We start from the raw sequence: 57671 nt of genomic DNA on the forward strand, positions 1-57671 counted from the left end.
GCATCCGCGCAGTCATCGGAAAAGGCGGAATGGGAGCGAAGACGCTCGCTGCTTTGAAAGAACATGGCGGTGTTTACCTGAACGCAATTGGCGGCGCAGCTCAGTACTATGCTGACTGCATCAAATCCGTAGAGGGCGTTGATCTTATGAATTTCGGTATCCCTGAAGCCATGTGGCACTTGAATGTAGAAGGCTTTACAGCCGTTGTCACGATGGACTCGCATGGAAACAGCCTGCACGAGGATGTTGAAAAATCATCCCTGGAAAAATTGGCTCAATTCGCTGATCGAGTATATAAGTAAATATAAACGAAAGGAGACTCGCTGTTAGGGCGGTCTCCTTTTGCTATTTATAAGAATTTTTTTCACCTGCTGACAAACAATAAGGAAAAATATCAATGGAGGAACATCATGAAGACGATTGTTAAAGTATTGCTTACGTCGGCGCTGCTGCTCTTGATTACTTTGCCAGCGACAACTGGTGCGGAGGAAAACTCCAACTCACCATTGCATTGGGGCTTCAAGAAAGGCCGCAACGGAAGGCAGGCAGATGCGGGCAGGATGTTTGAGGTCATCCTCGAGGACCATGGGGCAGTTTATAAAGGTGACAAGAATTCGAAGGATATTTATTTAACGTTCGATAATGGTTACGAAAATGGTTATACCGAGAAAATCCTCGATATTTTAAAAGAAGAAAAAGTTCCCGCGGCTTTTTTTGTGACAGGACATTATCTCGAAAGCGCTCCGGAGCTTGTCTCGCGGATGGCAAATGAAGGCCATATCATCGGCAATCATTCCTGGCACCACCCTGACATGACGAAAATTAGTGATGAGAAAATCAAAAAGGAACTGGAAATGGTCAGAGCTGAAACAGAAAGAATCACTGGTAAAAAGCACATGACGTATTTGCGGCCGCCGCGCGGGATTTTCAGCGAAAAAACGATGGCAGTGGCGAAGGAAGCCGGATACACGCATGTATTCTGGTCACTCGCGTTTGTTGACTGGAATACGGACCAGCAAAAAGGTGCGCAGTATTCATATGATAAAATCATGACGCAAATCCATCCGGGCGCAGTCCTGTTGCTGCACACCGTATCAAAGGACAACGCAGACGCGCTGGGAAAAGTAATCAGGGATTTGAAAGAACAAGGCTACAAATTTAAAAGCCTTGATGATTTGATGCTAAGCAAGAGTGGAATGAAGGATCCGATGTTGTATTGATGGAGTGTCCCGGTATTCATATTGTGCCGGGACTATTAAAATTGGTAAAAAAGCTTGTTTTTTTCCAAGTCGCCAATAAAATAGGATTTTCGCCAATAAAGTTGTGAACTTCGCCAATAAAGTGAAATTATCGCCAATAAAATTACAAAATCGCCAATAAATTTAAAACCTCCGAAAAAGGTTTGATTTTTCGTCTAAATATATGGCCTATTTTATAAAACCACGACCAAACCTTCACTATTTTCGAAAAAAACCAGCGAAAGTGCTATAATACGGGGAAAATACTTAAGGGCGGTTTGTGTATGTGGGAAGAAAAGGTGGCTTTTTCGGGGCCCTATGATTTTGATCTTGCTTTAAGCAGGCTTGCACTCGATCCATTGCATTCAGTTGACATCGAAAAGCGACTTGTTAAGGTTCCGCTTTCTTTTAATAATGAAAAAATCGTCGCAGAGGTCATCGGAACAGGTTCTCTGGAAAATCCTGAATTCCTTATCCGTGCTGATCACGATAAAGAAATGACGTTACAGCGTTTAACTGAAATTTTTCAATGGAATGTGGAATTGATCCATATTCATGAGCATTTCCAAACGACGGAGTTAAAGAACTTGTTCAATGAACATTATGGCACTCCGCTTGTCCTGGAATTTGATCCCTTTTCTAGTTTAATCAAGAGTATCATCCATCAGCAACTGAATTTGAAATTTGCATTTACACTGACAGAGCGATTTGTAAAAACATACGGTGAAGAGCTTGACGGAGTCTGGTTTTATCCGTCGCCTGAAAAAGTGGCGCAGCTTACGGTTGAGGAGCTGCGTGAATTGCAATTCAGCGGACGGAAGGCAGAGTATGTGATTGGAATCGCCGAACTGGCAGCGTCCGGACAGCTTGATTTTGAAAAATTGAAATCGAAACCTGATGCAGAAGTGGCCCAGGACCTGATCAAGATTCGCGGAGTTGGTCCATGGACGGTTGAAAATTTTCTGATGTTTGCACTTGGAAGGCCGAATCTGTTCCCAATGGGGGATATTGGCATCCAAAATGCGCTGAAGAAATACTTTAACCAGGAGGAAAAGCCGACTCCAGCGCAGATGGAAAAATATAAAGAACCATGGAATCCTTATTTAAGCTATGCTTCGCTCTATTTATGGAGAAGCATTGAATAATTGGAGTGAAGTTTTATGAAAAAAGAGCAGCCAATAAATGTAGAAAAGCAAAACAAAGCCGATTTGAAGACGAAAAAGGCACCACAAAACAAGGGCCAGCAGAAAAAAGGTCCTCATAGCAAAGATGAGTACAAAAAAGGTTCTCATAGCAATGATGAGTACAAAAAAGGTCCTCAAAGCAAAGCCACGTATAAGAAAAAAGGGCAGCAATCGCAAAAAGACCAGCAAACCGCAAAGCTGGAGCTGAAGCAGACCTTCCCGCTGACAATCAAGCGGCTTGGCATCAATGGTGAGGGTGTCGGTTATTTTAAGCGCCAGGTGGTGTTCGTGCCTGGCGCGCTGCCTGGTGAGGAAATAGTCGCGGAGGCAACAAAGGTCCACCCTAAGTTTGCTGAAGCGAAAATCAAGAAAATCCGTAAACAATCAGAGCATCGAATCAAGCCATTGTGTCCGGTATACGACCAGTGCGGTGGCTGCCAGCTCCAGCATTTGCGTTACGACCAGCAGCTCAATGAAAAGCGTGACATTGTCATTCAGGCTTTGGAACGCCATACAAAGCTCAAAATCGACGAGTTGGAAATCAGGCCGACGATTGGAATGGAGAATCCATGGGGCTACCGGAATAAGAGCCAATTTCAGGTTGGCGAGAAGGATGGAAAGGTGCTTGCGGGCCTTTATGGCTTGAATTCACACAACTTGATCAATATCGAGCAGTGCGCGGTCCAGCATCCGGCAACTACGAAAGCTACCGAAGTGGTAAAAGGCATTCTTCAGGATTTGAAGATTCCGATTTACAATGAGAAAAAGCATAAAGGGCTCGTTCGGACAATCGTGGCGAGGACTGGGGTCCAGACTGGCGAGCTGCAAATAGTCCTTATTACGACCAAGAAAGAGCTGCCGAAAAAGGATATCATCATTCAGGAAATCAAAAAACGGCTTCCTGAGGTCAACTCAATTGTGCAAAATATTAACGGGGAAAAGACATCCGTCATCTTCGGAAATGATACAGCGACTCTTGAAGGCAGCGATTTTATCCAAGAAACACTTGGCGATCTGCAATTCGAATTATCGGCGCGGACGTTCTTCCAGCTGAATCCTGAACAGACTGTAAAACTCTACAATGAAGCGAAATCAGCCGCCATGCTGACAGGAAAGGAAAAGCTTGTTGATGCGTATTGCGGTGTTGGGACAATCGGATTGTGGATGGCCGACAAGGCTGGCGAGGTCCGAGGAATGGATGTCATTCCGGAATCGATCGAGGATGCAAAGAAAAATGCCTTAAAACACGAAGTCAATCATGCCAGGTTCTATATGGGCAAAGCAGAGGAACTGCTTCCGAAATGGCTGAAGGATGGCTGGCGTCCAGATGTGATCGTCGTCGATCCGCCACGAACAGGCTGCGATGACGCATTCCTGCAGACCGTTCTGAAAATCAAGCCGAAAACTTTTGTGTATGTTTCCTGCAACCCGTCAACGCTCGCAAAGGATATCATGACACTGGGCTCCCAATATAAAGTTGAATATATCCAGCCAGTGGACATGTTCCCGCACACTTCACAGATTGAGAGTGTCACGAGACTGGTACTTAAATGATAAAAGCGCCGGCCCGGAATTTAAGGCTGGCGCTTTATCGTATATTTGATAGACCTTTATTTATGAAGTTGTTAATAATTTCGGCCATTTCCTTTGGTGTTTTATCCATCCCGTTTTCTACCCAATTTTTAATGACATAAATACTACCACTGACAACAAAGATATTTATATATTCAAATGTTTCAGTGTCAAACTGGCTGTCAGAAAGCCAGTTTTTGAAAATATACTCCTGGGTGATCATCATCCCTTTTTTCTGAAAGTGGACATCACTATTTTCGCTTAGAAGCATTTGGCATACGTCGGGTTTTTTTGCAATATACTCAAGGATCTTCTCTGTCATCATTAAAGCTTCTTCTTCTTTGGAAAAATTGTAATGGTTAAGTGTCAAAACCATGTCTTCAATGAATTCTTCCTCAATTGCATTCAACAGGTCAAATTGACTGGAATAATGAGAATAAAAAGTGGAACGATTAATGTCTGCCAACTCACAAATTTCTTTGATCGTGATGTTTGAAATGGGCTTATTCTTCAATAACTCCATCAGACTTTCCTTTAAAACCATCCTTGTATACTTTTTTCGTCTGTCCATTTACTAGCACACTTCCTTTATCTGTAAAAAAGCGAGTTAACCAACAGAAAGTAGTTTTCTGTTGTGAATCAAACGTTATGTTCACAACTGTTTGTTGAATAGACAACACCGTGTTTATATAATGATAAAGTGTAATGGCAAAAGACTCAAGTGAGGTTAAAGAATGATAAGCATTGCAGAAAAAATCATAAAACATAAGAAAGCTGTTGTGATAGCGTTTGTTATATTTGCGTTAGTATCGACGATGGCGCAATTTTTTGTGTCGGTCAATTATAATATGGTGGATTATCTGCCAGAGGATGCCCAGTCCACAAGGGCTATGGAAATCATGGAGAAGGAATTTACTGCTGAGGTACCGGATACGAGGGTCATGGTAAGGGATGTATCCTTGCAGGAAGCACTCAGCTTAAAAGAGAAATTGTCAGCCATTGATGGTGTAGGAGAGGTCATTTGGCTGGATGATGTGGCGGATTTGAAAACTCCCCTCGAAATGGCAGATGCGGAGACAGTAGAAAACTATTACAAGGATGGGAACGCATTGTTCTCGATCAGTGTCCGCTCAGGTGATGAGGTTGCGATTACCGATGCTATTTACGAATTGATTGGCGATGAAGGAGCGATCGCAGGCGAAGCGATCAATACCGCATCTTCGCAAAAAATGGCTGGAACTGAATCCATGTTTGCGGCCATATTGCTCGTTCCAATCATTATTTTCATTCTGGTCGTCTCAACTACATCATGGGTGGAACCGTTATTTTTCCTGACGGCAATTGGCGTTTCGGTCCTGATCAACCTTGGAACGAATATTTTTATCGGCGAAGTTTCCTTCGTCACCCAGTCAGTAGCCCCGATTCTGCAGCTGGCGGTTTCGCTCGATTATGCCGTATTTCTGCTTCACAGTTTCTCTGATTATCGAAAGAAAACGAATAATCCAGAAGAAGCGATGCAGCTAGCAATGAAAAAGTCATTCCCGGCGATCACCGCCAGTGCGGCAACAACCTTTTTCGGATTCATCGCATTAACATTCATGAAATTCGAAATCGGCTCAGACCTTGGAATCAACCTGGTAAAAGGAATCGTCTTGAGCTTCATCAGTGTCATGGTGTTTTTACCGGCGCTTACTTTACTATTCTACAAATGGATGGACAAAACACAGCACAGAAGCTTTATTCCGAGCTTCACCGGGATTGGTGACTTTGTCGTAAAACTTAAAATCCCAAGCCTGCTGCTCGTTTTTGCTATCCTTGTTCCAAGCTTTTTGGCACAAAGCAATACGGCATTTACGTATGGGCTTGGCGAACAACCGGAAACGACACGTGCCGGCAGTGATTTTACAGAGATTAAGGAAGCTTTTGGAGAAACGACTCCAATTGTCCTTTTGGTTCCAACAGGAGATCGGGCGAAAGAAGCGGAGCTTGTCCAGGAGCTTGAGAACCTGGATTACGTCACAAGTGTGATTGCCTATGTGAATATGGTAGGCTCGGTCATCCCGCCTGAGTACCTGGATGAATCAATTACGAGCGAGTTTTATTCAGAAAATTACAGCCGTATTATCATCAATACCAACCAGGGAACAGAAGGGGATCTTCCTTTTTCGATTGTTCAAAAGGTAGAAGAGGAAGCTGCGAAATATTATGGAGACCAGGCGCTTAGTTTAGGAGAAAGCGTAACATTGTATGATATCAAGAATGTCGTGAATAAGGATAATATCGTAGTGAATGTGTTGACAGTCGTGACGATTGCGGTTGTCCTGCTGGCAACCTTTAAATCGATTTCAATTCCGCTGGTACTGCTGATCACGATTCAATCAGCAGTCTGGATCAATCTTTCGATTCCTTATTTTACAAGTTCATCACTTGTGTTTGTCGGATACTTAATCATCAGTACGGTACAGCTGGCGGCAACAGTGGACTATGCCATCTTGCTGACGGAAGCTTATCAGCATAACCGCAGGGAAATGTCCGCTAAAAAAGCAATCGTGAAAACATTGGATGAAAAAACGTTCTCCATCTCAATATCTGCAGCGATCTTATCGAGTGTTGGGTTTATTTTATGGATGACGTCTTCCAACCCGATAGTTGGATCCATCGGCTTATTATTAGGCAGGGGTGCATTGCTTGCCTTTGTGATGGTCGTGTTCTTATTACCGGCTATGCTGCTCGTATTCGATAAATTCATAAAAAAGACGACCTATAAAGCAAATTTTCACGAGGAGAAATGATGATGAGAACAAAACAAATACTATTTGCTGCGCTCGGATTGATGATCTTCTTGCCTTCATTTCTTAGTTATGGAGCTGCGGCAGAAGCTGAAGGGAAAATCAATTCTAAGGATGAAGTCGTATACGCTACATTAAAATCCAATGGAGAACTCGATGACATTTACGTCGTCAATACTTTGGAGGTAGCGAAGGCAGGAGAAATTCTTGATTATGGGAAGTACAGAAGCGTCAAGAACCTGACTGATCTGTCCGAACTTGATCAGAACGGGCAGACTGTTCAAGTACATGCCCCAGAAGGAAAGTTTTATTATCAGGGAAACATGGAAGACAATACGGAATTGCCATGGGATATAGGGATTTCCTATCTACTTGATGGACGTGAGGTTGAAGCGTCTGAGCTTGCGGGAAAAGAAGGGCATCTAGAAATCAAAATTAATACTGCTGCCAATGAAAAGGCAGATGCTGTTTATTTTGAAAATTACTTATTGCAAATTTCATTTATGCTCTCTAATAGCTATCAAAATATAGAAGCAACTGGCGGCATGGTTGCGAACGCAGGAAAGAACAAGCAAATTACTTTCACTGTCATGCCTGGGCAAGAGGAAAGCCTTAGTGCGGAAGCGGAAGTTAAGGACTTTGAATTCAGCGGCATCGACATTGCAGCGGTTCCTTCCACTCTTCCGATCGATACTTCAGAAATGGAGAACATGACGGATGACATGTCGGCATTGTCTGATGCAATCAGTGAATTGAATAATGGTGTGGCTGACTTGAAAAAAGGTGTGTCCCAATTGAACAATGGTGCAGTAAGCCTTCGTGATGGTTCCGGACAATATAAAAACGGAATTAGCCAGTTGGACGGCTCTTCATCTGAAATAGTAGGGGCATCCAGCTCCATTGGCGATGCATTGAAAAAAATCAATTCATCCCTATCTGAGGGATCTGCTGAGATGGATCTGTCGAGCCTTAGTGAATTGCCTGGAGGACTCACACAATTAGCGAATGGACTGAATCAAGCGGCAGCTGGACTGTCTGAGTTACGTGAAAATTACTTAATGGCATATAGTGCATTAGATGGCGCGATTAAAGGAATCCCTGCGCATCAGCTTTCAGAGGAAGAGATATCTGGATTACTTAGCAGCGGTGCTGACGTAAATGTTGTCAATAAACTGGTTGAGACCTATAAGGCTGCTCAAAAAGTGAAAGGGACATATGCCAATGTACAGGAAGCTTTTGCGGCAGTGAACCCTACTTTGAACCAGGTCAGTGGATCTGTAAAAGTAATGAGTGGGAACCTTACAACAATCGCTAACGAACTGTCCGCTTCCCTCGAGGAAATGGATATGGGTGCACTTGGCGAACTGCAGAAAGGTCTCTCGACATTGTCCTCAAATTACGGACAGTTCCATTCCGGATTGGTAAGCTATACAAAAGGAGTAAGTGAGTTATCTTCTTCATATTCGCAGCTGCATTCAGGAATTTACGGATTGACAGGCGGAACGAGCGACTTAAATAAAGGAGTCGGCGAACTCCACAGCGGAACAAGTGAATTGCATCAGGAAACGAAAGATCTGCCTGAGCAAATGCAGCAGGAAATCAATGAGATGATCAAGGAATATGATAAATCAGACTTTGAACCAGTATCCTTTGTTTCCGCAAAAAATGAGAAGGTGACTTCCGTACAGTTCGTGATCAAAACAGAAGCCATTGAAAAAGAAGAGCAAGAGACAAAGAAAGCAAAGCCTGAGAAAAAGAAAGGCTTTTGGGATCTTTTATTAGAGTTATTTTAATGAGTTAGGGACAGTTCAGGAGGCCTAATGATGGGCTTCAGGACTGTCTCTTTTGTTTTTTTAAGGCTCTTTTCTCAAACTTTGTGCTATTGACTTCAAAATAGGATTGAATGACCTATGTTTCTTCACAAAATTAAAGCTTATTAGGAGAAAAGAGCTTGCAAACTTAATACAGACATACAAAATGGCTTTTTATCACGTTAAAATCGGATTTAGGATTTTATCAACAATCTTTACAAAAACAGCCTTTTTAAGAAGGATTAGTGTGAAACAATGGTTTTAAGGAGTGTAAAAGGGTAAAATTCGATAAGGAAGGCAAAATAAATATGTTAGCGTAAAAAGACAAAAGCTGCATGGATTGAGGAGGAATACAATGATCAGCGATAAGTTGGTAAATGGTTTGGTCGAACAAATGAATTATGAGTTTTATTCTGCGCACGCGTACATGGCAATGGCTGCGTATTGCTCAGCGGAGAATTTGGATGGTTTTGCAAACTTCTTTTTGGTACAAGCTGAAGAAGAACGATTCCATGCGATGAAATTTTACAATTTCATTAATGATATGGGTGAGCGCGTGACATTCGATGGATTCCACGCTCCATCAAACGATTTCGAGTCTGTTCTTGATGTTTTTGAAAAAGGACTTGGCCACGAGAAGGAAGTAACTCGCCGCATCTATAATCTTGCGGATATCGCACTTGATGAGCGCGAACACGCAACAATGACATTCTTAAAATGGTTCATTGAAGAGCAGGTTGAAGAAGAAGCACTATTTGACAGCCTGATTCAAAAGCTGCGCCGCATTGACAAGGACAGCAACGCATTCTTCATGCTCGAAAACGAACTCGCACAGCGCTCTTTCACAGCACCAGTGTGAACATAAACAGGTACAGCAGGATTCCCAATTTGGAATCCTGTTTTTTATTTATCGAATAACAGGTTTTTTACAAGAAAATAACAATTTATGGACGGAATGTGGGATTATCATCTTTTATAGGATATATTACTGTCGCCAGAGAGTGTATTCCTGGCTGAGGGGGTTATAATTCCGGTTGGAAGAGATTTAATACCAGTTGAAGGAGTTTTAATACCAGTTAGAGGTGACAACTGCAAGTCTGCCAATTCCATCCAAATCCCTTGAAAAACTTTTTCCGCTAGCTTAATGGGGTATGAGTATTGTAAGAGAATCTTAAGACAAGGAGGATCTTATGAAGAAACTACTTATATCTTTAGCGGCGGCTGGAATTCTTGCTGGATGCAGCGCTGATGACAGTGAAGTCGGCCAGGAAGGTCCGCCAGAAACGGAAGTGAAGACTGAGGAGGATCCGGTTACTACGGATTACCTGCAAGAAAGGTTCGATGAAGGAATGGATTATGATGCTTACGCGGTTGAAATCCAAACATGGGTAGATAAGGGTCAGGCAACGATTGCCGACACTGTTAAGATTGAAGGACAAGAGAATGTATCTGCGGATATTATCCAGGTTGCAGATGGGTTCCTCGCGGTCGCGAATGACAGCAAGCAGATTACTCTGGTGAAGCCATTCGCCTCTCCTGAGGATGCGAAGGAATACTTGAATGAAAACTTATAAAAAGAAAGCCCGCTAACTAATCGTTTAGCGGGCTTTCGCTTGTGGTATACGTCCATATAGGAGCATGGCCAATCATGGTGAATAAAAAACAACTTAAGAGCGATTACATATCAGTTCACATGCTCCTACATCAAGATTGGGAGGAATGAATCAGTGAAGAAGGATGAGAACAATCAATCTGTGAACGAGAATTCAAAGGATCAGCAGCTTGAGCAATTCAGGTCTGGACATAATGGTGAAGCAATGACGACTAACCAGGGGCTGCGTGTTTCTGAAGATGAACATTCCTTGAAAGCGGGAACCCGCGGTCCGACATTGATGGAGGATTTCCATTTTCGTGAAAAGATGACTCATTTCGATCATGAGCGCATTCCGGAGCGTGTAGTCCATGCGAGGGGATTTGCGGCCCATGGTTATTTCCAGGTGTACGAGCCAATGGCTGAATATACGAAAGCAGGATTCCTTCAGGATCCGGCCAAAAAGACTCCAGTGTTTGTGCGCTTTTCAACGGTAGCCGGTTCTCGGGGGTCAGGTGATACCGTTCGCGATGTACGTGGTTTTTCAACTAAATTTTATACAGAAGAAGGCAATTACGACCTTGTTGGTAACAATATCCCTGTTTTCTTCATCCAGGATGCAATCAAGTTCCCTGATTTGATTCATGCGGTCAAACCGGAGCCGCATAATGAAATACCACAGGCTCAGTCGGCCCATGATACATTCTGGGATTTTATTGCGAATAATACGGAGTCAGCCCATATGATCATGTGGCATATTTCAGATCGTGCAATCCCGCGCAGCTTCAGGATGATGGAAGGCTTTGGCGTGCATACCTTCAGGTTCGTGAATGAACAGGGCAAATCACGTTTTATAAAATTCCACTGGAAACCGGTACTGGGGGTTCATTCATTAGTCTGGGACGAAGCCCAGAAACTTGCCGGGAAGGATCCGGATTTCCACCGCCGCGATCTATTCGACGCGATCGAGATGGGGAATTATCCAGAGTATGAGCTGGGCGTCCAGATGATTGACGAGGAAGATGAGTTTAAGTTCGATTTCGATGTATTGGACCCTACCAAGATCTGGCCGGAGGAATTGGTACCAGTCAAGATTATCGGAAAAATGACGCTCAACCAAAATGTGACCAATTATTTTGCGGAAACAGAGCAAGTGGCATTTCATCCGGGGCATGTCGTTCCGGGAATTGATTTTTCAAACGACCCGCTCCTTCAAGGGCGTTTGTTCTCTTATACTGACACGCAGCTATCCCGTCTCGGCGGCCCGAACTTCCACGAGATCCCAATCAACAGGCCGGTTTGCCCGTTCCATAACAATCAGCGTGATGGCATGCACCGGATGACAGTTGACCGCGGGCAGGTCGCTTATCACAAAAATTCACTGCAAAGCAATGATCCTAAGCCTTCCCCTGTGAGCGAAGGAGGATATGAACATCACCAGGAAAAAGTCGAGGGAAGAAAAGTCCAGGCACGCAGTGACAGCTTCAAGGACCACTATTCCCAGGCGACTCTCTTCTGGAACAGTATGTCTGACGTGGAAAAGCAGCATATGATTGAGGCCTTCAGTTTTGAGCTTGGTAAAGTGAAGAGCAAGGATGTGCAGCAGCAGGTTGTTGAGATGCTTGGCAATATTGATACTTTCCTTGCTGAGCAAGTAGCCGAAAGCTTAGGCGCTAAAAAGCCGACAAGCAAACCAGCAGAAGTGACGATGACTTCGCCGGCATTGAGCCAGATGAATACAACGAAGCTGCCAAATACAAGGAAGGTTGCAATCCTTGCTGATCATGGTTTTAACGGAGCTGAAGTTTCCGGATTGATGGAAATGCTGAAAAAAGGCGGCATCACGGCAGAAATCGTCAGCAAGCAGCTCGGGATAATCAAGGGTGATGATGACACGGAGCTTGAAGTGCAGCATACGCTGCTGACTGGCAGCTCTGTCTTGTTTGACGCATTATATATTGCCGGCGGACAGCAAAGCGTGGACAGCTTGAAGCAGAAAAAGGAAGCAGTCTACTTTGTCGATGAGGCTTTCAGTCATCTGAAAGCAGTTGGTGCTGGAAAAGAAGCAACAGATCTCTTGGCTGCTGCAGGAATTGGCCATGAAAACGCATCAGGTGTCGTCGTCTTTGCGAACAACAAAGAAGTGACAGCCGACAGCCAGAAGTTCATTGATGCAATCGCCGAACACCGCCACTGGAATCGAATGGTTTAATCATAGAATGATTGAAAAAGAGAAACGGAGTCCATCTGTTTCTCTTTTTTACAAAGGAGGGAACCGAAATGAAAGTAATCGTGGTTGGTGCACATAGCAGCGTCGGGGAGTTTGTTGTCAGCAAGTTGATGGAAAACGGGTATACATCCTGCGCAGTCGTCAGCGATGAGAATCAAATCGACATGCTGAAAAAGAGAGGAGCTACCGAAGTAGTTCTATATGAAGAAAGCATCCTGCCGACTTTATTCCATGGGTATGATGCTGCCATTTATCTAACTGGCATCAATCCAAAGGCCAAAACAGGCAGAACTGTAATGGTTGACCATGAATCGGTCATCGAGACAGTGAAGGAAGCAGAGAAGCAGGGTGTCAAGCGTTTTGTGATGATGAGCGCCATCATGGCTAATGAAGCGGCAGGAGATGACAGCCGGGAAATTGGCGCGAAAGAGATGCCTGATGAGTTGCTGCGGCAATCAAATTTAACATATACCATCGTGCAGCCGGGAGCATTTACAGACAAACCTGGTAATGGAAAAATATTTGCAGGTGAAACATTGGATTCGAATGAGCTTGAAATTTCACACGAGGACATTGCGGAGGTACTGGTCATGTCGCTCGAAAACGAGGCAACTTTTAACAAGACTTTCGAAGTGGCAGAAGGAGATACAGTCATAACAAAAGCATTGTCTTCATTATAGGAAAGGAGGATTTTAATGGGATTGACGGATTATCTAGTGGTCGGCCTGTTTATCTTCATAGCCTTGATTATCCTGGTGCCGGTCCTGCTATTTATCTATTTATATATGAAAGACGACAAGCAGAAGCAGCATTCAATTTTAAGGAATTTCCCTGTAGTCGGGAAGGTTCGGTATTTCACCGAGCATATTGGTCCGGAGCTAAGGCAGTATTTATTCAATGCCGACAATGAGGGAAGGCCTTTTTCGCGCAAGGAATTTCAGGATGTCGTCAAGGCTGGAAAGTATAAGGAAAGATTAATTGGTTTTGGGTCGCTTAAGGACTTTGAGGCAGAAGGATTTTACATCAGAAATACGCTGTTTCCGAGGTTGACTGATGAGATGAAAGTCGATAATGCCGATAAAATTAAAACAAGAGTTTACAAGATTGATGGTGAGAGCCTTTTTACAAGAAAGGAACATAGTGAGGAGAAATTGGCCGATCCGTATTATTTGAAGGATGATGATGCGGTGGTGCTAGGTGAGAGTACCTGCCGATTCCCATTCCGTGTGAAGGGTCAGGTCGGGCAGTCGGCAATGAGCTATGGGGCACTTGGGGAAAAAGCAATCCAGGCGATGTCCAAAGGCCTGGGGCTTGCAGGCGGAACGTGGATGAATTCAGGTGAAGGTGGTCTATCAGATCACCACCTTGCAGGAAATCCGGATATCATGATGCAAATCGGACCGGACTTGTTTGGTGTGCGTAAGCCAAACGGTGAATTCTCATGGGAAGAATTCAAGAAGAAAAGTGGAATGCCCCAGGTGAAAGCTTTTGAAATCAAGCTTGCCCAGGGAGCGAAGACACGTGGCGGCCATGTTGAAGGGGAGAAGGTCACTGAGGAAATCGCCAAAATCAGGCTGGTAGAAGTCGGGAAGACAATCAACAGTCCGAACCGATTTTATGAATTCAGCGATGTCCCTTCGATGTTTGACTGGATTGAGGAATTACGATCGGTTGGCGGCAAGCCAGTAGGCATCAAAATTGTTGTCGGTGATATGGACGCGCTTGAAAATATGATTTCTTACATGAAGGAAAGCGGGAAAGGGCCTGATTTCATTACGGTAGACGGCGGGGAAGGAGGCACTGGAGCAACCTATCAGGAGCTGGCTGACTCAGTTGGACTTCCCATCAACTCAGCGCTTCCGGTAGTGGATGAAATGCTCCGCCAGTACGGAATCAGAGACAGAGTGAAGCTGATTGCCTCTGGAAAATTGATCACTCCTGATAAAATCGCGATCGCCCTGGCAATGGGAGCGGACCTAGTGAATATCGCCCGCGGGATGATGATCAGCGTCGGATGCATCATGGCCCAGGTATGCCACACGAATACATGCCCGGCAGGTGTAGCGACCACTGATAAGAAGCTTCAGGATGGCCTGGTTGTAGACGAAAAAATGTATCGGGTCGCCAACTATATTATTTCCCTGCGTGAAGGTCTGTATAATCTGGCAGCCGCAGCCGGTATCGACAGCCCCACGCAATTTGAACGGAAACACATTGTCCATAAAGACGAACTCGGACGTGTGTCTCCGGTAGAAGATTTGATCATTGCTGCAAGACGGGCTCAATTACAGAAGGAAAGTTAGATTGACTTGAGTCACGACGGCCAGTCCAATTGCGGGCTGGCTGTTTTGCATTGAGAATTCTCTAATCGGCCAAATTATGAAATAATAAAGTATCACGCAATAAATTAGGGGGTTACATGCTTGGCGGGTAAAACAGCTTTGATTGCCGGTGCGACCGGTTTGATTGGGAAAGAGTTATTACAGTTTCTATTAAATGCGAGTGAATATGAAAAAGTCGTAGCGATTGTGAGAAGGCCGGTTGAGATTGATCATCCGAAGCTCGATGAAAGAATTGTGGATTTCGGTCACCTGGACCAATACAGCGAGATTTTTGCAGTAGACGATGTATTTTGCTGCCTTGGAACAACAATCAAGAAAGCAAAGACTAAGGAAGCAATGTGGAAGATAGATGTAGACTACCCTGTGGCAATTGCCAAATTGGCAAGTTCCAAAGGAGCCAGGAAGTTTTTGCTTGTTAGCTCGATGAATGCGAATGCTGACTCCCCAATCTTTTATTCGAAAATGAAAGGGAAGCTTGAGGAAGAAATCAAGCGGATTCCATATGAAACAACAGCCATCTTTCGGCCATCATTGTTATTGGGGGAGCGAGATGAATTTAGGCTTGGCGAAAGGGCAGCTGCAGCAATTTTCACTAAAATGCCTTTTCTCTTTGGAGGGCCATTCAAGAAATACAAAGCAATTGAAGGCAGGACAGTGGCCTCGGCCATGTATCAAGTTGCCCAGAAGGATACAGCGGGTATGACCATATATCCTTCTGAAAAAATCCAAGAAATTGGTGGATGATCGAGCAACGCGAGAGAGGTAATGATGATGTTCAATCTATTGATAATATTAGCTGGGATTGTCTTTGCAGGGTATGCAATCCTGAATTACTATCCGGCTTTTGGCGGTAAGCATTCCGAAAAAAGAAGATCCTTATACGCGAAGTCTCCGCAATATCGAAACGGTAAGTTTGTTAATCAGGTACATACTTCATGGGATACTAGCCTTAGCTCGATGGTTTCCATGATGAAGGACTTTTTAAAAGGCAATTCAGAGAGAAGGCCGGAAGCTCCACTTCCGATGGCAACTTTCACACAGCCATTACAAAAAGGTTCGGCGACGAAGGTAACCTGGTTTGGACACTCAGCCTTCCTGCTGGAGATAGAGGGCAAAACTATTCTATTCGATCCGATGTTCGGGAAAGCGCCCACCCCTTTCCCGGTAAGAAATCAGCGGTATAGCAGGGAGCTGCCTTTTAAGATAGAAGAACTCGCGGTTGTAGATGCGGTCGTGCTTTCCCACGACCATTATGATCATCTGGATTATGTCTCAATAATGAAGCTCAAGGGCAAGGTGAAGAACTATATTGTTCCACTGGGAGTTGGGGCACATCTGGAGCGATGGGGAATTTCCCCTGAAATGATCCAGGAGCATGACTGGTGGGATGAATTCTCATTCGAAGGACTCCAACTCGCATGTACCCCGGCCCGCCATTTTTCTGGCCGAGGTCTCACCGACAGGAATGCCACTCTTTGGTGCTCCTGGGTGATCATTGGTCAGGAGACAAAAGTTTTTTTCAGTGGCGATGGCGGATATGGGCTGCACTTTAAAGAAATCGGCGAAAAATATGGCCCGTTCGATTTAACCCTGATGGAATGCGGCCAGTATGATGCTCGCTGGGCTGCGATCCACATGCTGCCTGAAGAAACAGTTCAGGCACATCAAGATGTAAAGGGGAATCTGCTTATTCCTGTGCATTGGGGAGCGTTCACTCTGTCGCTTCATGCCTGGCACGATCCGGTCGAGCGTGCAGTCCGGGCAGCGGAAGAGTCTGGAGTCGATATTGCCACACCGAGAATTGGTGAGACTTTCACGGTTAGTCTTGATGGTTACCCAAAATCCGTCTGGTGGCGGATGGACAAAGCTTGAAAATTATAAGTGCCAGTCAGGTGTCTTCGCATCCCTGACGGCATTTTTTTTATAATTAGAAGAAATTCAATATTGAGTGTAATCTTTTTAAAATAGAAGGGGTTGGAAACTGACTGGCAGGTTGCTAGGTCATTAGTTTCCTTTGTGATTTATCCCACAAATTTAAACTCCTCATATAGAATCATTTTTCGCAAAATTTACAAATTCATCATATTTCGACAACTTTTTTACATTATGATTATCTTGGATTTATTTTTGAGGAGGTAGTCAAAGTTGAAGAAAATGATTTCTGTTTTACCAGCAATTATCTTATTGTTTTCTACTCTTTACCCATCATTCATGACCAGTGCACCAACAGTGAATGCTGCTGAGACATCTAATGTAGTCATCAGTGAAATTGCCTGGATGGGCACGAACAACAGCTACAGCGATGAATGGATTGAGCTTTATAACAATTCGGCTTCTGATGTAGTGTTGGACGGCTGGCAGCTGAACGCTGCTGACGGTGCCCCGGCTATTGCGCTAAGCGGCACTCTTCCCGCCAATAGTTATTTTTTACTCGAAAAAACAGATGAGCAATCCGTTACAGAAATTCAAGCTGACCTTATTTACAGCGGCTCGCTGGGAAATACTGCTGAACACCTTCAATTAATTGATGCTACTGGCGCTATCATCGACGAAGTCGACTCTTGGTATGCAGGTGATAATACGGCAAAAGCGACAATGGAACGAATCGACCCAGGTGTTTCTGGCCTGGATTCTACGAACTGGGCAACTGCTAACAAAAGCTATGCTGATGGACTTGGAACACCAAAGGTCTTCAATTCAACAGGTGCAGATGGCAGCGGTTCTGGTGGCGATGCAGGCGATGGTTCGACTCCTCCTGAGGCACCAAGCGTTTGTGATGACAGGATGCCACGCCTGAATAATGTTTCCGAAGCTGAAGGTGCTATGAATGTCTATTTTAATAAATGTGCATTTCCACAGTATGCTTCAGCAGGGAACGAAGCGAACTATAATGTGAACTTTGAAGATATTTTAATCAAGCGGCTCAACTCAGCAACAAAAAGCATCGATTTTGCTACATATGAAATTAACCTTCCGCGGGTAGTTGATACTTTGATTGCGAAAGCAGCACAGGGTGTCGATGTGCGTGTGATTGCAGACTCCAAGGACGCAGCAGATCCTCACTATGCAGAACGCTTTGAAACGATGCGACTTTACTTGGAAAAAATGGTGCGCGGCCAGGATGCGAAGTTCGGCACGGCTGATGATATCGTGGTTTTCTCAGACTCGCCGATGTTTGCAGTGGAAGACGGTGCGAAAAGAACGGCTAAAGGATTGCCGGCTAGTGTTAGTGATATAGCTTCAGTAACCGTCACTGTTGGGAATAGTGAGACGACTGGCCGCCTGTTTGTTGATGCCGAGTCGAAAGCAGCAGAAAGCTACTATGGACCTGGAAACCAGATGCACAATAAATTCGCGATAGTGGATGACCGCTGGGTATTCACAGGAACATGGAATTTTACCGTCACTGGCCTTTATGGTTCAGATGAAAACATGCAGCAGGGAATCCTTGACGGCAATCAAAATCAAATTGTTGAAATCAACTGGCCGCAATTAGCCGGTATCTATGAAACAGAATTCAATGAGATGTGGGGCAGCAACACATTGAATCCAGATCCTGTCGCCTCGAACTTCAGCACGCGCAAAACGGACAATACAACACATGTTATCGATATCAATGGAAAAAAGGTCGAGATTTATTTTTCGGCGGGGGATAATGCAGTTGGGAAAATGGTTGATTTGATTCGCAATGAAGCCCATTTCAATACATACTTCTCAATCTTTGCCTGGAGCGACCAGGCACTCACTGATGAATTGAAGAATAAGTGGGAGGGGTCCTATAATGACATGCAGGGAACCCTGACCGGATTTGATGTAAAAGGATTGTTCGACTCGAGTTTCTGGAACCAGTGGTGGTCTGCAAGTGTCGATATGACAGGCCGCACTGCTTCCCAGACAAGCGTCAATAACCCTAACACAAGATGGAACAATCCGGCACCTGTCTTTGCTGACGCCGAGACTCGCAAGCTCCACAGCAAGACAATGCTCATAGACGCCGACACAGACAGTGATCCAACTGTCATCATCGGATCAACAAACTGGAGCAATAACGGGAACAATGTAAATGACGAAAACATGCTCATCATCCATGACTCAGCCATCACCAACCAGTTCGTGCAGGAATTCAATGCCCGCTACGTCCAGGCTGGAGGAATATTGCAGTAACATCAATAGTCAGGTTAGGCACTGTTGTTTTTATATTGAAAGTAAGGCAATAAAGGCGCATTTAAATGGCCGAATGAAAGCACGAGCACGAAAAGAATCATTAAGAAAATATTTAAATGATTTCCTTAAAAAAAATGAGGCAAAACGATATAATAGTCGTTTTGCCTCGTTTATGTTTAGCTCAATATCTCTGGAACAGGTGTGGTGGAATCCTTGCTTTTCTTTCCTTTCCTGCTGAACCAACTCCGCTTTACAGCGCTTTTGGTGAAGATGCGGTATACAGCCGGAATCAGCAGCAAAGTGATCAGTGTTGCAAAGCTCAAGCCGGCAATAATGGCAGTAGCCATCGGCGCCTGGTAGTTTCCTGACCCTCCGGTAGCCAGTGCTAATGGAAGCATGCCGCCAACAGTAGTCAGTGTTGTCATCAGAATTGGGCGGATGCGGTTTTTGCCTGCTTCAACAAGTGCTTCCTGAACAGTGTAGCCTTCGTTGCGCAGCTGGTTCGTGCGGTCGATCAGTAAAATTGCGTTATTCAAAACAATCCCGATCAGCATAATGATGCCCATTCCGGACATGATGCTTAATTCCTGCTGTGTCAGGAATAATCCAAGAATGACGCCAACGATGGTCATCGGAATGACCGACATGACGATCAGCGGGTGGCCCAGGTGGTTGAACTGGACGGCCATGACCAGGTAGACAAGGAAGATTGAAATCGCCAGGATTAGAACCATATCCTGTACCATTTCCTGCTGCTGCTCGAGGTCTCCAGCAGGTGCAATGCTGTAGCCTTCTGGTACATCATATTTGTCCATTAACTTTTGGACTTCACGGTTGATGGTGCCGAGGTCTTTACCTTCAATATCTGCCGAAATCGAGATATATCGTTCCCCATCCTTGTGCGAGATTTCGTTTGGATTTTCGACACTCTTCAATGAGATGAACTCAGATAGTCTTTTCTCACCTGAAGGGGTTGGGACTTTCAGGTCAAGCAAAGCGGATTTAGTCGTCATCTCTTCATCCCACTTCACATTTAACGGAACGTTTTCCTCATTGATTTTCAGGTCACCCACAGGCATCTGTAAAAAGGCCTGCTCAATGAATTGCTTAATCTGTGGCTGAGACAATCCTGCTTTTTCAATTTCAGACTCATTCAGTTGGACGATTTGTTCAACAGATGTCCTTTCAATGGAGTTTTCGACCGCAACAATTCCTTCGATAGATTTAAGCTCTTCTATAAACCCATCAGCAATTGTTTGGAGTTCATCAAAGCTTTCGCCAGAGATATTGATTTGAACAGGGGAACCACCGCCACCAGACATGGCTGCTGCTGCGCTCTTCAAAGGAACCTTCTCTTCAAGGGCTCTTAAAGCCTTAAGTATTTCTTCATTTACCTCTTTTTGCTCTCTAGTGATTTCATCGCCTTTCGTCATGTTGATGATGGTGTACATCATATTGCCATTATCCATTACATAGTTTGATTCAACATCTTTAATTCCGTCTAATGCTTTGTTCATTTCGTTTACGATTTCCTGTTTTTCTTCCAGGCTTAGTCCTGGTTCAACTGTCACCATGAGCTCTGCATAACGGTTCATCATGTCTGGCATGATGGTCATTGGGATTTTTGTCACCAGCATCAGGGATCCGGCGAGCATTAGGAAGAACAGACCGATGACAGCAAAGCTGTGCCGCTTTTTCTTGATGGTCCAGGAAATCATTTTGCTGTATCCGCGTACAAGCCGGCCTTCCTTATTGGTCTTTTCTTTCTTTTTCAGCTTCAGGAACTTCTCGGATAGAGAAGGAATCAGAGTGAAAGAAACTATCACAGAGCTAATGAGAGTAATGGCGACGACAACGGATAGGATGATCATGAAGGAGCCCATTTCACCGCCAAGCAGGCCGATTGGTACAAAAACGACAATCGTCGTCAGCATCGAAGCCAGTACGGCTGTAGCTACCTCCTTCGTTCCCTGTATTACTGCCTCCATATTCTTGATGCCAAGCTCTTTCTTACGGTAAATGGATTCAAGGATCACGATGGATGAATCGACCATCATCCCGATTCCAAGTCCAAGACCAATCAGTGTCAGCATATTGAAGCTGTAACCCAAAACCCACATTGAAGCGAAAGTGAGCAGCACGGATGTTGGAATCGAAAGTCCGACAATCATTGTAGCGCGGATATTTCTCAAGAACAGCATCAGGATTGCAACGGCAATAGCAGCTCCAATCAGGATATTGCTCGTCACTCCATCAATTGAGTCCTTGACATAGTCCGCCTGGGCGACCATTTCATTCAATTCTACGCCGCTGACCAATCCTTCTTCGCGGATTTGTTTGATTTCCTCACGTACCGCTTCTGCCATCTCGATTTGAGTGGCATCGGCTACTCTGCCTACCTGGACAAAAATGAAATCCTTCGATCCATTTTTCCAGACGAATGAGGAACTTTCCAGTGGCTGTAATTTTACGTCCGCAATCTGTGATAATTTAATAAAACCGTTCGCTGCCGGGACCTGCAGGTTTTTAACATTCTCAACAGATTCCAGCTGTGTATTCCATCTAAGGGAAGGAGAGTTTGTTTCGTTGTTGAGCTGGCCCAGGGTTGCTTCATTGTTTGCCTGCTGGATTGCACCAATCACCTGTGCTGCATCCAGTCCATTTTTCAAAAGTTCGTCACGCTTCAGTTCCACCGTCACTTCTTTTTCCAGGCTGCCTGACAGTGAGACATCATGTACTTCAGGAAGAGCTTCCAGCCTCGGTTCCAGGATATTCTTAGCGAAGGCTGTCATCTTTTCCATATCAGAGCCAGAAACATCCATGAAAAAGTCATATGCCTGGCTAGTGCCAAATTGTCCGGTCATCACGTCTTTGACACCGCTTATATCGGAGGTCGTGGAATTCACCACTGACTCGACTTCCTTGAATACTTCCTCACCAAGGCCGCGTTCAATCGTGAGCTGCATGGAGCTTTTCCCGATGTTGCTGCTCGAAAGGATTTCCTCTACGCCTTCAATGCCAAGAATCTTCTTTTCAAGCGGGGTTGTGATGGTTCTTTCGACTTCAATCGCCGGCATCTCCCCAGCATAGATTTCAACATAAGCGCCATCCATCTTGATTGATGGAAAGAGCTCTTTATCCAGCTTTAAAACTGAAAAGCTGCCAATCAATAAAACTAATACAACCATTAAACTGACTAAGATTTTTTTCTGAACAATAAATTTCAACAAATTCATAAAGTCCTCCCCAATATTATCGCAAAATAGGAATGTAAAAAATTTCTATTTTATGTACCCAAAGACAGATTATACACACTTTTATAGGAAAAAATAACTATAATTTTGTAAAAATATAATTATTTCTACATAAAAATACCTATATTGGTAATGTGTAGTTGGGCTTAAAGATAAGAATCTTCTAATTTCCGTTAATATATTTCCATTTTATCCCTTGATATAGAAATCCATAATGAGCCTGAGACAGATTTTTACATAGGGCTGAAGACTGAGAAGGAATAGGCAGCAAAAAGGAAGTGCCTGGCATAAGCCAAGCACTTCCATAGTTAAGAGCAATCCATATTCGTTTTGAAGGTGAGAGATGACTAGGAGCCATTTTCTTTAAGCTTCAGGGTAAGAAAGCACTGAAGGATGAGGATGTTCCGGTCTTACGTCAGCTTTTTAATATTAAAGTTATCGTCCAGCAGGGCCCAGTTTTGCGGGAACGGGTAGCCAAGCACCCAGTAGCTGACTCCAAGCAGATTATATTGTTTGATCAGGTCAAACTTTGCCTGGGCACTGCGGGCGTCTTCGAACCATACTTCGTGTTCACGGCCCTGTTCATCGGTGTAGCGAAAGTATGGCGATGCGGCTACAGTATCATATTGAATCGCAGCGCCATATCTGATGGCGCGATTAACTGCTTCCTGCGGGCTGTATGTTTCTGCTTCCTGCCCCTGGACATGGGGGATGATCCAGTCTCTTGCATATAGTTGGAATCCCATCAGGATTTTATTCCTTGGGATAGCGGTAATGGCGTAATCAAGCACTCTGCGGATTTCGTTCAATGGTGAAACAGCCTGAGGCGTTCCGAAACGGTAGCCCCATTCGTACGTCATCAAAACAACAAAATCTGCTATCCTGCCGTGTGCAGGATAATCATGCGCTTCATATAATAATCCTTTTTGATCGGCCCTTACTTTTGGCGCAAGAGAGGTTGAAACAAAATAGCCTTCTTTATGAAGGGCATCAACAGCTTCCTGCAGAAATGTATTATAAAGCTCACGGTCAGCAGGCAGGACATTTTCGAAATCAATGTTCAAGCCACGGTACCCTTTTTCACGCATGACAGAAAGGATATTATTGAGCAGTGTGTTGCGATTTGCTTCACTAGCAAGAACTTCGTGGGCGATATTCTCCCCAGCCTCAGTCGCTGTAAAGTTGGTGATTGACATCATTGGCAGTGCGCCTTTTGCCAGTCCAGTCTGGATGGCTTCGGTATCATCCTTCATGTAAAGAACAAGCGAACCGTCAGGCTGGATGACATATGCGAACGGAGCAATATAGGTCATCAGATCGGCTACTTCGCCAACCAGCTCAACTGCCTTTTCGTCAGAATGATAGGTGAATGCATTTGATTCAATCGTTGGTTTCCGTTTTGGAATGATTAGAATAGTACCTGGATAAAGCAGATTCGGATTTTGGATTTGATTAGCCTTGATGATCGCCTGTATGGTTACCCCATAACGCTGGGATATGTGCCATAAGGTTTCACCGCGCTGGATCGTGTGGCGGGTAGCTGGTATGCGGAGTACGGTCCCAGGGTAGATTAGGGCAGGGTTGGTTATAGCATTAGCCCGGATGATGGCATCTACGGTCGTCCCGTAACGCTGGGCAATTGACCATAATGCTTCCCCGGATCGAACTGAATGGAAAGTATCATGAGATGGAATAAGCAAGGCCAGGCCAACGACCAGCTGGTTTGGGTTTTCAAGACCGTTAATATCAGTAATCTGTGGAATTGTCACTTGATATCTGTTTGCGATTTGCCACAGTGATTCACCTCTTTGGACAACATGAATGATCATTATGAACCTCCCTCAGGAAAAAGTCCTACAATATGCTATGAGAAAAAAAGGAATTATATGTTGAGGGAAGAAGTTTTATTCTCCGATAATGGCTAAAAGCGAGCGTTGCTGAGGAGGGAACAATGTTTATTTGTCGCATAACTTAAAAATTTTTACTTTGGAAAGTAGGAGAAGCAGGTATGGAATTATGGGAAGGGTCAGCTGGTGTATGCATAAACGAACACGGGAAAATTCTGATGGTCCTGCAGGGGAAAGAGGATGAAGAAAAACTATGGGCAGTACCAGCAGGCGGTAAGGAAAACGGAGAGACTTTCGAGCAGTGCTGCATCAGGGAGGTGCTGGAGGAGACCGGATATGAAGCGGAAATCGTCCGTCAGCTTTTTGTGAAAACTGGCGTCATTTCCGGAGTGAAAGTCAAGGTCCAGTACTTCGAGATAAAAATAAAAGGAGGAGAAATCCGGATTCAGGACCCTGATGGACTGATCCATAAAATTGCCTGGAAAAAGGTAAGTGAGATGAGTAAATCAGATTTTGGCTTCAAAGAAGATAGGGAGTTTCTGTTGAAGTTTATAGGCAGCCTTCAGGTTTAATGCATAAAAAAACGCATGGATTACTCTCCATGCGTTTTCATCAATCTAAACCAATTTCTCAAGATTTACACGCTTGTGAATCGCAAGCATAACAGGGATACCTACAGCCATTACCGTAAATTCACCTGCAGCCGTTGTCAGCCATGTGAACCAGAATGGCAATTGGAATGCAAGGTTCAGTTCAATTGCAATCAAGAACATCGTGAAGGTGAAGACCAATGTATTCACGATCATGCGGCCGATGATCCTTTTAATATATTTTGCAGTGAAAATAGTAATCAGCAAAGATATCACAGACTGGCCGACTCCAAAGACCAGGTCGTATGCGACCATTGGCGAAAAGAGCAGATTTGTTAAAAATACACCCAATACGATTCCATAAAACTGGCTTTTAAATAACGTGGTTCGTAACCATCCCACGTAAAAAAACTAGGAGAGATGAAAAATGAATACGAGAATGATTGTCCGGAACGGGATTCTGGCTGCTTTATATATTGCCGTTTCTGCCGTCATCCAGCCATTTGGCTTCACAAATGTGCAATTCCGCGTATTATATAGGATAAAAGGCCTTCTCACAATATACTTTTTTAGAATAATAGTTGGAGGACCGCTATAAATTTCGGGTCGCTAGAAAACTTAAGAAACAAAACACGCCCAAACAGATTCATCTGGGCGTCATTTCAGTTCTTATTCACTTGGTACTGTCGCTTCTTTGTCGCTGACCACCATCCAGGATAGGATGGTTGTGCTATCACGTACATTGTGATCTTGAATTCTTTTAAGCAGTTTTCTTACTCCATCTTGGTTGGACGAAAGAGAGAACTCATTAAAAATAGCTTTTGGGTCTATGTATGGCTCCCCTGGGCACTCAACCAGGCCATCCGTTGTCATGACGAGATGATTGACGCCTTTTCGTAATTCCTTTGTTCCGCTGCTGAAGCAAGGGACGGCTTGACTAAATGTATTTACCTGACCAATCCATTCATAAAAATGGCGCTGGTTCACTTGATATTGTCCAAGCGAGGCAAGTTCGGGATGGTGCAAGTAGAACAGGCAGTCGCCGACAGAAAACCACCAGCAGTACTTGCTTTTCCTGGCGACGATCAAGCAGGCAGTTTCTCCTTTAACTCTCTGGCAATCCTCTAAAAACTCCTTACCTTGAAAAAGGTTAAGGATAAAACGTTCCAAACTTCGAAAAGCTTCATTTATAGATAGGGAGAGGAAATCTCGTATTTTACTCTTTTGTTGCCTGAAGGCTTCAACAATCAGTTCAGCACTTTCGGCACTAGTGTGGGCATCTAAAAGAATCACAAACTCCCAATCCTGTTCAGAATCTGACATGACGAGGCAGCCATCCTCATTTTTGTATTGGCCTGCACTTGAATTCCCTCCGTACCGGCCAATGACAATACTACCGAGTTGAACTATACTTGGCTGGTCCACAAAACTTTCCTCGTTTCCTACCCAATTGAAATCTTGATTTATGTTCATATAATTTCGCCTGCCCCCTGGGATATCGGTCATTCTGCTGGATTGGAATTGAAGTAAATCAGTCATGCACATCTATATCTCTCAGTTTAAAGTATCTTTATTTTAAAATATATCATAGGATTGTTATAATTTGGTGATAAGAACTTAGGCTACTTTAGATAAAGGGGTTATGCAAATGTTTAATAGAGAGATCAAGAACCATTGGACCGTTCAATATGAAGAGAGAGGGATGCCGCACGTCCAGGCAGGACTTGTACTTAATCCGCAAAACTGGAGGGAGTTGGATCCTTTCATTTTAATGGCGGAGGACTGGTTTAAGCGCGGGACGTTTTCCGATCACCCGCATCGCGGTTTCCAGACAATCACATATATCATTGACGGAAGGCTTGAGCACATTGACAACCATGGTGGTCACAGTATCCTTGAATCTGGTGATATCCAGTACATGAACGCCGGTAGCGGTGCGCGGCATGCTGAAGAGGCAGTGGACAATGATATAGCACATACACTGCAGCTCTGGCTGAACCTGCCTAAGCAGTTGAAAGGCACAACCACTTCTTATCAAAACGTATATTCCGAAAATGCACCTGTTGTCCAGTTTGAAGGCGGAACTTTAAAGGTGTATTCAGGAGAAACTGCTGGAGTGAAAGGGCCTCTCGAGCCATTAGTGCCTTTTACCTTATCAGAAATTCAGCTGGCTGAGGGAGCTAACTTCACATATGAATTGCCGGAATCACATAACGCTTTCTTATATATTCTATCTGGTGAAATCGATGCCGGCTCAAGCCAGACAAACCTCAAAAAATCTTCCGCAGCGACTTTGACTTTTAATGACGGAGGCGAAGGAGCAAGCGGACTAATGCTGAAAGCGAACAAGCGATCAAGAGTATTGGTATATTCCGGGAAGCCAATCAACGAGGAAGTGGTGGCCTACGGACCGTTTGTGATGAATTCGATGGAGGAGATTCGCCAGGCTTACCGTGATTATCAGGAAGGGAAGTTCGGCGAGGAAGCCAAGTAGATAGGTATAATTACCTAAATACTTTGAATTATAGTCTTTTCTTAACATTTCTATTTATTTTTGTCTGTCGAAAAAGTAAGATTAAAGTAGAATTAAAATCCGATAATGGCAAACCCAGGGAAATCTGGGGGCGCAAAGCTACAGGGGCTAAAGTCATGAACTATGCCAGCCAGTTGCCGAAGATTCACATAGCTAATGTATGTGCTGCTCTTCGGACAGCACTTTTTTTGTCGATTTTAATTCCAATATAGTAATAAGCGGAGGTATTGGAATGAAGAAGCTTTTAGCATCAACAATTTTGTCCGGAGTGTTAGCTTTTGGTACGGGAGTCTCTGCAGATGAGATAATTGAAACGGTAGATCCGGGAACGACTCCTGACGAATTTTTATTTACGTTTGATCAATTATTTGAGGAATTGAAGCTACTAGTAACCTTCGATGATGAAAAAGAAGCCCAGCTTCTCCTGGAATTCGCGAACGAGAGATTGGCTGAAGCGACAGCGATGTCAGAAGAGGAAAAAACAGAATTCGTACAACAAGCTTTTGAAGAATATTTAGAGGCTCTTGAGGCAGCAGAAGAGAAGGTTACTGAAGTAATTGTTGAAGATGTCACTGATTCTGAAGGTGAAGATGAACTGACGGAAGAGCTGGAAAACGTTTCTGAAGTTGAAGATGAGTTGACCGAAGACCTGGAAGATGAGCTGATGGAAGAGGTTGAGGAAGCAACAGAACAAGCGAAGATCGTTGCTAACGTAGTAAAGGATTTGGACCAGGAACTGGTTTCCCAGCTGCGTGAACAGGAGTTGGGATATGGCCAAATCGCTCAAATCTTCTGGCTGGCAGAAGCGGCTGGCAAAACAGTAGAAGAAATCACTGCTTTATATACAGAAGAAAAGATTGGATTCGGACAGGCGGCAAAGCAGCTTGGTGTTCATCCATCGCAAATGAAAGGCCTCGCATCAGGCAAAAAACAGGCTTCTGAAACAGAATCGGAAACTGATGAAAACATCGAGGAATCAGAAGAAGAGAGCAGCACAGAAGAAGCCGAACAGCAAGTCGATGAAACTGAAGCTATCGATGTAGCTGAAAGTGAAGAGACAGCCTCTGAACAATCCACCGTCCAGCAGGCAAGTGCTGCTTCAGCACAAAGTGTGACGAAGGGTGAAGAGCAAAAGTCAAAAGCTGCGAAAAAAGCAGAAGAACAACAACGTTTAGCCGCGGAAAAATCAGAACAACAACGACTTGAGGCTGCAAAAAAAGCTGAAGAAAAACAAAAAGAAGCAGCTAAAAAAGCTGAAGAGCAACAAAAGGAAACATCCAGAAAAGCTGAAGAAAAAAAGCGTGAAGAATCCAAAAAAGAAGAAGAAGGAAAACAGGTAGAAGGCAAGAAAAATAAAGAAAAACAACAAGACGAAGGCAATGAAGAGCAAGAAGATGACAGTGATGAGAATTCTAACAAGGGTAATGGAAAAAACAACGGTAAGTAAAACTAATCTATGTTAAATTAGAGAATTCACCTGCCAGTTCAATTTCCAATGAATTGACGGAATGCACACTGTCATGTATCATAATCGTATACATTTGAATAGTTTCTCCTAAAGGGGAGTAGCTTTCACAACAGAGTCGTCATTACGGAGATCACTCCCGGCTTTGTTGGCAACGATCGTTGTTAGCAAGACCTTTGCCATATTTGGTGAAGGTCTTTATTTGTTTTTAAGACCTTCACCTGAGCGGGTGGAGGTCTTTTTTGGATAAACTGAAGAAGAATGTACACAGGAAGATGGGGTATGTCCCCGTACAAGAGCAAAATGAGCTTACGACCAAAATCTCACAGAATCACATTCCCGAAGAAGCAGGCGGATTTATATGGAACAAATAAATGCTGGCTAAAAATACTTTTCCAGAGACATTTTCTTACCTAGAAACATAAATTTAAATATTGGAGTGTGGATGTTGTGAAGAAATTACAGCTTAGTTTTGATGAACTTGTAAAAAAGAACAAAGAAGAATTATTAGCAGACCAAAAGCGGATCGAGATCATCGAGAAGCGGCTTGATGACAAATACACCAATCCAAAATAGTTAATAGACGGAGGAACACGATGTTATTACGGAAGTATATGTCTTTGCTGGGAGTAGGGTCCGCCCAGATTGACCTGATTCTGGAAAAGGATGTTTTAAAGCCTGGGGATTCGGTGAATGGAAAGTTTATGATCAAGGGTGGTACGGTTGATCAGGACCTGCAGCTCATTGAGTGTGCCCTTGTCATGGTAAATTTGAAGACTGAAGCAGAAAACGTACTGGATACTGTATCAATCGATGTAAAGTTGAGGATTCAGCCAGATGGAGATGATATGGTGCCGTTCAGTTTCCTGCTGCCAGCGGATGTACCTCCTTCAAGCAAGGATATCTCTTATCATTTTAAAACAAAGCTGGTCTTCAAACAGGGAGTTGAAAGCTGGGACGAAGACATGATCAAGGTGGTGAAGGGCTGAACTGTGGAATCTGTGCGTATGGAAAAACCAGACCCCGCCTTTCGGGACCACGGTGAGAGGAGCGGAAGAATGAATCAATATAAACATCTGGCAGATAGTGTAGTTTATTCAACTCGAGGATTAAAAGCAGCTTTGATTCATAAAGATCCATCACTAAAGCTGGTTGGAGAGGGAAGAAGTGCTTTCGCGTTCCGAATTGACGGTACAAATCTTGTTTTAAAGGTTTTCTTTCCGCAATTTGAAAAGGTGGCAGCAGAAGAGGCGGGGATTTATAAGGAGCTTGCTGGAAATCCATTCTTCCCTTCTCTTCATGAGTCGGGAAGCAATTATCTGGTCATGGATTATGTTCGGGGCATGACGCTTTATCAATGTTTGGTAAATGGCATGCCGATTGCCGCTGGCCATATTGAGGATGTCGATGAAGCCCTTAAGCTTGCAAGAGAAAAAGGCTTGAACCCGTCTGATATACATCTGCGGAATATCATCATCACTCCTAATGATGAAGTCAAGCTTATAGATGTAGCTCGATTCCGGCAGACGAAAACATGTTCTCAGTGGGAGGACCTAAAAAGCGCTTTTTATAAATATTACAGGCATGAACGCTTCCCGAAAAAAATGCCAGAACCTGCGATGAATGTAATTGCATACTTTTATAAAAGAGGACTGCTGCCATCAATCAACTAAACCTGAATGGCTGCAGTCCTTGTTTGTACATAATATTACAATTGAAAGCTAGATGAGGCGAAAAGAAACTGATTTACTCGTCTCGGAAATCAGATTCGGTGAACGTCCATAAGTGCAAAAACTTGTCCTGCATTCTGAATCTGCGTTATGATGGTTTATAAGAATGTATTTTGGAATATAATCCGTAGAAATATATATAAAATTGTCATTGAACACATGGAGGAATCTACATGACCACAGAACTGCAAGCTTTAGGAGAAGCAATTGTCAGCAGGAAGCACGAAATCGCCAAAGCTGTCCACGAAGACAGGTATGCTGATTCCGTTTTAACAGAAGCCCAGAAGTATGACCTTGGTAAAATTGAACAGCAAATCCTCGAGATCCGGGCGGACTTCATTGAATTATTCGGTCAAGCATTGATTGAGAATGAAGATCAAGAAAAGGTATTTGCTAAAATAACAAACTGGGGTAAAGAAACTGGTGAGTATATCTATAAGCTGGGCGCATCTCTTGATGAAGCACTTAAAGATACAAGCTATTACCGTGAGCATATTTGGAAGGCAATCAAAGAAGAAGCAAAGGATATGCCTGCTTCTGCCATCTTTGGTGTTTTGGATATCATAGATCCATTGATGGACCATGCTATCTACAGCTTCAGCCTTACGTTTGTCGACGCGCACCAAAAGAGCCTTGAAAACGCAAAAACTGCATTGCTGGAACTGTCAGTACCAGTCGTTCCGTTAATGCCTGGAGTCGGAGTATTGCCTCTTGTTGGGAACGTCGATACTGAAAGGGCTCAGCTGTTGATGGAAGAAACACTGGACCAGGCTGTAAAACTCAAGCTTACTCACCTTATCTTTGATGTGTCCGGAGTCATGATCGTAGATACAATGGTTGCGGACCAGCTGTTCAAGGTAATCAGCGCCCTATCACTAGTTGGCGTAAAGACCATCATGACCGGCATCCGTCCAGAGGTTGCCCATACAATGGTGACCCTTGGACTCAACCTCGAAGGTATAATGGTAAAATCAAATCTTCATCAGGCATTCAAAGAGATCCAGACTCTGCAAAATGCATAAATTCGAAAAGCTGCCCAGGCAGCTTTTTTATTTTGCGAAAAAAAGAGGAAATACCAAAAAGGAAGAGAATTTGAAGTTTAAATATAGAAAAAGTGATGATGTTTTATGACAAAAATTAAACCTAACAAAATCCATATCATTGGTTCTGTCGGAAGCGGGAAGACGACCCTGGCCAGAAGTCTGTCAGCCAGACTCAACTTGCCGCACCATGAACTTGACAATGTTGTCTGGAAAAGAACCGATACGGGGGATATTAGGCGGAGTGAAGAGGAACGAGATGAATATTTGAAGTCAATCGTTAATACTGATTCGTGGATAATCGAAGGTGTCCATTACGAGTGGGTTGCGGAGAGCTTTGAAGAGGCAGATATGATCATTTTCTTGGACCTTTCCTATCGAAAAAGAAAATACAGGATCGTCAGAAGATTCATCATGCAAAAGCTCGGATTAGAAAAGGCTAATTACGCTCCGACTTTAAAAATATTCCGGAAGATGTTTGTTTGGAACAGGTATTTTGAGGTGAAGAGCAGACAGGAAATCCTGACTATTCTTGGCGCCCATCAGAATAAACTGTGCATTGTAAAAGAGGCTGTAGAGCTTGAGAAGAATATATTTCCGGAGGCGAGGGCATGAAAGAGCTGACTATACGACCTGCAGAGGAACGAGACATTCCAAAGTTATACGAATTAATGACCCAATACATTGTTGATTTTTACAAGAAGCCAGAACCAAATGAAGCAGAATTGAAAAATTTGATTCTACACTTGCAGGACCATCCTGACTCGGGTTTGCAGTTCGTGGCTGAAAACCAAGGAGAAATTGTGGGATTTGCAACCCTGTATTATACTTTCAGCACTCTCCAGGTAAAACGGGCGGCTATTTTGAATGACTTATTCGTTTCAGCCGATGCAAGAGGCCAAAAGGCAGGCGAGCAGCTTTTTGCAAAATGCCTCGCACATATCAGGGAAAATAATTTCGCTTATATGACATGGGAAACGGCCAAGGATAACTTTGTTGCTCAAGGTCTTTACAGTAAAATGGGGGGAAGGCAGTCAGACTGGCTGGTTTATGAAATTGAATAGTTAGGCACTATCTGCATCAGTGAGCCTGCACTCCCCGAGTCGAATCTCGTGTATTTTACCAGGTTAACACCTATACTATAGTGTGAAATAACCAACTGGAGGGATCCATAATGCAGATTGAAATGTGGACTGACTTTGCTTGACCGTTCTGCTATATTGGCAAAAGGCGTCTGGATGACGCTATTAAACAGATTGATCACCCAATTGAAGTGACTTATCGTTGCTTCGAACTTGATCCAAATATGGAACGGGATATCGAGTATAATATATATGAAGGTTTAGCAAAGAAATATGGAATGAGTGTAGCCCAGGCGAAAGCGAGCACGGCTAATATGGTGCAAATGGCCAGGGAAGCCGGCCTGGAATATAATATGGACACACTTATTTTAACCAATACATTTGATGCTCACCGTTTGACGATGTTTGCGAAAAGGCATGGATTGATGGCAGAGATGACCGAAAGAATTTTACGTGCCTATTTTACCGAATCGAAACATATTGGGGACCATGAAACATTGACGGATTTGGCCGTAGAAGTCGGACTGAATCGTGGAGCAGTAGAGGAAATGCTTGCCAGCGATGATATGTCCGATGAAGTCCGTGCTGATGAAAGCACTGGCCAGCAGTATGGCATCACAGGTGTGCCATTCTTCCTGATCAATAAGAAGTATGCCATTTCAGGCGCACAGCCGACTGATGTCATTGTCCAGTCGCTGAAAAAAGTCATTGCCGAAAATCAAATCACCATTTTGAACAATGATGACAGCATGATTTGTGATGATGATGGCTGTGAAATTCCTAATCAAAAGAACTAGTCCTTGGACTAGTTCTTTTCTATGTTCTTATATAAATTCCACAATTTCCTCGACCGGAATACGAGTCGTGGGATGTCCTGGCTGAGCAGCTTTTCCAAGAGCCAGCAGCAGGACTGGCATGTAGCGGTCATCAAGGTTGAATTTCTCGATGAATTGCTGTTTGTTGAATCCGCCCATTGGCACAGTATCATAACCTCGTGCTCTGGCAATCAGCATAAGCTGCATCGAAATCAGTCCGGCATCGAAAGACGCGATGTTTTCCCTGATAGCAACCGGTGCAGAAGGGTATAATTTATTGGTGTTTTCAATCATTCTGCTCATAGTTGTTTCGTCCATATACCCAGCTTCATATGAACTGCGGTATACTTTTTCGCCATTTCGGTACATTTCCCGATCGCCTAGAACCGCAATAACGGCTGAAGAAGTTTCCACTTGCTCTTGATTATTGGCGATCATTCTTAGTTCTTTTTTTGTTTCCTCATCCTGGATGACGAGGAACTTCCATGGCTGGAGATTGCTAGAAGAAGGTGCCAGGGCAGCTTCTTTTAAAATATCTAAAATCTCTTCTTGTGAGATCTTGACGGTAGGGTCGTATTTTCTGACAGAACGCCGTTCACGGATGACCGTGGTCAGGCTTAGCTCAGATGTGTTCATATCTATTCCTCCAAAGTTGTAGTTACTTTTAGTAAGCGATATTCAGGTTACTATTAGTAAGTATTTAAGTCAAACAAGTCAACTTGAATTCATCATTCCAATAACTGGAACTCCTAATCGCAGGTGGAGTTTCCCATCGGAAGGATGTATGGTAGTTGCTGGGGAATCACGCGAGACTCATCAAATAGATTAGATATAAAAAAAGGGTGCCCGTTTTTTGACAAACGGGTCTTGTTTTTGAGTACAAAAACATAATTCGCACACAAATCAGCAGTCCAATTCGCACCTGAGTTGGACTGCATCTTTTTGTTTATAATTCAAGGTCTTATATTCCTTTAAAGGTGTTTAAGCACCCGAGTTCACACCCCTTTTAGCAAGGTGAAATAAGTTATTGTCATAGTGCTAATTCGTACGCTAATTGCTTTCCAAATTAGTGTGTTAAAAATGGGAACCAGGTTTTTGGATATTAATGTTAAAATTAAAGAAGGGCTTATTCAACATAAGGGGCAGTAATGTTGAAGAACTATTTTGGTAGTTTTAGAGGGGGGACAAGATGAACCAAGTATTAGAGAAAATAATTTATTTTGGTTTCACAATTTTTATTTTTATCGTTTTATGGAAAGTTACAGGTGAATTATGGGAAGCCTTTGTTCCGTGGAATTACAAAACTGACCTCTTAGGAATTTTTGTAGTAGCACCAATTTTAATAGTATCTTCATTTATTTTATCCAGCTATTCTTTTAAAGTCATAAGGGGTTCTAAATAGTATAGCCTTTTGTTGTGTTACGGGAGTGATTGCTGGATACGCAACCGCCCTTGTTCAAGTAAAGGGGCAGAAGAGTTGAAGAAGACACAATTTTCTAAAAGGGGGGGCTTGATATGAAAAAGAATACTATTGTGGCTAACAGTTTAATCATTATTATTCTTCTAGTAGGTTACTTTTTATATGAACAATCGAAGAAAACAACATATGAAGAAGTTATAGCAAATTTAATTAATGAAAATGAAAAGGTAGAACAGATAACAATTTATAGTCAAATACCACTTGTGACAAAAACTGCTTCAACTACAATAAACGATCGGAAATTGACTAACAATATTTTAAATCAACAAATAAAATTGAAAGAGATTAACACACGGAAATTGCCTCCAATTCTAACCACTTTAGTAATAAAAACCGATAAAGATTCATATGAAGTAGGTTTTGGTCCAAATAGCATAATGATTGGTTCTGTACGATATTTGACTACTAATCCGCAGGTCAATCCGATTAATATGCTGTTAGTGGAAGAAGAATTAAAATGGGAAATTATTGAATACACACCTTTTATATGGAGATAGAGTAGACAAGGCTTTTCAACTAAAGGGTGCTAATCTTCAACAAAGTGCTACTATAAAGTAGGCTCGGAGCTTAATTGCTCCGAGCTTTTTTGTGTTCTGTTTTACTGCTAAAGTGTCGGCTAATTCAACTGCAATTTACCGTGCAAAAAGCTCAGTTAATTCAAGTTTTGTACTTCAAAACCAAACCCGTTAGTTTTCGACGGGACACCCTTACTTGGTTCTTTTAGAAAGAATATCATACCATTCCTCGGTTTCATCTCGATTCTTACTATTGATGAAAATCTTGTCATTGTCCGTTTCGATATATAAATATGGTTGAGAGTCTTTATGGATGAAAAGCAGGCTGCTTCCGTAATCCGTTACTTTGAAATGACCCTTAGCCAACGTGGCAAGACCGAATCCATTTTGTTTCCATGTCACTTCTGGCATCTCATCTAAAAGTTCAACACGACGAATTTCTGTATAGTCCCATTCTCCCCCATACATACCCGTGATTTCAAAAGAATCCTCATAGTCCTTCAATTCAAAGTCCTGGTACCCTACAAAGAAAAGGGCCACTATAAACCCAATAGTTCCAATGGCGAGGAGCGTACTAAAGATATAACTCCGCCTTCGCTTCTCTTTAATTTCATATTTGGAAAGATAAATGAGACCGCCGAGAAGGAATATCATCATGAAACCGAACTGGACCTCGATGGAGTATTGGAAAGATGTGAAACTTAAAGGCAGAAGAATGATCATTCCTGCTGCAGTGGCACTCATCAGCTTTCCGACTCGTTGTGGATAACCATTATTGATTAATTTCTGCTGCTCATCCTTCGGTTTACCATTGAAATTAGAAATTAGCCAGTACCATTCCTTTTTCACAATCGCCCATCCGAAGAACAGGAACAAAGCGATCATAAAAAGCTGGATTCCGATAAAAAACGTCATTTGTGTCACCCCTAGAACATTTTCTTATTAAATAATACGGATTGCTTGGAACACAAGTTTCACTGACGGACAAAAACAAGGGAATTTAGCAGGAGAGTGTCCGTCATACCCCTGATGACGGACAGAAATTCGATATTTGAGGAGAAAAGTGTCCGTCATACCCCTGATGACGGACAAAAATTCGATATTTGAGGAGAAAAGTGTCCGTCATACCCCCGATGACGGACAAAAATTCGTTGATTTGAGGAGAAAAGTGTCCGTCATACCCCTGATGACGGACAGAAATTCGATATTTGAGGAGAAAAGTGTCCGTCATACCCCTGATGACGGACAGAAATTAGTGATTTAAGGAGAAAAGCGTCCGTCATACCCCTGATGATGGACAGGAATCGTTATTTGAGGAGAAAAGTGTCCGTCATAAAAGTAATAGGCTGCATTTCCTGCCTTACTAACTCTTTTTATGCTGTAAATAAAAGCTGCCAGTTTCAAGTGGCAGCTTTTACAATGGTTTACGACCTTGCGCTTTGCTCGGTTTCCGCGCTTGCTCTTAAATTACGTGATCTTATGAAAAAGATTGCCGTCATCACGATTGACAATGCACCGAACATGACGCTCATATTCTGGAGTCCGACTGCATCGAGAAGGAATCCGGTCATTAACAGGACGACCTGAAAGAAGACGCGGTCCATCATATTCCGGAACGAGAAAAAACGGCCATGATAGTCTTTTGGCACTCTCGTCTGGAAAATCGTAGCGGCTGTCGGGAAGAAGCAGCCTACTGAAAATCCGAATAGCAGAAAGGCGATGATCGTAAGAACTGGCTGATTGGCAAAATAGAGCATCAGCTGGGAGAAGCCGATCAGCATCGAGCTTGCAAACAAAATTTTATATGGTGAAAATTTATAGCTGATACGTTTGATCATAAACGCGCCGCTCATGAAGGCGAGACCTTCGGCGGTATAAATCCAGCCTTTGATGGCAGTACTGTCCTGCAACTCACTTATATTAATGACAACCAGGTTGAAGCCTCCCAGGAAAATAAGCGGAATCAAGGTCAAAATCAAGGTCATCATCACAATCGGCAGCTTGACGATGATAGGGAAAACGTCTTTGAATCCTTGTTTTTGCTGGCCATCTTTGACTGCAGAGGCCTTTTTGTTTTCATCAAACTGTAAAAACCAGGTCAATCCGAATAGGACGATGTAGGCAGCCATCGAAAGGAGATACACAGCATTCAATGGAATGGCCACAAGTAAAATTCCTGCAGCGGCAGTCCCAATGATACGAGACAACGTGGACACATTCATATGAACCCCATTCAGCTGCAATAAGTCCTTCTCACTAACGACAAGCGGGATTGCTGCCTGGAGTGCCGGAAAGTAGAAAGCGGCAGATATTTGCAATAACACAAGGAACACAAGCATCCACCATACTGAACTGGTTTGAATGGCAATCAGCATAAAAACGACACTGATGATTCGTACGAAACCTGATATCAGCATGACAGTCTTTTTGCTGTATTGGTCTGTCAATCTTCCTGCAAGAGGTCCAACTGCAATCCCAGCCAGTAATCCAGCAGCAAGCAACAGTGATTTTAAAAAGTCAGAAGGAATTTGTTCCTGCATAAACTCAAGGTTTCCAATGATTCCAAGCCATAGTCCTAACCCGGCTGTAAACTCTCCGGTCAATAAAATCCAGACATTCTTATTTCTCCACATTTCCTTTGCCTCTCGGTTTCGATTATTTTTTACTACTCCATAATTATCCGATAATTATAAACCTTCGTAAAGCTAAATATTTTTTACAATTTAATCTAATAACGATCATTTAATGAAAAAAGATACGGGACTATGAAATTTGTACCAGTAACTATTTCCATTCTTTTGTACGAGTTTTTACATTTGCACAACAGGGAAATGTATATGGATATGAAAAAGGAGGTGCATTTGGTTAGTCCACTGGAAATGATCATACATACAAGTTAAATGGAAATGGGAGTGGAGAGTTTGAAGAAGTACATAAAGAGTCTGGCAGCAGCATCCGTCATTTTTGCTATTCTTGGTTTTGGGCAGCCAGGAGCTCAGGCAGCAAGTATTGGAATGGGGTCAGTTGGATCAGATGTTACATATGTTCAATCCATTTTGAAGAAACTCGGCTATTTTAATACCCAGACAACCGGATACTATGGGCCAATCACTACTGAAGCAGTGAAGCAACTTCAAAGAGATTTTGGACTTGAACCGATTGGAGGCGTTGGCCCGAAGACAACGCAGCTTATTCGGGAAATCGAGATGATGGCTCATGTTGTTTATGGTGAATCCCGGGGTGAGAGTTACCAGGGACAGGTTGCAGTGGCATCAGTGATTTTAAACAGGATAGATTCCAATGAATTTCCTGATACAGTTCATGATGTCATATTTCAAAGGAATGCTTTTACAGCAGTAAATGATGGACAGTTCAATCTGCAGCCAAACGATACAGCTTACCAGGCAGTAAAGGATGCCTTTCTCGGATGGGATCCTTCATATGGATCCGTTTATTACTACAATCCAAAGCTAGCGACTGATCAATGGATTTTTACGAGAACAGTGACCAAACAGATAGGCAATCACCACTTTGCGTATTAACGTTAAGCATCGGTTTCTTTAGGAACCGGTGCTTTTTATGCATTCAGAGGTAAAAAAAGGTACAGAATACTGTTAAGTAAGGGCGACTCGAATATTGCTGGGCTGGAATGTCCTAAAACGAATCTTAGATAGCTATTCAAGCGGAGGTCGAGCATGTAAGTATTTCAATTTAGGAGGAATAGGAATGAAAAAGAAGGATGATCAATTCAAATTGAGCTATGAATCCGACGGGAAAATGGATGATAAGAAAAATGAAGAAAAGAAGAAGAACAAAAGTGCAAACTTTTTTAACATAACGCCTGACAGCGAATAGAGGCAGTGAAGGAGTAAAAATAATGGCTCTAGAACAAATTGAACGCGCAACTGAAGAAGATTTGCCAGTCATCGGCTCAATGTTTGCGGAATGCAAAGAGTACCTTGAGTCGAGAGGCATTTTACAATGGGATGAAAAATACCCTAACCATGAGTATTTCGAAAATGCGATGCAGGGTGAAGAGTTGTTTATCTTGAAAAAAGGCGAGGACGCCATTGGAGTGATGGTCCTTGATGAGTGGCAGGCTCCGGAATGGGAGAATGCCAATTGGTCTAAAACAGAAGGAAAGCCGCTGATTCTCCATTCGTTTTGTGTTGATCCATCTGCTCAGGGTGGCGGGTATGGAAGTAAGATGCTGCAGTTTGCAGAGGACTTTGCGAAGGATCACGGATATGGTGTGCTCCGGCTAGATACCTACTCCGGAAATGAGGGCGCGGTCTCCTTTTATGAAAAAAGGGGGTATACAATTACCGGAAGAGTCATGATGAATGGAAAGCCAGAAGGACATGAATTATATGTTTGCTTCGAAAAATTGTTCTGATATAGATAGAAACCCTGTCTCCGCAACAGATGGAGTCAGGGTTTCTATCTTTTATAGTTTTACAATGACCTCAGTACCATCATGCAATCTCGCATCAACAAGCACAGTTCCTTTGTGCTTGCACAGTTCGCGGATGATTTCATTCATCAACTGCTTGTTTAGTAAAGTATCGAAAAGCGTGGAGGGGATATGTCTTTGTTCAAGGTCTTGATTTGCCCATTTATGCATCTGGTTCCTGAATCTTTTAGAAGCAAGAATGGAACTGGCAGTTTTTAAAAGTGTGTAAGGGACTGGGAGGTGTAATGCGATCTTATTAGGTGTTTTGATTTTTATTTTCAGCATACGTTTTACTCAATGACGACTTTAACTGTATCGCCGTTTGCTGATTGGATGTCAACGATGTTTCCATCCAGCTCATTTTCGATTGCATCGATCAGCATGTTGATATCAAGATCCTTGACGTATTGCTGGGATTGAGGGATGCCTGCAGCGATGCTGTGACCCGTTTTGAGAAGTGCTTTTACGAGCTTGATCGGCACATTGACGTTCACATTGTCATTCTCCTTGGATACAACCCGGATTTTTAATGTTTTATCTAAGTATTTATTTTGTTTGTTAGGCAATGCAGGCGTTTCTTTTTCCTTGAGTATGGCAATCAGCTGGGCACCTTTTTCGGAATCAATTTTTCCTTCTTGTACCATTGTTAAAATCTTTGTAATTTCTTCACTCATCATAATTCCCCCTATTCACCTTTTAAAAGTTTGATCGCATCTTCTGGAGAAATTTCACCCTTCTCCAGCATCGTAACGATTTTCTTCTCATCGAGCTCATTTTTCTTTTGAGTGTCATATCCAAGGGCAGTGATAATATCGTTAAGCTTTCCCCGGACGGTCGGATAGGAAATGCCGAGTTCTTTTTCCACTTCTTTAATATTTCCGCGGGATACAAGGAAGGTTTCAACAAACTGAAGCTGTTCCTTTGTTAAAGAAGCAAGCCTTGATAGTTCGAATTCATTTTCAATGGTTGTATCACAGTGATTGCATTTTAGCTTTGTAATTTTAAGGGTTTGGCTGCAAACAGGACAGTTCGTTAATACAGGATATGCCATGACTGCCTCCTTTCAGTTGTGTTTAGGTATATATTATATGTAATAATTAAAAATGTAAATATTTATTTTAAATAAAATTAATATAATTAATTTATTTATTAAATATATAAATGTGAACTAAAAAACCTGTCCTAATCAGGACAGGTTTCTAACTTATTTGCGCGGATCGACATAATCGGGATAATCTGTAATAATGCCATCTACCTTCATATCAATAAGGAATTGTGCTGCTTCAGGACTTCTTACTGTCCAAGATTGAATCTCCATTCCAAGACTGTGTACTTTATCGACCAGTTCCTTTGAAACGAGTCCATAACTGGGATTGAACAAATCAGCGTATTTTGCGAATTCTTGAAGGGCAACGTCTGTTGTATGGAGACTTGAATAGGTTAAGACACCAATTGGTACTTTTGGAAGCAATGCATCCATCTTTTTCATGGATTCAAAGTTAAAAGATTGGATAATAATCTTGTCATTTTGCGGCGTGTCCAGGTTTCTTTCCGTCAATTCCTTTGCCACAGCTTCTTCGATTCCGGGATAGAGCTGAGGTGCTTTTAATTCTATTAAAATGCCAATTTTTCCGTGATAGCGGTCGAGTACCTCTTCAAAGGTAGGAATCTTTTCACCGGAAAACTGCTCTCCTTTGAAGCTTCCGGCATCCAGAATTCGCAGCTCTTCTAGCGTCAAATCACCAACACGGCCAGTACCATCTGTTGTTCGATCTACAGTAGTGTCATGAATCACGACCAATTCGCCATCTTTGCTGCGCTGGACATCGATTTCAATGTAATCCGCCTTCATTTCCAAGCCCTTATCAAATGCAGCGATTGTGTTTTCCGGTGCATATCCTGCAGCCCCGCGGTGTGCAATAGTATCAAACTGTCTCAATTCTCCAGTGGTGGGTTCAGCAGCAAAGACCTGCTGAAAAGGACTAAGCATAAGGGTTAAGGCAACTCCAGTTCCGATTAATGTTTTTTTCATTTCTCCATCTCCTCTGCATGATTTATGTAACAGTGATAGATTAACGGAGAAATGTTTAGCCCCTATTTCAATTTTGTATAGAGAGAGTAAGGGATTTATAAAATTATTCAGGAATATTTACTTAGGTTTATTTACAATAGGATGGGTGATTCTTCCCTATATTTCTACCCTCATAAATTTGTTGACATCCTTAAAGCCTAATTTCTCATATAAGGAAATCGCTTTTTCATTAAAAGAAAATACATTCAAGCGTACATCGTCATAGCCGAGGTGTTTGAATTCGACCAGACTTTGCTCAATCAAGGATTTTGCGACGCCCTGCTGTCTGAACTCCTGTTTTACATATACATCACTGATCCAGCCGATCTCCTTATGCGTGAACCAATCCAGGCTCCGGTCCACCAGCACCCAGCCAACCAAAGACTCATGAGTTCTCGCAACGAGAAAATAAGCCCCATGGTCCAGGGAATTCTCATAAGATGCTATCATCTCTTCTTTATTATTATCCGCTTGTATGCCTGTAGCCTCGGACCTATTCACACCCGCCATGCTAAAAATCTCTTCCAATTCACTTTCCGTTGCTTTGCCATATTCAATTTCCACTTCATCACCCAATACTTATTAGAATATTAAAACTAAAGCCAATTTTACGAGTTTAAAAGCTATATATCCATAGTTAACTATAGTAAAATTTTTAATACATCCAATTTTAAGTTTATCCCTGAAACGAGGTCTGTTAAATGAAGGTTCTAATATCCGGCTTTGAGCCGTTTGGAAAAATGAAAATCAATCCTACTGAGGAATTGTTGTTGGAAGCAGAAAGCTTTGAGATTGAGAATGTGGAAATCTCAACGATTCTATTGCCGGTCAATTATGATGAGTGCGCGGAAGAATTAATAAAAAAGATGGATGCTATCCAGCCGGATGTGGTGATCTCCTGCGGTCTGGCAGCAGGCAGGACGGCGATTACTCCGGAGCGGATCGGAATCAATGTGAAGGATACGGGTTCTGGTGATCCTTATCCAGATAATAAAGGCAAGATCCCAACAGATGAAATGATCGATGAGGATGGACCGGATGGCTTGTTTGCCACCTTGCCCAACCGTCTGATCGAGAAGAATCTGAAGGAACTGAACATTCCTGCAGCTGTGTCAAACAGTGCCGGTACATTTATTTGCAATAATACCTTATATGCTGTTTTAAATCATATTCGAAAAAATAATCTGCACATCAAGGCTGGATTTATCCATTTTCCTGCATCGACGAAAATGTCAGCCCTGAATCCCTCACTGCCGTCATTGCCCCAGGAAACAATGGCCCAAGCACTGAAGGTAATTGTTGAAACATGTGCCACGGTTGGAGTACGACAATAAGAGAGGATGCCAGATGAAACTTGTCTGGCATTTTTAAAAGGAGAGAAGGGATGGAGTTTATAATCTCGCCGCTGGGTGATGTGGCTGTAGTTTTGTCATTTGGTAATGAAATTAATGAAAAAACGAACAGGCAAATACAGCTCTTCGTCAGCAAGCTGGAAAAAGAAAAGGTTAGAGGCATCACAGAATGGGTGCCTGCCTATACATCTCTAACGATTTATTACCAACCTGAGATGATCGCCTATGAATCTCTCAAAGCTGAGCTTGAAAAAGTCAGCCTGTCTCCCGGGGATTCTAAATCAGACAGGAAGTTCGTCTATGAAATACCAGTCTGTTATGGCGGAGAATGGGGCGTGGATTTGGCTTATGTCGCTGATTATCATGGCCTGGAGAAGCAGGAAGTCATCAATATTCATGCAAACAGGGAATACCTCATCTATATGATGGGATTCATGCCTGGGTTTCCGTATCTCGGTGGCTTGCCTGAAAAGCTGGCTGTGCCGAGGCTCGAGAAGCCAAGGCAGAGTGTGATGCCCGGTGCTGTCGGGATTGGCGGGAATCAGACAGGTATTTATCCTGCTGATGTTCCTTCAGGATGGAGGATCATTGGTACCACTCCTGTTACCTTGTTCTCTCCGGAGAAGGAGGAGCCATTCCTGTTCAGTTCCGGTCAATATATTAAATTTGTACCAATCAGTGAGGAGCAATTTTTAACGATAAAAAAAATGGGTGATACATACGAGGTGAAAAGGATTGAAAAGAGGTGAGGTAAAGTGTTGAGTGTCGATCTTAATTGTGATTTAGGTGAAAGCTACGGATTATTTAGAATTGGCAATGACAAGGAAGTGTTAAAGCATATCACTTCTGCCAACATCGCCTGTGGGTATCATGCCGGTGATCATAATGTCATGATGGAAACGGTGAAAATGGCAAAAGCATTTGGAGTGAAGATTGGTGCGCATCCTGGCTTTCCTGACTTGCATGGTTTCGGCAGGAGAGAAATGAAGATGAGTGCGGAGGAAATTTACAATCTGACTATATACCAGATTGGCGCTCTTGCTGCGATAGCGAAGTCTTGTGGCACAAAAGTCGAACATGTTAAGCCGCATGGCGCATTGTACAATATGGCTGGAAAAGATAAAGCAATCGCCGACGCCGTTGCGGGGGCAGTGGCAGATGCCGATTCAACACTTGTTTTATTCGGTCTTGCAGGCAGCTGGCTTGTGAAAGCGGGAGAGGAAAAAGGCCTGCAGGTGGCGCATGAAGTGTTTGCAGATCGAACCTATCAGCCTGATGGTTCGCTGACACCGCGTTCGGAGACCAACGCGATCATCCACGATCCTGACTTAGCAATAAAAAGAGTGATCAGGATGGTACGTGAAGGAAGAGTTGAGGCAGTTGACGGGACAGAGATTGAAATCAAGGCAGATACCATTTGCATCCATGGAGATGAACCACAGGCCCTTGATTTTGCAGTGAAGTTAAAAGAGGCATTAAAGGCCGAACAAGTAGAAGTCGGCAGAGGCTGGGATTCTATATGACGGAACCCTTGTTTAAAGTCCTTAAGGCGGGCCTGCAGACAACAGTACAGGATCTAGGGAGAACAGGTTATCAGCAGTATGGCATCAGCCCTTCAGGAGCGATGGATCCCTATTCTTTGCAAATGGCCAATCTCCTGGTCGGGAATCCTCTTCATGAAGCAGGGCTGGAAGCTACGATGATGGGACCGAGTCTTGAAGCATTGAAGGATGTGTCGATTGCCATTTGCGGAGGAAATCTTCAGCCAACGGTGAACAATAAGGTTGTATCGATGTGGAAAAGTTTCGTTTTAAGAAAAGGAGATATTCTGTCATTTGGTAAAGTGGAAAGCGGGGCAAGGGCGTACATTGGCTTTGCCGGCGGAATTGATGTCCCGCTCGTGCTAGGCAGCAAGTCCACGTTTATCAATGGCGCGATGGGCGGTTTTAACGGCCGGGCACTAGATGCAGGGGATATTGTAAAGGGAAGGCCTTTTGTCCGGAAAAATCGCTTTTTACATAAAGAATTTATACCTGAATATAATGCCCAGCTTGAAATACGGGTGATTCTCGGCCCCCATCTGGAAAAATTTCATCCTGATGCTATAAAGCGATTTTTATCAAATGAATATACGATATCACCGCAATCAAACAGAATGGGTTATCGCCTTGAAGGACCAGAACTTGGGCACATTGAGGGTGCTGATATTATTTCTGATGCCATTCCGGCAGGAGGAATCCAGGTGCCTTCTAACGGGCAGCCAATCATTTTGATGTCAGAACGACAGACGACAGGCGGCTACGCCAGGATTGCCACAGTGATTTCTGTCGACCTTTCTCTGCTTGCACAGGCGATGCCTGGAACAAAAATCCGGTTTGCTGAAATCACCATAGAAGAAGCGCAGGAGCTTTATCGGAAACAGAGAAAACTCCTCAATGTCCTTTCTATTGTTTCGAGATAACTAACCTTCTAGTGAGACCTGACTATTCAGTATCAGGTCTTTTTGAATTGTTAACCAGGAAATTATAAAATTATTTAGGTGTGGATAACTGCATGTGGTTTTCTTAATCCAGCTCCAGCGCCTAGCCCCTCGAGTCGCTTCGATCCGCCCATTGAAGTCAAAGAACGACTTCATTGGGCGGCCCTCCAGCGCTTGTCGGGGCTGAACGAGGCGCTTGCGCTTTTTGTTGTTGTATAAAAACTTTTTTGCTGGAAATAACTGATAAAATCAGTATTTTTGGGGAGAGAGAAGCATGTATCTATTATTGGTTATAGCAGTCTGGATTTTTTTCGCTTATAAATTTGTTGATTGGTCACAATGGAAAAAGCAATACTCAACCATTCTATTTTTTATGATGGTGAACCTGCTCTACAACACACTTTACTATAATCACACTCTATGGGCATTCCGCGGAATAACAGCTGATTGGCTGAACCACTCGATCATCAATATCGCATTCACCTTTTTCATTTGTCCGGTTGGATTGATGATTTATCTGCAGCGTTTTCCATCAACAAGAAGGAACCAGTCCATCTATGTCGGCATATGGGTAGCCTTTTACACAATCATTGAGGCTCTGTTCGCTCACAGGGGAATGTATGTATACGACAATGGCTGGAATAGCTGGCACAACATCTGGCTGAATTTGATTTTGTTTGTGGTTCTGTGGATACACTATCGTAAACCGGTGATCGCTTGGATCATTTCAATTCCGCTAGCGGTCATATTCTATTTATTTTTTCCGTTCCCGCTGGACAGCCTAAAGTAAAGGCTCTTTTTCAAACTTTGTTGCTATTGAGCACAATTGGATTGAATTACCTATATTCCTTCGTAAAGTAATGAGAAAAGAGCATGGAACTTCATACCGACCTGCAAAATGGGTATATATTACGTTAAAATCGGCTTTAGGATTTTAACAACAATCTTTACGAAAACTGGCAAAGTAAAAAGAGGTGGCTTAATTTGTTGATACAGAATGTATTGTCAGCACCTGTGTTTCTCGTTTTGCTCTTCCTGACTTATATCGCGATGTGGTTGTATATCAGCAGGCATGATGTCAGGCGGGAGAACAAAGAATAAACAGGTGGAATTAAGGAATATATTGAGCTTTTGAGGAAAAAGAAGCCCTGATTCAGGAATAAAACCAAATCAGGAATAGCGTGTCTGGTAATCCTGATAAAAAGACAAAAAACACGGCGGAGAAGGTTCCACCGTGTTTTTTAAGTTCGAATTTCTTGAGAAGCTTCCATGTAATGTTCTTTTGGCTTCTTTTTTACAACAAAAATCAAGGTGTAAGCGAGCAGCAGCCCGATAAGGAAAATGATCGAGAATCCGTATATGAAGTGGTAACTGGTATAGGAAGCCAACAGGCCGAGTCCGGCAGATCCGAGAGCCATTCCTAAGTCCATCGACGAGAAGTACATGGCATTCGCGGTTCCTTGTTTCTCCTTTGATACTGCGCTCACAGCAAGGGCTTGTAGAGTAGGCGCTACTGTTCCATATGCTATTCCGTAAAAAACAGCAGCCATTAATAGAGTCAATGTGTTTTGAGTGAGGGCTAAAAGCGTTAGTCCAATGATTCCTGAGATGACTGCAGGGTAGATGATCATTCTATGCCCGTATTTATCGTACAACCTTCCTGAGACAGGCCGAATCATGACCATGACAATTGTTAGGACAAGGAAGAACAATGAAATTGTTGCCCCAAGGTTCGCTTCTTTTCCTAATTCACGGAGGAAACTCACAACTCCGCCGAGCGTGATGGAGAAGAATGCGGTAAGGATTGCTGGTGTAAAGGCATGCCGGTCAAATGCATGCTCTCTGAAATTGACTTTTCGGACAGCTGCTTTAGCTGGTTTTTGCGGACTTTTTACAAGGATATTCAGGAGCAAAGTAAGCAGAGTCAATCCAACTGAAAGAAGGATTAACATGTTGAAAGCAAAGTATTGTAGCAATGCCAGCGCAAGCATCGGACCAAGACTTGTCCCCACACTTGTTGCCATTCCGTAATAGCCAATTCCCTCACCAAGACGATGGGCAGGGATGATATTCGTAGCCATCGTAGAGAAAATGGTTGTGATGATCCCGAAACCAACTCCATGAAAAACTCTAAGCAGAAGCAAAATTGGCACAGAATCCTGGCCGAAACTCAAGCCAACGGAAATCGCTATAAACACAAGAGATATGAGGCTTAGTTTCTTATTGTCCATCTTCTGCATTAAGCTAGCGACAAATGGACGGGTGGCGATGGCGGAAACCATGAATACTGTTGTCATCAAGCCGCCCTGGGCAGGATTGTTTTTAATGTCTGTAATAAAAGCGGGGAAGCCGGCAGTCAGCAGCTGCAGGCATAGGAAAAATAAAAAAGCCATTATAACAATGGCCGTAAACTGTGTTGTCCACAACTTGGATGTTTTGTTCATCATCTTGCCTTCTTTCTAATTGTTTTCCTCCAAAAGTTTTTCGATATTGTCTTCCATTGTAAGTAAAACCTCTCTGAACATTGCGAGCCTTTCCTCATCAATTCCGTCTGTGATCTTCATAAAGATTTCCTCAAGGTAAGGAGTCACTTCTTCTACAAGGTTTGTGCCCTTCGGAGTAATTTTCACCAAAAAGGAACGGCGGTCCAGAGGATTGGCGAGCCTTTCTACATTCTCTTGTTTTACAAGAAGGTCGAGAATTTTCGTCAGTGTTGCCTGGTCCTTATCTGAGCGTATCGATAGTTCTTTTTGTGAAACCTCATCAAATTCATTTAAAGTGCGCAGGACACTCCACTGTTCAGTCGTAATACGGTAAGGCTTTAAGTAATAGTTAATGATTCGTGTAAGCTTCTTGCTCAACCGAACAGAAGCAGAACCGATTGCTTTATCCATAGACATATCCATGAGTACGTCCTCCTAATTAACCTTATTAAGATTCTATCACGAAAATTATTTTGTGTATATATAATTTGTATACAAACTACTTTCGCCCAAAAAGAATACCTGGATTAAACCAGGTACCATTAATCAATAACTCGTACTACGTCATTGCCGCAGTTTTTGCATTTTCCTTCAAGCACAACACTGTCGCGGAACCCCTTGATGACATATTTCTCGATTTGCACGGTGTCCATGCAATGTCCGCAAAAAACGTTCCGGACGAGCAGCTGACGAACATCAGAAGGAATCATAAGCCATTTTTTATTTGCCTCAAAAGGGCTCGATTCATCCGTGTTCTGCGGTTTGCGCGAATTTCCTTTATCCAGTTTCTGTAGGACTTCGCGTATCCTTTCTGGAATAGGTTTGAAATTCTCAAGCTCCAGCCATTCAATCAGGATGTCGATCAGTTCCTTGCTGTCCCTCTCTTCAATGAGATCGAGTAAATCCATCTTTAATTCCGGATGCTGAGCAAGGATGAAATCACATACTCATATCTCCCAAACTCAGCAGCCAGAGCGAACTCGGTGTAGATACTCTCTGCCAGTTCATCTTTAACAAAGTCCCAGCCTTTGTCTGTATACATAAGCAGGGAGAGCTTTTCGTCTGTTGTCAGGTAGCCATTAGCTAACACCCATTCAACCTTCTCCATGACTTCCTTTTGTTTCACGTCCGAAAATGCGCCGTACATAGGGGAATGATGGAGGTCAGCTGTATAAATCCTCTTATCTTTTGAGCCTGAAAGAATCTTACCAAGCAGGCCTTTCCCGCCATACATAATGATTTCATTAGCAGCGAGCAAAATTGTGGTAAGCTCTTCTTCGCTTAATGGGTTCCTCGTATTATTTTTGTTCATTTGAAAAACTCCAATCAGTGACCGTTATGTGATTATTACATCATACTTCATTAGTATCTGCCAGTGTAATGAATTAAAGGAACAGCCAATGCGAATATGGAGATAATAGAAAAAAGGATGAGCGTCAGGTGCTCACCCTTTTACCATTCTTTAGGCTCGTAATTCAAGTCGCTGAAAAGCTGCCTTTTTTCTTTCTTTGTCAGGTCACGCCATTGACCAATTGGCAGGTTTCCAAGGTGGATGTTCATGATTCTGATGCGCTGCAGCCTGACGACCTGGTATCCAAGAGTTTCACACATCCGGCGGATTTGCCTGTTCAATCCTTGTGTAAGGATGATATTGAACTCGTATTTTGATAATTGGACGACCTTTGCTGGAAGCGTTTTTGTGCCAAGAATCCTTACGCCTTCTGACATCGCCTTGATGAATTCTGGAGTAATCGGCTTGTCCACGGAAACGATATATTCCTTTTCATGCTTGTTTTCGGCGCGAAGGATTTCATTGACGATATCTCCGTCATTTGTTAGCAGGATCAAGCCTTCGGAATCCTTATCAAGTCGTCCGATGTTGAAAATCCGCAGTGGGTGATTGACAAGGTCGATGATGTTGCCCTTCACATGCCTTTCCGTTGTGCTTGTAATCCCGACAGGTTTATTCAAAGCAATATATACATAGTTTTGTGCCATCCGGATTTCTTCGCCATTCAGGCGAACGACATCTCCAGGCTCAACCTGGCTGCCGATTTTCGCAACCTTTCCATTGATCGACACGCGCCCTTCCTCAATGAGCCGGTCCGCGCCGCGTCTTGACGTTTTACCAGTTTCGCTGATGAATTTATTGATACGCAGGGTAATCCCATCCTTAAATATGAAGTATACATTTAAGAATATTCCACTGCGGGTTTATTTTCAAGCTTTCCTGCTGTCTGCAATAATAAACTGCAGGCAGATAGACGATTTCTGTAAGAATTATATTATAATGTAAAAAAATGCTTGGGCATGGAGGAATTATATTGGTAGACGTCCTGACAAAGATAGAAATTAAATCCCCGGTTGAAAGGGTTTCAGAATATGCAGCGAATCCTGACAACGCTCCAGAATGGTATGTGAATATTGATAGTGCTGAATGGCTAACAGAGAAACCATTGAATCTTGGTTCAAAGATTGCGTTTAAGGCAAAATTCCTCGGCCGGGAACTTGCTTATATTTATGAGATCGTTGAGTATGTTCCAGGAAGGAAAATGGTCATGCAAACCTCAGAAGGGCCATTTCCGATGAAGACGACATACACATGGGAGGCAGTTGATGCAAACACAACACGGATGACACTGAGGAACCAGGGAGAGCCATCAGGGTTTTCAAAACTGGTCTCACCTTTCATGGCATCGATGATGAAAAAGGCAAATATGAAGGACCTAAGAAACCTGAAAGAAATTTTGGAAGGATAAAGGAAAAGCATCAAAGAAGAGAACGGCTTCTTTGATGCTTTTTATTGTTAACTATATGCAGTAATATAAACTGCGTCCAGCTCCTAGTACCACTGGACGCTTTTGATGTTCGAGCAATAAAATTAACGAAAAGAGCCTATAGTAAAGTAGTAGGATCCCTATTAAATAAAATAGAAAGGATTAAACATCCCCTTAATGGTCTAAATAAGTAAGGAAAGAGTTGGTAACTTAAGGGGCTGGGAAGTTTGTTGAAAAAAACTGTTTTACGAATAAGGGAAAGTATGTGGCTGAGGCCGGTTATTTATAGTGTACTTGCATTCCTGCTGGCGTTGGCCGTGATTTATATCGATCATAATGAGCTGGCACAGGGAATAGTCCCTTCGTTTTTGCTGACTAATGTTGATTTGGCGCAGACGATTTTAGGTTCGATTTCTGGGGCGCTGCTGACGATGACGACGATCACCTTTTCGACGATCATGGTCGTGCTGACTACATACTCATCCCAATTTTCACCGAGAACGCTGAGTAACTTCGTCGAGGATCCTGTGACGATGCGGGTGCTCGGAATCTTTATGGGCGGCTTCGTCTACTCGATCCTGTCGCTGCTGTTCATGAGTGATACTTGGTATGAGAGCCAGGTGATCTCAGCTACGGTTGGAGTCTTCATTGCCTTCATTTGCCTCGCATTCTTCGCCTATTTTATACATAATGTCGCAACCTCCGTCCAGGTGAGCACGCTGATTCGGGAGATTACTGAGGGTGCATTAAAGGTCATTAAGAGACAGGAAGATACATTGGAAAGTGACTACACGAACGTAATAGACGACAGAAAAGATGCTGGTTTCACCTATGAGTTCGTCCGGGATGTAAAATGCAGAGGATACGGTTATGTCCAGCTGACAGACTATCAGGGATTATTGAAATATGCATCCCAAAACGCACTTGGGGTTGAAGCCAACTTCTTGAACGGTGATTTTCTGACAGAGGACAGCATTGCCTTCAGAGTCCATCATAGCGGTGAACTCGATGAGAATATTGATGCCGTCCTGAATCAATACTTGAAGCTGGGGAAAGAGCGGTCATCGATCCAGGATCCAGAATTTGCGCTTCAGAAGATTGTGGAGGTTGCCTTGAGGGCCATCTCCCCAGGAATTAATGACCCAAACACGGCAAGAGTCTGTATTTCCTATTTGGGCATGGCCTTGTCCCATCTTTGCCGTGTCCGTTCGAATGGACGCTATATAGCCTATTATGATGAAGATATGCAGCCGAGGATAATAGGGAAACAAAAGCGGACAATGGATATCCTATATTTATCCTTTTACCAAATTGTCCATTATGGGAGTCAGGACTTTTCCATTCTTACAGCTCTCATCGACGCTTTTCTTTTGATCGGAAAAACAGCCGACGATTCCTTGAAGAAAAGCATTTGGGAGCTGTATATCTACAGCATGGAAAAGTTCGATTCAAACGAGTTGAAGGACCTTGACCACATCTATTTGAACGAGAAAAAGCGCGAATTATCAACTGTGCTGGGGATCGCTCTTTGATGTGTCCCCATGTTTGCCAGGTTAAAAAATGACAAAATTCATCAATTTAATGGGCCATATGGAATAATTCCGTTGTACGAGGCCTAGTATGTTTGTTATGTTAATAAAGGAATATTTAGTATTTTTAATTATAAAGTATAAACTTTTTACACTTAGATTAGTGTCTAGCTCCTGCGCCTAGCCCCTCGAATCGCTTCGGTCCTGCCAATGAAGTCAAAGAACGACTTCACTGTCAGGCCCTCCAGCGCTAGTCGGGGCTGACCAAGGCGCTTGCGCTTTTCTTATTAGACAATCATGCAGCTTGGCACAGGGGGAAATGTTTGAATGGGCAGTGACGGAAAGATACAAAGATACACCGGATTATCTATCATATTTTTTCTTCTGTTCGCGGAGTTAATTGATTGGCTGACTTCATTTTATTTTCCCATAAGTGAAGGTGTTGGCTATTTGATTGATCTGGCTGTCTCCTTTGTTTTTATCGCATTGGTCTTCCGGGTATTCAAAGCGGTGAAAAATACAGCAGAGGATTTAGAAGGACATAAAAAAAGGCTGAAAAGCATTTTTGATACTCTGGATGTCGCGATCTGGTCACATGACCTTAAGACAGACACATTGCTGATTACATCTGGGATCGAAAAATTATACGGTCATTCGTCTGAAGAATTTTATCATGACAACACCCTCTGGAAAAAAGTCATCCACCCTGAGGATCTGCAAATCTTAGCTGACAGGGGAGATGGATTTTCAAAAGGAGAAGCAGTCACCAGTGTGTATCGAATCATTCGTCCTGATGGAGAGGTGCGCTGGATCCAGGATAGAGGCATTCCGGTCATAGATGAAAACGGAAATTTCGTTGATTTTACCAGCGTCCTTTTCGATATAACCGACCGGCAGGAAAGTGAAGGACGCTATCGCAGCCTAGTGGAAATGTCGCCCGATTTGATTGCTGTATACAGCAGAGGAAAGCTGGATTATATCAATGAAGCCGGCTGCAAGTTGTTCAAGGCGAAAAGTCCAGAGGAATTAATCGGACAGCCGATATCCAAGCTTATTCCTTCTGATGTACTGGCTCGTATAAAAAATCGTGAATTAACAATAGATGAGAATTTTGAGGAAAAATTGTGGTTCGAATTTAAAGCAACACAGATAGACGGACAAAAAATTGATGTCGAAATGTCCGCGATGCCGATTTTATATGAAGGAAGAATGGCTGAACAAATTGTTGGCCGTGATCTGACGCAGCGCAAGAAGGCGGAAAAAACCATCAAATATATGGCCTATTATGACGTTCTTACCGGGCTGCCGAATCGGAATATGGTCAGGAAGCACCTGAATAGTGCACTATCAAACGGCAAAGGGAATCTCGCAGTACTCTTTCTTGATCTCGACCGTTTCAAGATTATCAATGATACGAAAGGTCACCGTGTTGGCGACCTATTGTTAAAGGTTGTTGCCACCAGGTTGAAAAATGCGGTCAAACAGCAGGGGCTTGTATCACGCCAGGGCGGTGATGAATTCATCATTTTACTTAAGGATTTCGGGAAGGAACAAGTCGTTGAAGTCGCAGAAAGAATCCTTAATGAATTTAATGAAGGGATTACCATCGAAGGCCAGGAGTTCTTCGTGACCCCAAGCATTGGAATCAGCATGGCACCAGAGGATGGTCAGGATGAGGAAACGCTGATCAAGCATGCTGATACGGCGATGTATCTCGCAAAAGATCGCGGGAAGAACAACTACCAGTTTTATACTGACAAGCTGCATGGACTCTCCTCCCGAAAAATGGAGCTGGAGAATGGCCTAAGGAAAGCGTTGGAGCAAAACCAGCTTATGCTCCATTATCAGCCACAGGTGAATATGGAAACAGGGAAAATCATCGGGGTAGAGGCACTTGTACGCTGGATGCATCCGGAGAAAGGCATCATTTCACCAGCTGAATTCATCCCTATGGCCGAAGAAACAGGATTGATCGTTCCTCTAGGAAAATGGGTGCTGGAAAAGGCGGCTGCGCAAAACAAAGCGTGGCAGAAGAAAGGCTACAGCCCGATACCGGTGTCAGTGAACATATCTGTGCGCCAGCTGCAGGAAGACACTTTCATTGATTGTGTAAAGCGGGTACTAATCGATACTCAGCTGGCACCGAATTATCTAGATTTTGAAATCACAGAGAGTGTCATGCAGAACAGCGAGAAAACAGCAATGATTCTGGATCAACTGAAGGAGCTTGGCGTAACGCTCGCGATTGACGATTTTGGAACCGGATATTCATCGTTAAGTCTGCTGAAGCATTTTCCGATTGATAAAATCAAAATCGACAAATCATTCGTTGATGATATCATCCATCACTCCAACCAGGGAGCGATGGTCAAGACAATCATTGACATGGGACACAATCTTAAATTTAGTGTTATTGCAGAAGGTGTAGAAGAACAGGAGCAGGTTGAATTTTTACTGAAAAATGGCTGCATGATAGGACAAGGCTATCATTTCAGCAGACCTCTATCAGTGGAAGCAATGGAAGAATTGCTTATCAAAAATAACGAAGGCATTCTGCTGTAGCAGAGTGTCTTTATTTATGGCTCATTTGGTTGTTATGCATAACTAAAGTTAATGTACTTTCACTGTTTTTTTTCGAGGTGAATACAAATACTAACCTGGATGTTTAACAGAAGACAGTTTAGGCTATTACACTTTCGTATACTAAAGAAGGAGGATTACATCAATGAATGAAAATTATAAACCATTATTTGATTCGTTTACGTTCCCTAATGGGATTAACCTGAAAAATAGACTTGTCATGGCGCCGATGACCAATTTTTCGTCGAACGATGATGGAACCGTAACGGACGCAGAGGTGAAATATTACGCCCGCCGTTCGAAAGGCGTCAGCATGGTGCTAACTGCGTGTACATATGTAACCCGAAATGGGAAAGGTTTTCAGGGTGAATTCGGTGCTGATACAGATGAAATGATCCCTAGCCTTAGGAAGCTCGCCTCTGCGATAAAAGGGGAAGGTGCTAAAGCAGTACTGCAAATTTTCCATGGCGGCCGCGAGTGTCCTCCTGAGCTTGTGCCAAACGGGGATATCGTCAGTGCGAGCGATGTTCAATCTGAACGCAACAGCGCGAAGGCACCAAGAGCATTGACTGGGGAAGAAGTGGAAGAGATCATTGCTGCGTTTGGCGAGACAACCCGCCGAGCAATTGAAGCAGGCTTTGATGGAGTCGAGATCCACGGAGCCAACGGCTATTTGATTCAGCAATTCTTTTCGCCGCATTCAAACAGACGCGATGATCAATGGGGCGGGTCCCTGGAGAAAAGGATGGCATTCCCGCTGGCGGTTGTGGATGAAGTAAAAAGAGTAACCGCAAAGCATGCAAAGGAACCGTTTATTGTCGGATACAGGTTTTCGCCGGAAGAACCTGAGGAGCCGGGCATATCAATGGCTGACACATTGGAACTAATTGATGTCCTGGCTGAAAAAGACTTAGACTATTTGCATGTTTCTTTAAATGATTTCTGGTCAAAGCCAAGAAGAGGTGTCGATGATGACCGTTCAAGGATGGAAATCATCCAAGAGCGCGTGGGAAGCAAAGTTCCTGTCATAGGTGTCGGCTCACTTTACAGCGCAGAAGATGTTATCAAAGCATTTGGAACAGGAGTGCCACTGCTCGCATTGGGTCGTGAACTGATCATTGATCCAGATTGGGTCGGAAAAGTTGAAACAGGCCGTGAAAATGAAATCGAAACAAAGATCGATCAGGGTGCACAGGCACGACTCGTTGTTCCGGATCCATTATGGCAGGCAATCGTCAATACACCAGGCTGGTTTCCAGGTGTTCAATAATAATTTTGCTGTAAAAAGAACCAAAGTTGCTGCTTTGGTTCTTATTATCGTTTATTTTAAATGAAAATCCTTTAGCAGAAGCAACTTAATGGCGGAAATTCGATTTTATTGGCGATATTTTCATTTTATTGGCGAAAAAATGAATTTATTGGCGGAGTTCACAGGTTTATTGGCGATTTTATAATTTTATTGGCGAACTGGAAATTATCCTTGATTTTTTCCAGTTGAATTGCCATAGAAGTGTAAGATATATCACCGTAAGCAGCAGTTAAAGTCTTTATAATGAAAATATGTAAGGGCTTACATTTATTTATTGATCTGGAAACTACCTACACTGACGCAGCTTTGCCAGGTTCGATTACGGGAGGGGATGTTTGTGTTGCTAACGGAAGAACAGAAAATGGTGCTGGATATTTTTGAAGAAATGAAAAACGAGGGGCATGAACAGGTGATCTTCAACTATGACAAGGCAACTGGATTGAAGTCGATTGTCGCCATCCATGATACGACGCTCGGTCCTGCGCTAGGGGGATGCCGGATGTGGGATTATGAATCGACTGAAGAAGCGCTCCGAGATGTTTTACGACTGTCAAAAGGAATGACCTATAAATGCGGCGTTTCGGGTGTGACCTATGGAGGCGGGAAAGCGGTTATCATCGGTGATCCTAAGTCGGAAAAATCGGATGAGCTTTTCCAGGCTTTTGGCTCATTCATCGAAACATTAAAGGGGCGATTTTACACCGGAACGGATGTTGGTACAGTCGGCATGGATTTCGTATCTGCATCAAAGCAAACATCGTATCTTGTAGGGTTGCCTGAAGAATATGGCGGCAGCGGGAATTCTGCTGTAATTACAGCATTCGGTGTTTGGAAGGCAATCAAGGCAACGGCAAAAGAAATTTTTGGAACGGACTCACTTAGGGACCGGAAAATTGCGGTCCAGGGCCTTGGAAAAGTCGGCCGCTTTCTCGTTGGCCACCTTCATGAAGAAGGGGCGAAGCTAATTGTCACCGATATTTTTGAAGAGAATGTCATAGAAGTTAAGGAGCAATACCCAGATATCGAAACAGTTGAACCACTTGATATTTACAGCGTAGAATGCGACATATTTTCACCAAATGCACTGGGCGCCGTTATCAATGACATCACGATCCCAAAACTCAAGTGCCTCGCAGTTGCCGGAGCAGCGAATAATGTGTTGGCAGAAGAACGCCACGGTGACATGCTGCATAAGAAAGGCATCCTCTATGCCCCGGACTATGTGGCCAATGCGGGCGGATTGATCCAGGTGGCGGATGAACTTCATGAATACAGCAAGGACCGGGCGTTCAAGAATGCGAGCATGATCTATGATATTCTCGAAAAAATCTACAAAATCTCCAAAACTCATGATATACCAACGTAT

At 43.2% G+C, this 57671-nt stretch carries 57 protein-coding genes, 2 pseudogenes and 2 riboswitches (2 of these 61 running past the window's edge); of the genes and pseudogenes, 41 read left to right on the forward strand and 18 right to left on the reverse strand.

Annotated elements, in window-relative coordinates; translation table 11 throughout:
- The 4 genes from AC0VX7_RS04755 to rlmD form a co-directional block, all read left to right on the forward strand.
- A protein-coding gene (locus tag AC0VX7_RS04755; RefSeq protein WP_475426905.1) for a fumarate hydratase crosses the window boundary here: on the forward strand, positions 1 to 302 show its 3' portion. Its footprint begins 1252 nt before the window's first position; the window shows 302 of its 1554 coding nt (coding positions 1253-1554); the start codon falls outside the window, past its left edge; the stop codon is at positions 300 to 302.
- 108 nt (positions 303 to 410) lie between these two features.
- Positions 411 to 1220 carry a delta-lactam-biosynthetic de-N-acetylase gene (gene pdaA / locus AC0VX7_RS04760; RefSeq protein WP_475426906.1) on the forward strand — a complete coding sequence of 270 codons (810 nt, stop codon included), beginning with the start codon at positions 411 to 413 and terminating at the stop codon, positions 1218 to 1220.
- 302 nt (positions 1221 to 1522) lie between these two features.
- Complete coding sequence (locus AC0VX7_RS04765) at positions 1523 to 2383, forward strand: DNA-3-methyladenine glycosylase family protein (RefSeq protein WP_475426907.1); 861 nt, start codon at positions 1523 to 1525, stop codon at positions 2381 to 2383.
- Positions 2384 to 2398: 15 nt separating this feature from the next.
- Positions 2399 to 3976 carry a 23S rRNA (uracil(1939)-C(5))-methyltransferase RlmD gene (rlmD, locus tag AC0VX7_RS04770; protein ID WP_475426908.1) on the forward strand — a complete coding sequence of 526 codons (1578 nt, stop codon included), beginning with the start codon at positions 2399 to 2401 and terminating at the stop codon, positions 3974 to 3976.
- 34 nt (positions 3977 to 4010) lie between these two features.
- Here the strand turns inward: rlmD and AC0VX7_RS04775 are convergent, their stop codons facing one another.
- Positions 4011 to 4565 carry a TetR/AcrR family transcriptional regulator gene (locus AC0VX7_RS04775; protein ID WP_215035862.1) on the reverse strand — a complete coding sequence of 185 codons (555 nt, stop codon included), beginning with the start codon at positions 4563 to 4565 and terminating at the stop codon, positions 4011 to 4013.
- 163 nt (positions 4566 to 4728) lie between these two features.
- Between AC0VX7_RS04775 and AC0VX7_RS04780 the strand changes: the two genes are divergently transcribed.
- The 10 genes from AC0VX7_RS04780 (at position 4729) to AC0VX7_RS04825 (ending at position 18921) form a co-directional block, all read left to right on the forward strand.
- On the forward strand, positions 4729 to 6786 hold the full coding sequence (locus AC0VX7_RS04780) for an efflux RND transporter permease subunit (protein ID WP_475426909.1): 2058 nt from the start codon (positions 4729 to 4731) through the stop codon (positions 6784 to 6786).
- Positions 6787 to 6788: 2 nt separating this feature from the next.
- Positions 6789 to 8576, forward strand: a complete 1788-nt coding sequence (locus AC0VX7_RS04785) for a YhgE/Pip domain-containing protein (RefSeq protein WP_475426910.1) — start codon at positions 6789 to 6791, stop codon at positions 8574 to 8576.
- A 373-nt stretch (positions 8577 to 8949) separates the two neighbouring features.
- Entirely contained in the window at positions 8950 to 9453 is a 504-nt protein-coding gene (locus tag AC0VX7_RS04790; RefSeq protein ID WP_102261467.1) for a ferritin, read from the forward strand.
- A 331-nt stretch (positions 9454 to 9784) separates the two neighbouring features.
- On the forward strand, positions 9785 to 10168 hold the full coding sequence (locus AC0VX7_RS04795) for a hypothetical protein (RefSeq protein WP_215035866.1): 384 nt from the start codon (positions 9785 to 9787) through the stop codon (positions 10166 to 10168).
- A 153-nt stretch (positions 10169 to 10321) separates the two neighbouring features.
- Positions 10322 to 12397, forward strand: coding sequence for a catalase (locus AC0VX7_RS04800; protein WP_475426911.1), 2076 nt, complete (start codon positions 10322 to 10324; stop codon positions 12395 to 12397).
- A 68-nt stretch (positions 12398 to 12465) separates the two neighbouring features.
- Positions 12466 to 13095, forward strand: coding sequence for an NAD(P)H-binding protein (locus AC0VX7_RS04805; protein ID WP_475426912.1), 630 nt, complete (start codon positions 12466 to 12468; stop codon positions 13093 to 13095).
- A 15-nt stretch (positions 13096 to 13110) separates the two neighbouring features.
- On the forward strand, positions 13111 to 14718 hold the full coding sequence (locus tag AC0VX7_RS04810) for an FMN-binding glutamate synthase family protein (protein ID WP_475426913.1): 1608 nt from the start codon (positions 13111 to 13113) through the stop codon (positions 14716 to 14718).
- Between the two features lie 120 nt (positions 14719 to 14838).
- The gene (locus AC0VX7_RS04815) at positions 14839 to 15501 is read left to right on the forward strand and encodes an oxidoreductase (protein ID WP_475426914.1); all 663 of its coding nucleotides are present in this window, start codon (positions 14839 to 14841) and stop codon (positions 15499 to 15501) included.
- Between the two features lie 213 nt (positions 15502 to 15714).
- The gene (locus AC0VX7_RS04820; RefSeq protein WP_475428081.1) at positions 15715 to 16629 is read left to right on the forward strand and encodes an MBL fold metallo-hydrolase; all 915 of its coding nucleotides are present in this window, start codon (positions 15715 to 15717) and stop codon (positions 16627 to 16629) included.
- Positions 16630 to 16911: 282 nt separating this feature from the next.
- Positions 16912 to 18921, forward strand: a complete 2010-nt coding sequence (locus tag AC0VX7_RS04825) for a phospholipase D-like domain-containing protein (RefSeq protein ID WP_475428082.1) — start codon at positions 16912 to 16914, stop codon at positions 18919 to 18921.
- Between the two features lie 176 nt (positions 18922 to 19097).
- Here AC0VX7_RS04825 and AC0VX7_RS04830 read toward each other — a convergent pair whose 3' ends face one another.
- Entirely contained in the window at positions 19098 to 22157 is a 3060-nt protein-coding gene (locus tag AC0VX7_RS04830) for an efflux RND transporter permease subunit (RefSeq protein ID WP_475426915.1), read from the reverse strand.
- A 428-nt stretch (positions 22158 to 22585) separates the two neighbouring features.
- The gene (locus AC0VX7_RS04835) at positions 22586 to 24004 is read right to left on the reverse strand and encodes a glycoside hydrolase family 18 protein (protein ID WP_475426916.1); all 1419 of its coding nucleotides are present in this window, start codon (positions 24002 to 24004) and stop codon (positions 22586 to 22588) included.
- A 179-nt stretch (positions 24005 to 24183) separates the two neighbouring features.
- On the opposite strand from AC0VX7_RS04835, the gene AC0VX7_RS04840 reads away from it, so the two are divergent.
- A complete protein-coding gene (locus AC0VX7_RS04840) occupies positions 24184 to 24594 on the forward strand; it encodes an NUDIX hydrolase (RefSeq protein WP_475426917.1) in 411 nt (136 codons plus the stop codon).
- 45 nt (positions 24595 to 24639) lie between these two features.
- On the opposite strand, the pseudogene AC0VX7_RS04845 reads toward AC0VX7_RS04840, so the two are convergent.
- A pseudogene (locus AC0VX7_RS04845) lies at positions 24640 to 24987 on the reverse strand (QueT transporter family protein); the annotation flags it as partial.
- 1 nt (position 24988) lies between these two features.
- Positions 24989 to 25033, forward strand: a riboswitch (PreQ1 riboswitch).
- A 6-nt stretch (positions 25034 to 25039) separates the two neighbouring features.
- Between AC0VX7_RS04845 and AC0VX7_RS04850 the strand changes: the two are divergent.
- Positions 25040 to 25144 (forward strand): annotated as a pseudogene (locus AC0VX7_RS04850) (QueT transporter family protein); the annotation flags it as partial.
- Positions 25145 to 25281: 137 nt separating this feature from the next.
- Here AC0VX7_RS04850 and AC0VX7_RS04855 read toward each other — a convergent pair.
- On the reverse strand, positions 25282 to 26085 hold the full coding sequence (locus AC0VX7_RS04855) for a protein phosphatase 2C domain-containing protein (RefSeq protein WP_475426918.1): 804 nt from the start codon (positions 26083 to 26085) through the stop codon (positions 25282 to 25284).
- 175 nt (positions 26086 to 26260) lie between these two features.
- On the opposite strand from AC0VX7_RS04855, the gene AC0VX7_RS04860 reads away from it, so the two are divergent.
- From AC0VX7_RS04860 to AC0VX7_RS04905, 10 genes are all read left to right on the forward strand, one after another.
- A complete protein-coding gene (locus tag AC0VX7_RS04860; RefSeq protein ID WP_475426919.1) occupies positions 26261 to 27106 on the forward strand; it encodes a pirin family protein in 846 nt (281 codons plus the stop codon).
- A gap of 97 nt (positions 27107 to 27203) precedes the next feature.
- Positions 27204 to 27287, forward strand: a riboswitch (cyclic di-GMP riboswitch).
- A 90-nt stretch (positions 27288 to 27377) separates the two neighbouring features.
- Complete coding sequence (locus tag AC0VX7_RS04865; protein ID WP_475426920.1) at positions 27378 to 28592, forward strand: DUF5667 domain-containing protein; 1215 nt, start codon at positions 27378 to 27380, stop codon at positions 28590 to 28592.
- Between the two features lie 260 nt (positions 28593 to 28852).
- Positions 28853 to 28984, forward strand: coding sequence for a hypothetical protein (locus tag AC0VX7_RS04870; protein WP_475426921.1), 132 nt, complete (start codon positions 28853 to 28855; stop codon positions 28982 to 28984).
- Between the two features lie 76 nt (positions 28985 to 29060).
- Positions 29061 to 29186, forward strand: a complete 126-nt coding sequence (locus AC0VX7_RS04875; protein ID WP_475426922.1) for an FbpB family small basic protein — start codon at positions 29061 to 29063, stop codon at positions 29184 to 29186.
- Positions 29187 to 29206: 20 nt separating this feature from the next.
- Positions 29207 to 29599 carry a sporulation protein gene (locus tag AC0VX7_RS04880; protein ID WP_475426923.1) on the forward strand — a complete coding sequence of 131 codons (393 nt, stop codon included), beginning with the start codon at positions 29207 to 29209 and terminating at the stop codon, positions 29597 to 29599.
- A 69-nt stretch (positions 29600 to 29668) separates the two neighbouring features.
- Positions 29669 to 30283, forward strand: coding sequence for a protein kinase family protein (locus AC0VX7_RS04885; protein ID WP_475426924.1), 615 nt, complete (start codon positions 29669 to 29671; stop codon positions 30281 to 30283).
- Between the two features lie 230 nt (positions 30284 to 30513).
- Entirely contained in the window at positions 30514 to 31362 is an 849-nt protein-coding gene (locus AC0VX7_RS04890) for an STAS domain-containing protein (protein WP_475426925.1), read from the forward strand.
- Positions 31363 to 31467: 105 nt separating this feature from the next.
- A complete protein-coding gene (locus tag AC0VX7_RS04895) occupies positions 31468 to 31995 on the forward strand; it encodes an AAA family ATPase (RefSeq protein ID WP_475426926.1) in 528 nt (175 codons plus the stop codon).
- Complete coding sequence (locus AC0VX7_RS04900; RefSeq protein WP_475426927.1) at positions 31992 to 32444, forward strand: N-acetyltransferase family protein; 453 nt, start codon at positions 31992 to 31994, stop codon at positions 32442 to 32444. Before AC0VX7_RS04895 ends, AC0VX7_RS04900 begins: the two co-directional genes overlap by 4 nt.
- A 155-nt stretch (positions 32445 to 32599) precedes the next feature.
- Positions 32600 to 33259, forward strand: coding sequence for a DsbA family oxidoreductase (locus AC0VX7_RS04905; RefSeq protein ID WP_475428083.1), 660 nt, complete (start codon positions 32600 to 32602; stop codon positions 33257 to 33259).
- A 27-nt stretch (positions 33260 to 33286) separates the two neighbouring features.
- Here AC0VX7_RS04905 and AC0VX7_RS04910 read toward each other — a convergent pair whose 3' ends face one another.
- Positions 33287 to 33913 (reverse strand): nitroreductase family protein, encoded by a 627-nt coding sequence (locus AC0VX7_RS04910; RefSeq protein WP_475426928.1) that lies wholly within the window; start codon positions 33911 to 33913, stop codon positions 33287 to 33289.
- Positions 33914 to 34466: 553 nt separating this feature from the next.
- Here AC0VX7_RS04910 and AC0VX7_RS04915 point away from each other — a divergent pair.
- Together AC0VX7_RS04915 and AC0VX7_RS04920 are read left to right on the forward strand one after the other, a co-directional pair.
- Entirely contained in the window at positions 34467 to 34679 is a 213-nt protein-coding gene (locus tag AC0VX7_RS04915; RefSeq protein WP_475426929.1) for a hypothetical protein, read from the forward strand.
- A gap of 113 nt (positions 34680 to 34792) precedes the next feature.
- Positions 34793 to 35254 (forward strand): hypothetical protein, encoded by a 462-nt coding sequence (locus AC0VX7_RS04920; protein WP_475426930.1) that lies wholly within the window; start codon positions 34793 to 34795, stop codon positions 35252 to 35254.
- Positions 35255 to 35464: 210 nt separating this feature from the next.
- On the opposite strand, the gene AC0VX7_RS04925 is transcribed toward AC0VX7_RS04920, so the two are convergent.
- Together AC0VX7_RS04925 and AC0VX7_RS04930 are read right to left on the reverse strand one after the other, a co-directional pair.
- The gene (locus tag AC0VX7_RS04925; RefSeq protein ID WP_475426931.1) at positions 35465 to 36187 is read right to left on the reverse strand and encodes a DUF3784 domain-containing protein; all 723 of its coding nucleotides are present in this window, start codon (positions 36185 to 36187) and stop codon (positions 35465 to 35467) included.
- Positions 36188 to 36696: 509 nt separating this feature from the next.
- Positions 36697 to 37905 (reverse strand): MFS transporter, encoded by a 1209-nt coding sequence (locus AC0VX7_RS04930; RefSeq protein ID WP_475426932.1) that lies wholly within the window; start codon positions 37903 to 37905, stop codon positions 36697 to 36699.
- Positions 37906 to 38178: 273 nt separating this feature from the next.
- On the opposite strand from AC0VX7_RS04930, the gene AC0VX7_RS04935 reads away from it, so the two are divergent.
- The 3 genes from AC0VX7_RS04935 to AC0VX7_RS04945 all read left to right on the forward strand — a co-directional run bounded on the left by AC0VX7_RS04935 (position 38179) and on the right by AC0VX7_RS04945 (position 39668).
- Positions 38179 to 38814, forward strand: coding sequence for a cell wall hydrolase (locus tag AC0VX7_RS04935; RefSeq protein WP_475426933.1), 636 nt, complete (start codon positions 38179 to 38181; stop codon positions 38812 to 38814).
- 184 nt (positions 38815 to 38998) lie between these two features.
- Complete coding sequence (locus tag AC0VX7_RS04940; RefSeq protein ID WP_475426934.1) at positions 38999 to 39127, forward strand: hypothetical protein; 129 nt, start codon at positions 38999 to 39001, stop codon at positions 39125 to 39127.
- A gap of 22 nt (positions 39128 to 39149) precedes the next feature.
- Complete coding sequence (locus AC0VX7_RS04945; RefSeq protein WP_475426935.1) at positions 39150 to 39668, forward strand: GNAT family N-acetyltransferase; 519 nt, start codon at positions 39150 to 39152, stop codon at positions 39666 to 39668.
- Positions 39669 to 39719: 51 nt separating this feature from the next.
- On the opposite strand, the gene AC0VX7_RS04950 is transcribed toward AC0VX7_RS04945, so the two are convergent.
- The 5 genes from AC0VX7_RS04950 to AC0VX7_RS04970 all read right to left on the reverse strand — a co-directional run bounded on the left by AC0VX7_RS04950 (position 39720) and on the right by AC0VX7_RS04970 (position 42360).
- Complete coding sequence (locus AC0VX7_RS04950; RefSeq protein WP_475426936.1) at positions 39720 to 40010, reverse strand: hypothetical protein; 291 nt, start codon at positions 40008 to 40010, stop codon at positions 39720 to 39722.
- A 5-nt stretch (positions 40011 to 40015) separates the two neighbouring features.
- On the reverse strand, positions 40016 to 40399 hold the full coding sequence (locus tag AC0VX7_RS04955) for an SHOCT-like domain-containing protein (RefSeq protein ID WP_475428084.1): 384 nt from the start codon (positions 40397 to 40399) through the stop codon (positions 40016 to 40018).
- A gap of 11 nt (positions 40400 to 40410) precedes the next feature.
- The gene (locus AC0VX7_RS04960) at positions 40411 to 40776 is read right to left on the reverse strand and encodes a DUF2089 family protein (protein WP_475426937.1); all 366 of its coding nucleotides are present in this window, start codon (positions 40774 to 40776) and stop codon (positions 40411 to 40413) included.
- 153 nt (positions 40777 to 40929) lie between these two features.
- Positions 40930 to 41757 (reverse strand): glycerophosphodiester phosphodiesterase, encoded by an 828-nt coding sequence (locus tag AC0VX7_RS04965; protein WP_475426938.1) that lies wholly within the window; start codon positions 41755 to 41757, stop codon positions 40930 to 40932.
- A 156-nt stretch (positions 41758 to 41913) separates the two neighbouring features.
- Positions 41914 to 42360: an N-acetyltransferase family protein gene (locus AC0VX7_RS04970; RefSeq protein ID WP_475426939.1), complete on the reverse strand. Its 447-nt coding sequence runs from the start codon at positions 42358 to 42360 to the stop codon at positions 41914 to 41916.
- A gap of 137 nt (positions 42361 to 42497) precedes the next feature.
- Here AC0VX7_RS04970 and AC0VX7_RS04975 point away from each other — a divergent pair, with 137 nt between their 5' ends.
- The 5 genes from AC0VX7_RS04975 to AC0VX7_RS04995 all read left to right on the forward strand — a co-directional run bounded on the left by AC0VX7_RS04975 (position 42498) and on the right by AC0VX7_RS04995 (position 46417).
- Positions 42498 to 43130 (forward strand): pyroglutamyl-peptidase I, encoded by a 633-nt coding sequence (locus tag AC0VX7_RS04975; protein ID WP_475426940.1) that lies wholly within the window; start codon positions 42498 to 42500, stop codon positions 43128 to 43130.
- Between the two features lie 50 nt (positions 43131 to 43180).
- Positions 43181 to 43897 (forward strand): 5-oxoprolinase subunit PxpB, encoded by a 717-nt coding sequence (gene pxpB / locus AC0VX7_RS04980; protein WP_475426941.1) that lies wholly within the window; start codon positions 43181 to 43183, stop codon positions 43895 to 43897.
- A gap of 6 nt (positions 43898 to 43903) precedes the next feature.
- Positions 43904 to 44671: a LamB/YcsF family protein gene (locus AC0VX7_RS04985; RefSeq protein WP_475426942.1), complete on the forward strand. Its 768-nt coding sequence runs from the start codon at positions 43904 to 43906 to the stop codon at positions 44669 to 44671.
- Positions 44668 to 45609 (forward strand): 5-oxoprolinase subunit C family protein, encoded by a 942-nt coding sequence (locus tag AC0VX7_RS04990; protein WP_475426943.1) that lies wholly within the window; start codon positions 44668 to 44670, stop codon positions 45607 to 45609. Before AC0VX7_RS04985 ends, AC0VX7_RS04990 begins: the two co-directional genes overlap by 4 nt.
- Before the next feature lie 292 nt (positions 45610 to 45901).
- A complete protein-coding gene (locus AC0VX7_RS04995; RefSeq protein WP_475426944.1) occupies positions 45902 to 46417 on the forward strand; it encodes a CBO0543 family protein in 516 nt (171 codons plus the stop codon).
- A gap of 451 nt (positions 46418 to 46868) precedes the next feature.
- Here AC0VX7_RS04995 and AC0VX7_RS05000 read toward each other — a convergent pair whose 3' ends face one another.
- The 5 genes from AC0VX7_RS05000 to rluF all read right to left on the reverse strand — a co-directional run bounded on the left by AC0VX7_RS05000 (position 46869) and on the right by rluF (position 50270).
- Positions 46869 to 48074 (reverse strand): MFS transporter, encoded by a 1206-nt coding sequence (locus AC0VX7_RS05000; protein WP_475426945.1) that lies wholly within the window; start codon positions 48072 to 48074, stop codon positions 46869 to 46871.
- A 12-nt stretch (positions 48075 to 48086) separates the two neighbouring features.
- On the reverse strand, positions 48087 to 48533 hold the full coding sequence (locus AC0VX7_RS05005; RefSeq protein ID WP_475426946.1) for a MarR family winged helix-turn-helix transcriptional regulator: 447 nt from the start codon (positions 48531 to 48533) through the stop codon (positions 48087 to 48089).
- 119 nt (positions 48534 to 48652) lie between these two features.
- Entirely contained in the window at positions 48653 to 49018 is a 366-nt protein-coding gene (locus AC0VX7_RS05010; RefSeq protein ID WP_475426947.1) for a hypothetical protein, read from the reverse strand.
- Positions 49019 to 49020: 2 nt separating this feature from the next.
- Positions 49021 to 49422, reverse strand: a complete 402-nt coding sequence (locus AC0VX7_RS05015; RefSeq protein WP_475426948.1) for an RQC domain-containing protein — start codon at positions 49420 to 49422, stop codon at positions 49021 to 49023.
- A 140-nt stretch (positions 49423 to 49562) separates the two neighbouring features.
- Positions 49563 to 50270, reverse strand: a complete 708-nt coding sequence (rluF, locus tag AC0VX7_RS05020; RefSeq protein ID WP_041965900.1) for a 23S rRNA pseudouridine(2604) synthase RluF — start codon at positions 50268 to 50270, stop codon at positions 49563 to 49565.
- A gap of 164 nt (positions 50271 to 50434) precedes the next feature.
- Here rluF and AC0VX7_RS05025 point away from each other — a divergent pair, with 164 nt between their 5' ends.
- The 5 genes from AC0VX7_RS05025 to AC0VX7_RS05045 all read left to right on the forward strand — a co-directional run.
- The gene (locus tag AC0VX7_RS05025) at positions 50435 to 50869 is read left to right on the forward strand and encodes an SRPBCC family protein (protein ID WP_475426949.1); all 435 of its coding nucleotides are present in this window, start codon (positions 50435 to 50437) and stop codon (positions 50867 to 50869) included.
- 245 nt (positions 50870 to 51114) lie between these two features.
- On the forward strand, positions 51115 to 52419 hold the full coding sequence (locus AC0VX7_RS05030) for a DUF2254 domain-containing protein (RefSeq protein WP_475426950.1): 1305 nt from the start codon (positions 51115 to 51117) through the stop codon (positions 52417 to 52419).
- Between the two features lie 324 nt (positions 52420 to 52743).
- Positions 52744 to 54978 carry a sensor domain-containing protein gene (locus tag AC0VX7_RS05035; protein WP_475426951.1) on the forward strand — a complete coding sequence of 745 codons (2235 nt, stop codon included), beginning with the start codon at positions 52744 to 52746 and terminating at the stop codon, positions 54976 to 54978.
- A 163-nt stretch (positions 54979 to 55141) separates the two neighbouring features.
- The gene (locus AC0VX7_RS05040) at positions 55142 to 56266 is read left to right on the forward strand and encodes an NADH-dependent flavin oxidoreductase (RefSeq protein ID WP_475426952.1); all 1125 of its coding nucleotides are present in this window, start codon (positions 55142 to 55144) and stop codon (positions 56264 to 56266) included.
- Between the two features lie 376 nt (positions 56267 to 56642).
- Positions 56643 to 57671: the 5' portion of a Glu/Leu/Phe/Val family dehydrogenase gene (locus tag AC0VX7_RS05045; RefSeq protein WP_475426953.1), read on the forward strand. 72 nt of this gene lie beyond the right edge of the window; the window shows 1029 of its 1101 coding nt (coding positions 1-1029); it begins with the start codon at positions 56643 to 56645; its stop codon lies beyond the right edge, outside the window.

This window comes from Mesobacillus sp. QJM3NY_10 (assembly GCF_056173465.1).

What these genes read in the sequence shown, in the direction of transcription:
- pdaA (WP_475426906.1), top strand. Translation starts at nt 411, where the DNA reads ATGAAGACGATTGTTAAAGTATTGCTTACGTCGGCGCTGCTGCTCTTG.
- AC0VX7_RS04765 (WP_475426907.1), top strand. Translation starts at nt 1,523, where the DNA reads ATGTGGGAAGAAAAGGTGGCTTTTTCGGGGCCCTATGATTTTGATCTT.
- rlmD (WP_475426908.1), top strand. Translation starts at nt 2,399, where the DNA reads ATGAAAAAAGAGCAGCCAATAAATGTAGAAAAGCAAAACAAAGCCGAT.
- AC0VX7_RS04775 (WP_215035862.1), bottom strand. Translation starts at nt 4,565, where the DNA reads ATGGACAGACGAAAAAAGTATACAAGGATGGTTTTAAAGGAAAGTCTG.
- AC0VX7_RS04780 (WP_475426909.1), top strand. Translation starts at nt 4,729, where the DNA reads ATGATAAGCATTGCAGAAAAAATCATAAAACATAAGAAAGCTGTTGTG.
- AC0VX7_RS04785 (WP_475426910.1), top strand. Translation starts at nt 6,789, where the DNA reads ATGAGAACAAAACAAATACTATTTGCTGCGCTCGGATTGATGATCTTC.
- AC0VX7_RS04790 (WP_102261467.1), top strand. Translation starts at nt 8,950, where the DNA reads ATGATCAGCGATAAGTTGGTAAATGGTTTGGTCGAACAAATGAATTAT.
- AC0VX7_RS04795 (WP_215035866.1), top strand. Translation starts at nt 9,785, where the DNA reads ATGAAGAAACTACTTATATCTTTAGCGGCGGCTGGAATTCTTGCTGGA.
- AC0VX7_RS04805 (WP_475426912.1), top strand. Translation starts at nt 12,466, where the DNA reads ATGAAAGTAATCGTGGTTGGTGCACATAGCAGCGTCGGGGAGTTTGTT.
- AC0VX7_RS04810 (WP_475426913.1), top strand. Translation starts at nt 13,111, where the DNA reads ATGGGATTGACGGATTATCTAGTGGTCGGCCTGTTTATCTTCATAGCC.
- AC0VX7_RS04820 (WP_475428081.1), top strand. Translation starts at nt 15,715, where the DNA reads ATGGTTTCCATGATGAAGGACTTTTTAAAAGGCAATTCAGAGAGAAGG.
- AC0VX7_RS04825 (WP_475428082.1), top strand. Translation starts at nt 16,912, where the DNA reads ATGATTTCTGTTTTACCAGCAATTATCTTATTGTTTTCTACTCTTTAC.
- AC0VX7_RS04830 (WP_475426915.1), bottom strand. Translation starts at nt 22,157, where the DNA reads ATGAATTTGTTGAAATTTATTGTTCAGAAAAAAATCTTAGTCAGTTTA.
- AC0VX7_RS04835 (WP_475426916.1), bottom strand. Translation starts at nt 24,004, where the DNA reads ATGATCATTCATGTTGTCCAAAGAGGTGAATCACTGTGGCAAATCGCA.
- AC0VX7_RS04840 (WP_475426917.1), top strand. Translation starts at nt 24,184, where the DNA reads ATGGAATTATGGGAAGGGTCAGCTGGTGTATGCATAAACGAACACGGG.
- AC0VX7_RS04855 (WP_475426918.1), bottom strand. Translation starts at nt 26,085, where the DNA reads ATGAACATAAATCAAGATTTCAATTGGGTAGGAAACGAGGAAAGTTTT.
- AC0VX7_RS04860 (WP_475426919.1), top strand. Translation starts at nt 26,261, where the DNA reads ATGTTTAATAGAGAGATCAAGAACCATTGGACCGTTCAATATGAAGAG.
- AC0VX7_RS04865 (WP_475426920.1), top strand. Translation starts at nt 27,378, where the DNA reads ATGAAGAAGCTTTTAGCATCAACAATTTTGTCCGGAGTGTTAGCTTTT.
- AC0VX7_RS04880 (WP_475426923.1), top strand. Translation starts at nt 29,207, where the DNA reads ATGTTATTACGGAAGTATATGTCTTTGCTGGGAGTAGGGTCCGCCCAG.
- AC0VX7_RS04885 (WP_475426924.1), top strand. Translation starts at nt 29,669, where the DNA reads ATGAATCAATATAAACATCTGGCAGATAGTGTAGTTTATTCAACTCGA.
- AC0VX7_RS04890 (WP_475426925.1), top strand. Translation starts at nt 30,514, where the DNA reads ATGACCACAGAACTGCAAGCTTTAGGAGAAGCAATTGTCAGCAGGAAG.
- AC0VX7_RS04895 (WP_475426926.1), top strand. Translation starts at nt 31,468, where the DNA reads ATGACAAAAATTAAACCTAACAAAATCCATATCATTGGTTCTGTCGGA.
- AC0VX7_RS04900 (WP_475426927.1), top strand. Translation starts at nt 31,992, where the DNA reads ATGAAAGAGCTGACTATACGACCTGCAGAGGAACGAGACATTCCAAAG.
- AC0VX7_RS04910 (WP_475426928.1), bottom strand. Translation starts at nt 33,913, where the DNA reads ATGAACACATCTGAGCTAAGCCTGACCACGGTCATCCGTGAACGGCGT.
- AC0VX7_RS04915 (WP_475426929.1), top strand. Translation starts at nt 34,467, where the DNA reads ATGAACCAAGTATTAGAGAAAATAATTTATTTTGGTTTCACAATTTTT.
- AC0VX7_RS04920 (WP_475426930.1), top strand. Translation starts at nt 34,793, where the DNA reads ATGAAAAAGAATACTATTGTGGCTAACAGTTTAATCATTATTATTCTT.
- AC0VX7_RS04925 (WP_475426931.1), bottom strand. Translation starts at nt 36,187, where the DNA reads ATGACGTTTTTTATCGGAATCCAGCTTTTTATGATCGCTTTGTTCCTG.
- AC0VX7_RS04930 (WP_475426932.1), bottom strand. Translation starts at nt 37,905, where the DNA reads ATGTGGAGAAATAAGAATGTCTGGATTTTATTGACCGGAGAGTTTACA.
- AC0VX7_RS04935 (WP_475426933.1), top strand. Translation starts at nt 38,179, where the DNA reads ATGGGAGTGGAGAGTTTGAAGAAGTACATAAAGAGTCTGGCAGCAGCA.
- AC0VX7_RS04940 (WP_475426934.1), top strand. Translation starts at nt 38,999, where the DNA reads ATGAAAAAGAAGGATGATCAATTCAAATTGAGCTATGAATCCGACGGG.
- AC0VX7_RS04945 (WP_475426935.1), top strand. Translation starts at nt 39,150, where the DNA reads ATGGCTCTAGAACAAATTGAACGCGCAACTGAAGAAGATTTGCCAGTC.
- AC0VX7_RS04950 (WP_475426936.1), bottom strand. Translation starts at nt 40,010, where the DNA reads ATGCTGAAAATAAAAATCAAAACACCTAATAAGATCGCATTACACCTC.
- AC0VX7_RS04955 (WP_475428084.1), bottom strand. Translation starts at nt 40,399, where the DNA reads ATGAGTGAAGAAATTACAAAGATTTTAACAATGGTACAAGAAGGAAAA.
- AC0VX7_RS04960 (WP_475426937.1), bottom strand. Translation starts at nt 40,776, where the DNA reads ATGGCATATCCTGTATTAACGAACTGTCCTGTTTGCAGCCAAACCCTT.
- AC0VX7_RS04965 (WP_475426938.1), bottom strand. Translation starts at nt 41,757, where the DNA reads ATGAAAAAAACATTAATCGGAACTGGAGTTGCCTTAACCCTTATGCTT.
- AC0VX7_RS04975 (WP_475426940.1), top strand. Translation starts at nt 42,498, where the DNA reads ATGAAGGTTCTAATATCCGGCTTTGAGCCGTTTGGAAAAATGAAAATC.
- pxpB (WP_475426941.1), top strand. Translation starts at nt 43,181, where the DNA reads ATGGAGTTTATAATCTCGCCGCTGGGTGATGTGGCTGTAGTTTTGTCA.
- AC0VX7_RS04990 (WP_475426943.1), top strand. Translation starts at nt 44,668, where the DNA reads ATGACGGAACCCTTGTTTAAAGTCCTTAAGGCGGGCCTGCAGACAACA.
- AC0VX7_RS04995 (WP_475426944.1), top strand. Translation starts at nt 45,902, where the DNA reads ATGTATCTATTATTGGTTATAGCAGTCTGGATTTTTTTCGCTTATAAA.
- AC0VX7_RS05000 (WP_475426945.1), bottom strand. Translation starts at nt 48,074, where the DNA reads ATGATGAACAAAACATCCAAGTTGTGGACAACACAGTTTACGGCCATT.
- AC0VX7_RS05005 (WP_475426946.1), bottom strand. Translation starts at nt 48,533, where the DNA reads ATGGATATGTCTATGGATAAAGCAATCGGTTCTGCTTCTGTTCGGTTG.
- AC0VX7_RS05010 (WP_475426947.1), bottom strand. Translation starts at nt 49,018, where the DNA reads ATGGATTTACTCGATCTCATTGAAGAGAGGGACAGCAAGGAACTGATC.
- AC0VX7_RS05015 (WP_475426948.1), bottom strand. Translation starts at nt 49,422, where the DNA reads ATGAACAAAAATAATACGAGGAACCCATTAAGCGAAGAAGAGCTTACC.
- AC0VX7_RS05035 (WP_475426951.1), top strand. Translation starts at nt 52,744, where the DNA reads ATGGGCAGTGACGGAAAGATACAAAGATACACCGGATTATCTATCATA.
- AC0VX7_RS05040 (WP_475426952.1), top strand. Translation starts at nt 55,142, where the DNA reads ATGAATGAAAATTATAAACCATTATTTGATTCGTTTACGTTCCCTAAT.